Source organism: Pontibacter lucknowensis, assembly GCF_900156415.1.
GTDB classification, from domain to species: domain Bacteria; phylum Bacteroidota; class Bacteroidia; order Cytophagales; family Hymenobacteraceae; genus Pontibacter; species Pontibacter lucknowensis.
The window spans coordinates 460,811-518,481 of record NZ_FTNM01000001.1 but is presented as its reverse complement, the minus strand read 5'-3'; the positions used below and the strand labels follow the sequence as shown (position 1 = coordinate 518,481).

Sequence of the window (57,671 nt, the reverse complement as noted above, 5' to 3'; positions counted from 1 at the left end):
AGCAGTTCCGCATTGGCAGCGCTGATCACGGTGGCATGTGCACGCTCTTTCCACTGGTACTTATCACGGTTCTGCTCAAAGTACGCCTGGAGGCCAGCTGTATCTTCTACCGCCTTTGACCATACCTTCTCGTCCATCAACTGGAACAGCAGGATACCGTCGTGGTACTCACGCACCAGCATGCGGTAATCCGGATACTTGTTCTCCAGGTTGGCACGCTCGTAGGCCAGCAGGCTCTTCTGCACGAAGTTGTCATAGAGCGAGCTCATGTGGTGCTGTGGGGTGCCCGCCATACGCGGACGCTGCTCAGCCTTCACATAGGTATAGAAGTCGGCCACGGTATAAGGCTTGCCCTGTATCGTGAACAATGTGTTCTTCAGTGTTTTATCAGCAGTATCATAGTCCCACTTGCCTTGCATCAGGGCATCTGTCGCCTTGCCCAAAGCAGCAGCTTTCACGGTGGCATCTTCGCTGAAGTTGTTTTCTGATTTGATGCGCTTCAGGAAGGCTGCTTTGTTCAGCTCGGAGCGGGAGTCTTTGGCAATCTTGTTGCGCAAGTTCTGCTCCATGTCCTCAAACGGAGGAAGCGATTGTTTGCCGATAAGTTTGATAATGTGCCATCCGTAAGGCGTCAGTACCGGAGGGGCCACTTCACCCTCTTTTTTCAAGGCAAATGAAACCTCCTCAAACGAAGGGATCATGCGGCCGGTACCGAACCAGGGCAGCTCCCCGCCGTTGGCGGCAGAGTTGGCGTCTTCAGAAAACTCAGCGGCCAGGCGATCCCAACTCTCGTTGCGCTGCACGCGCTTGTAGATGGCATCGATGCGCTGCTTGGCTGCCAGCGAGTCTGCCTTCGGCATACCCGGTGTGGCACGTACCATGATGTGTGCGACTTTCACTTCGCCCTGTGCTGCACGCTTGTCGTTTACCTTGATCAGGTGATAGCCGAAGCGGGTGCGTACCGGCATCGAGATCTGTCCGACCGGAGTCTTGTAGGCAGCGTCTTCGAAGCGGTATACCATCTGCATGGCTGTAAAGTAGCCCAAGTTGCCACCGTTTTCAGCTGCCGATGGGTCGTGTGAAAACTCACGGGCAAGCTTTTCAAAGGCCTCTCCAGCCTCCAATCGCTTGCGCAGCTCCAGGGCTTGGTTGTAAGCAGCCAGTGTATCCTGCGGGCTTGGGTCGTTGGGTAGGCCGAGCAGTATGTGCGATGCGTTCACCTCCTGTTTCAGGCGCTCGTAAGCCTCCTGCACCAGCTGGTCAGTCACGCTTTTTTCGGTGAGATAGGGTTGGGCGAGTTGTTCCTTATAGCCCTCCAGTTCGCGCTTAAAAGCGGTGGTGGTATCCAGGCCACGGCTTTCGCCTTCCATCACCTTCAGCTTGAAACGGGTATAGAGATCGAGGTATTCGCTTACACTCTGGCGGGTATAGGCGTCTTCATTGCCTCCGTTGTTCTTCTCATACACATACTGAAACTCGGATGTGTAAATAGGTTGGGAGCCAATGGTAGCAATGATAGGTTCCTGCTTGTCATTCTTCCTGGTTGCGGTACAGCCAGCCATTAAGAGGGCTGCTGCCGCAACAAGTAGTTGATTGCTGCGCATAAATAGATGATAAACTAACGCTTGGTTTTGTCCTGACGAGGTCAGATCATGCAATTTTAGTTAATTTTTCTGACAGATTAGTCAAAAAGTACCACTATAATCCTATTGCATGCGATTTCGTTCCGGATAACGGACAAGGGGCGCTAAAAGTGTGCAGCTCAGCCCTATTTAATTTTTTTGTAGAGGAGGCAGGTGTTCTGCCTCGTGTTTGACTCGAACTCCACCCGATCCATAATGCGGTTGACGAGGGCGATGCCGACGCCCCCCTTTTTGCCGATGCGGATGTGTTCTTCGATGTTAGGCTCTCTGTACTCAGACCGTCGGAAGGCCACCCCATTGTCGATGATCTCGAATTTGAGCATGCCCGCTTTCTCTGTGATAGCGAGGGAAATATTTTTGGACGGGTCTTCGTGGTTGGCGTGGATGATGAGGTTGGCGCATATCTCATCCACAGCCAATACGATCTGGTTCATCAGGATATCTGTCAGCTTATAGCCTGCCAGATACTCCGTGACGAAGTCCCGTATTTGCTTCAGATTTTTTTTAGTACAGCTAACTGTAATTTTATTATTCATCAGCAATGGTCATGGCTTCTTCGTAATCCGAAACGATAGTCATGAGCAGGTCGAGGCCCAGGATTTCGAACACGTTGCGCACTTTGTCCTGCATGTTGTAGAAAATGAGTTTGATCTGTGCATCTTCAAATCGCTGCAGGTGCGAAATGAATACCCCAAGGCCCGCAGACGAGATGTAGTTCAGGTCTTTGCAGTCTACCAGAATCTTGCTGTAGGTCATGATCTCGGGGTCGGAAAGCGCTTCATCGAGCATTACAGATGAGCTTGCGTCCAGTTCACCATCCAGGGTGATGATGATCGTTGTGTCTTTGATTTGGTTAGTAATTTTCATCGGCATCCTTTACGTATAACTATTCACTAGGTTGAGTCGGCTTAAACTTGATGACAAGCAGCGTCTGGTCATCATATAGGTTTTCTGTCGGACCGGTAAAGTCCTCCAGGTCGTTAATTATAGCGCACTTGATATCTTCGGCCTCCAGGTGGTAGGTCTGTGTGAGCATGTAGCGCAACCTTTCCTCTCCATACTCCTCGTTGGCTGGGCTGCGAGCTTCCACGATACCATCTGTGTAGATTACCATCACATCGCTCGGGTTGTAATCATAATACATTTCCCGAACGTGATTGTTATAACTTTTATCACGAATGATGCCAAGCCCCAGTCCGTCCGTTTGGAAATAGAAGGTGTCATCCATCATGGAATTGTAGTACAGGGTATGGCAGTGGCCTGCGCGGGCAAACATAAAGCCCTTCATGCGATAATCAATGATGTATAGCGCAGAAGTAATAAAAGAGGTTTTCTCAAGGCATCGGCTTAGGGCACTGTTGGCCTGTTTCATGAACTCGCTCGGCGGCATATCCTGTTGCATCAGGCCATGGAAAATACCCTTCATCTGGGCCATGTGGAAGGCCGCCGAAATACCTTTGCCTGACACGTCCCCTATGATAATGGCAATGCGTGACTCGCTGAGTTGCAGGAAGTCATAAAAGTCACCGCCTACTTCTTTGGCTGCTTTCGCGTGCGTGGAAATCTCAAACCAGCTGTCACTTGGGAATTTTTTCGGGATCAGGCTGTCCTGTACGAGCGAGGCAATCTTAAGCTCTTCTTTATAACGCTCATTCTGCAGCGACTCGTGTACCAACCGCAGGTTTTCGATCGTGAGAATGGTCTGGTTGGTGAAGGTGCGCAGTACATTCACGGTTTCCCTGTCAAAGCCCTGCTCTATATCCTTGAGCAGGTATAGCACCCCAAATAGGTGCTTCTTGGACTTGATGGGCAGAATAATCAGTGACTTCCAGGGCAGCGTCAGGTCTCGGAAGCCAGGGTTACGGTCGAGGTTATTGTTGATGTAGTCGATGTGCTGGATGTTGTAGGCCAGCAGCAAGTGCCGTATACGCTTAATCTGCTCTTCTTCTATGGTGAGCTGATGACATAACTCTATTTCATCTTTTTTCTCGCCTTTGAATATCTCGAGCCAGGCAGCGCTGGCATCGGCCGCCTTCACGGTGCTCTCAAAAAGCATGTCGTATACCTGCTTCTCGCTTTGGCCCTGCTGTATGGACTGGCTCAGGCGCTGGAAGTTGAGCAGGTCTTCGCTCTTTTGCTCAAACACACTCGAGGTGGGTAAGCTGAAGAGTGCTACCAGGAAAGCGGCGAAGGTATACAGCGCCACAAAGAACATGGCCAGCAGCAGGAAACCTACATCGGTATAGTCGATTACCAGCAGCGGACTGTCTGCAAAGTTGTAGAAGAAGTCTGCGAAGATGTAGCAGGCCAGCAGGATGGCAACGAGCAAAATAAGCGACCTGCCCTTTTTGTTGAACGTCAGGTAGGCAACCCACTTCAGGTTAGTGCACAGGAACAAGGTATAGAGCCCGATCAGGCCCAGCAATGGCAAAAAGATCAGGCTGCTGTAGTTGAAGTTGAGCAGCGTGAGAATCAGGGTAGCAAAAAGCAGGATCTCGTACCAGTCCCAGGCGATCTGTATAAACTTATTTTTGTGGTAGAGGATCAACTGGCGCCACACATAGAAGGCTTTTGCCAGGAACAGCACCAACAAGCCAAAGTTGACCTGGTAGACCATGTGCAGTAGCAGCGGCGACTGTACATTAGAGTAGTTCGTCACCATGCGGTACACCATGTACAAGGCAACACTCAGGTAGGCGGCTATACCTCCTTTGGCAAAGATATTCCAGAGGTAGCCAATAAAGTCGATTCCCTTGAGATTGTCGGCACTCATGCGCTGGAAGCCAAAGACAGAGATGATGAAGACGACGATCAGGAAATTGTTGACGAAAGGCAGATCCAGGCCATTGGAGCTTTCCTGCCGCAAGCTCTCTGCCGCCAACAGCACATTAGCCAGCAGGAGTGACCAGCTGACCAGAGCCGAGGTAATAAATAGAGATTTCGCGTTGGTTCTATAAAGCATAAAACGGAAAACCGTGCTTAGTTTTATCGGCGACAGAAAATGGCTTGCCCGAGACTTTATCAGTTTGTAAGGTAAGAAAAATTTTTGCTCTTTGGCCAAGTTGTCGAGGTGAGTTTTTAAAGAACAACTTGCATAACGTAAAAAAGAAGAAGTAGGTTAGCAAAAGGCCAACCTACTTCTTTTATTGTAGTGTTATGAAATGACTAGCGGCTGTAGTTTGGAGCCTCTCGCATGATCTGAACATCGTGCGGATGACTTTCACGCAAACCAGCCCCTGTTATTTTTACCATCTTAGCGCTTTGGAGCGCAGGTATAGTCGGGGTGCCGCAATAGCCCATACCGGCACGGATGCCGCCTACCAATTGGTAGATCACCTCTGACACCAGGCCTTTATAGGCCACACGTCCTACTATACCTTCCGGCACCAGTTTCTTGCTGTCTTTTTCGTTGCCCTGGAAATATCGGTCTTTCGAACCTTCTTCCATCGCCTCAATAGAACCCATACCGCGGTACGTCTTAAACTTACGTCCTTCATAGATGATCATCTCACCTGGCGCCTCTTCGGTGCCAGCCAGCAGAGAGCCTACCATTACAGTGCTTGCTCCTCCGGCAAGTGCCTTTACAATGTCACCCGAGAATTTGATGCCACCGTCTGCAATAACCGGTACGTCTGTTCCCTCCAGGCCTCTAGCGGCTTCCATCACAGCAGAGAGCTGCGGCACGCCTATGCCTGCAATCACGCGGGTAGTACAGATACTGCCCGGACCAACGCCCACTTTTACGGCATCGGCACCTGCATCGGCAAGGGCTTTGGCACCTTCGGCAGTGGCTACGTTACCGGCAATCACGTCCAGGTTAGGGAAGTTGTCTTTGATCTTGCGCACCACATCGAGCACACCTTTGGAGTGGCCATGGGCTGTGTCCACGCTGATCACGTCTACGCCAGCCTCTACTAGTGCTTTGATGCGGTCCATCACGTCAGGCGTTACGCCTACGGCGGCACCTACACGCAAACGGCCGTACTCATCTTTGCAGGCGTTGGGGCGGTCTTTTTTCTTCAGAATATCTTTGTAAGTGATAAGGCCCACCAGGTTGCCTTCGCCATCCACTACCGGCAGTTTTTCGATCTTGTACTGCTGCAGGATGTCTTCGGCTTTTGCCAGGTCAGTGCCTTTTTCAGCTGTGATCAGGTTTTCGGTCGTCATCACGGCTCTCACGGGCTGTGTCAGGTCCTTCTCGAAGCGCAGGTCGCGGTTGGTCAGTATGCCGGTGAGCTTGCCCTTGCCATTGGTGATCGGTATACCGCCGATCTTGTTCTCTGACATGATGCGGACGGCATCACCGAGCGTAGCATCTTCCTCCAACGTGATCGGATCGAGGATCATGCCGCTTTCAGAGCGCTTCACTTTGCGCACCTGCTCAGCCTGCGCCTTGATCGACATGTTTTTATGAATAATACCGATGCCTCCTTCCTGTGCCATAGCGATCGCGAGTTCAGCCTCGGTTACAGTATCCATAGCGGCAGAAAGCAACGGGATATTGATTCTTATGTTGCGTGTAAGCTGTGTGGAAGTATCAGTGTTGTGGGGGAGCACCTCGGAGTAGGCCGGGAGCAGAAGCACGTCGTCGTAGGTGAGTGCCTCAAATACAATTTTGGATTGATCAGCGATCATGGCAAATAAATTAGGGGTCCTTATTTGCCGCGTAAAATTACATAAATTAATCCGGATAATTTAGCAAGAGGTAGGAGAAAATTATTCAAAACCTGCTATACGGCTTCCATCAGAAATATTTTAAATTGTTAATAATTGTTCAGGAATGCTTGCGGGAAAATGCTGATAAAAAGAATGAGAACGTCTGACTTCAGCAGGTATAGCGTTATATCAGGTATAGCGTTATATTTAGTACACGCGCATGGTGGGGTCTACCTGTGTAGCCCAGGCATGAATGCCCCCTTTGAGATTAAGCAGATTGTCATAGCCAAGGCGCTGGGTAAGGTAATTGATGGCCTGTGCGCTACGGAAACCATGATGGCACACCATGACCACCGGTATATCACGCCGGATGCGGTTCACCTGCCTGGGCAGCTCCCCTAAGGGTATTAGCTCACCACCTAGGTTGCATATCTCAAACTCCACAGGCTCACGCACATCTACAATCTGTAGTTCGGCGCTGCGGCCTAGTCTCTCTTTCAGTTCCTGCGCTGTGATCTCATCCATAATAATAAGGCTCCTGTCTTTGCTATACTTTTAGCTTTGGCGTTTTGGTTTCGATTTGCAAACTTAGCAACAAATTAGCCTAAATCATGGGCTTGTACAGGTATAGATGACAGGTTTTTACAATAGCATTCTGGAAGGGTTACAGGCCATGAGCCTGGTCGAAGTAATAGGCGTGATCACAGGTATAGCCGGGGTATGGCTGGCGGCCAAACAGAACGTCTGGACATGGCCTATCAGTGTGGTGAGTGTAACAGCTTATGTGTTCATTTTCTACGATGCCCGCCTCTACGCCGACATGGGGCTAAACGCCTTTTACATCATCACGAGTTTCTATGGATGGTACGAATGGCTGTACGGCGGCAAGGGGCATACTGAGCGTAAAGTCACTAAAGTAGGTCAGAAGGAACTTTGGGTGTTAATCGCGCTGGTAGTAGCCTTTACAGGCGGGCTGGGCTATTTTCTTGATAACTATACCGATGCTGACTTATCCTACACGGATTCGGCTACCACAGCTGTGAGTCTGATGGCCTATTGGCTTATGGCCAAAAAGCGCCTGGAGAATTGGTTGGTGTGGCTGGCAGTGGATGTGGTGTACGTGGGAGTCTATACCTATAAGGAGCTATATCTGACGGCCTTCCTGTATTTTATCTTCCTGATTCTGGCCACTATAGGCTACCTGGACTGGAAACGTGACATGGAAAAGGAGACTGTAGCCCGTGTTACAAAGTAATTGTTAGAAATGTCCTGTTTTATGTTTCTATCTTATGCAGTCATGGCATGGTATGTGCCGTACATGAGTGTAACTGAGGCAATAGTTGAATTTTAGTGCGCCAAAGTATGCGAGTACCTATGTTCCACGCTACAATGACACTATGTATGAAGAACCACAAGATAGAATTGCCGGACGAACTCAAGTATGAGAACCGTATGAAATGGGGCTACGAGTCTCCGGACGAAAGCCCCAAGCGCCTGATGCTATGTCAGCACGGCGATAGGCACCCCAAAGAGGTGGAGGTGTATAATTTCTATGATTATAGCTTCACTGAGAATTAAGGGTTTACGGAACCAACCAAGCTTATTTAGAAAAGGATGCATTTTATAAAATGCATCCTTTTTTTTATATAGTTATTTTGTTGGGCTCTTTACCATTACATTTTGGTGGTTCACCAGACTTAGATAGTATTAGGCTTATTATTTAATAAATAATTGAATTAATTATAATTGGGGGAGTATATTTATGTAGCATCCAGTTATAAAAAGTGTTGTTTCTATTTATGACTGTTATAAATACCTTGTAAAATTGGTAAGCTGGATATGGCTGGGCTTAGCGCCTGAGTGGTTATCTGCGAGAGAGAATAGTGTTGAACAAATCCATTACCTAATTCCTATGAAACAAACCCTTCCGATTTTAAAAGTACGGGCTCACTGTCGATTATCACATTGTCAGCTTCAATCAAGTCCATAACCTCAACCAAGTCCATAATCTTTAAAAATTAAGATCACCAGGTGCAGTTTTAAACCCTGTTTTGATGCTGCCTGCTCCACTTATGTCGGTATCGCAAAACCGGCCTGGGACATCTCTGTCCATTATAAACCAAAAAACAAACTCAATTATCAACTTAAATTTTGATGGTATGAAAAAATCAATCAATTATTCGCTGCTGATGTTTCTGTTCAGCTTTATCGCTTTTGCCTGTTCTAAGGAGGATGGGGATATGGGGCCTAGTGCTTCAGTAACGAAAGCTAGTACTACTCATGAAGATTGTAATGCAAATTTCATTTCTTTTGGGGAGTATATAAATCCAAGAGGTGAAAATTTGGGTCTCAGAGGGTACTGCTTATCTGATGCTGTAGATGAAGGAAATGGAATATGGTCTTTCACCATTAAGCAAATTGGACCAAGTCAAGGTATAGGATTAAGTAATCTGGTTATTGGAGCTGTTTATTGTCCTGAAGAGGACTATAGTGGGAAAGGGAAAATAGATGAGAATAATGTTGAAATAAGGAATGGAGAAAGTGCGTATACACCTCCTGTAGAGTATAGTGTTGGAACAGGGACAGGCTGCATAATAGAGGATGATGTAGATAGCTTTTTTAAACTGGATGAATTAAATGAGTTAACCACAGGTAAGGAATATACTGTACGATTTACTTATCAAGATGAATTTGATATTGATTATTTTATTATTTCAGTTAAAGCAGGAAATAACTGTAAGAATATAGAAATTGATGCTGGTGATTGTAAACCTAAGTATGATTGCAACTTGTGTGCCTACTCCCAAGGTCGTTACTTTAATAAGGGTAATAAAGGTAAGCATTGGCCTGATGGGGTATATAAAATATATGTTGGTAAAGAAGAATTAACTAGTAACGGCCCATACTTACCAGCTACTACACCCGAAAGGAGAGCTTTGTTTCAGGCAGGGGCTTTAATATTAAGTGCAAAAGAGCAAGGTATAGACGTTAAAGATTATATTAAATGCTTGCCTGAAAATGTAAAAGATGCCTTTTATTGCATAGTAAAATTCTATAAAGATAAAACTAAACCAGCATCTTGTGACTTACAAGTTGCAGCCAGCACCATTGGTAACTGGATTGATAAGAAACATTGCAAGGATGAAGATTATAAGAAATAGATATTAATTTTTCGACTTTAGTAAGCTGTTGAGTAAAAAGAGTTGCCGCTTGCCTGTTAAATGGTAGCGGCAACTCTTTTTATCAATTGATATGATTGAAAATAGATAATTTATTCTATATAGTTTTATAAAAGTTGTGCTTACACTTTAATTTATGTCATTCACCCGTTCTTGGATTACATAAACTATTAATATAAAAAAACTAGCTATTTTTTTAAGTATTCATAGTATATTAGCTTAAAGCTCAACTATATAACATCTGTCTATAAATAGATATTTGCAATATAGCTAAACAACCGCCGCTATACCCCCTTGCTTAATTAAGCCCTCGGTGACTACACCCGCCTCACCAAATGTTTACTCCAATAGAACATTTACATTATTAATATCAACCAACTATGCAGAATGCATACTATCTATGGCATTGCCTCTTACGGCCAGGCCCATATTAATCCTTTCTTCCATTTTGCTAAGTAGCTGTCCAGTTACTTAAGCCTCCACTGTCTTCTGCAGGCATTACCCCAGTGAGCGCACAATCACCGGACAGGCACTGCTATGTCAAATTTCTAAGCTTACAAATACAATTAAAACACATTCTAACAACCAAAAGTCTTTACATTTATGGAAAATTTAGACAATTACACGGGCAGGGCAAAGGATGCCCACTCGATGAACAAGCTGCTGGGACTATGGCGGTATGCTATGGTGCTGGTAGCTTTTTTTATGTTTATGTTGAATTCTGTTTATGGACAGAAAACCCCACCTAACCCAGGAATTGGTGCAACAGTAGCTGGATTTGAGGTAGATGGAGATTTTAAACCTGGAGAACATAAAATATTTCCAAATATAGCAAATGGTCAGGACTGGCAATCTGTGATAAAATGCGGTCCTAATCAATTCAAGTATGACTTCGTGAATAGAAGTCTATGGATTCAGGACGGTAATTCTGGTTCAGCAAGCCTTGTACCTGAAACAGATATCTTTGGTGGTACTAGTAATAAAAATGGTGATCATATTGGTGAAGGACAATCCCCTTATACAATAGCAAGTAAATCAGGCGGGCCACAGAAAAATGACATCACAAATGTTTATCTACATACTAAGGAATTTGAGAATCCAGAGACGGGTAAATTAGAAACTTGGCTTTTCTTTGGAGCAGAGACACGGTCTACAGATGGTACTAGCTATCTTGATTTTGAATATAATCAGGCGGGTGTTGAGATTAAAGATGGTAAACTTGTTGGAGCAGGGGAATATGGTGGCCGTACTGCGAAAAACGGCACCTCTGGAGACTTTATCTTGATAGTTAACTATTCAGGTGGTGGCTCAAGACCAACTATTGCAGCCAGAGAGTGGCTACAAGATGGCGGCGGCAGCTGGTCCGCAGAGCGTAACATATCAACAAAGGGCGCATATGTTGTTATCAACACTATTGACGTAGGTACACTTTGTCCTAATAGTGGCTTTGCTTCCAATGGAGCTGCATCAAACACAACAGCAGCTTTGCAGTTCATGGAAGGTGCTATCAATCTTAGCGAACTTGGGTTAGTAGATGATCCTTGCGACCCAGAAGCAACTATGACTGTTAAGACTCGTTCTTCCGACTCGTTTACTGCAGAACTAAAAGACTTGACATTTGGTAAGTTTCAGGTTGTACCTACTCCAGTTGCTGTTGTAAATAATATTGCTCCATTATGTATAGATCCGAGTGGAACTACAGTTTTCAATGTAAGCGGTACTTATTCTAACGGGACACCGAAATGGACTGTTACTGGTGGAACACTTATTGATCCAAAATACAACGCGGATGGTACAGCTACAGCTCAAGTTAGTGTGGAAGGTTCTAATGAGGCAACGGTTACACTAACAACTAATCCACTTGTTGCTGGTTGTGATCCTACTACTAATAGTAAAAAAGCAGTAGTAAATCCACTGCCGGGCGCTGAGGCCACCGGCGGCAAGCTGACCTGTACTGTTCTTTCTGTTCAGCTGAAGAGCAAGGCCACCAGAGCAGGCGTGGGTGCTGTGACCTACCTGTGGACTGGCCCTGGCATCACTACCGAGAACAAGAACGAGCAGAACCCGACTGTGTCGGTGGCCGGTGACTACAAAGTGGTGATCACCGAGACCGCCAACGGCTGCACCAGCGAAGCCACTGCCAAGGTAGACGAGGACATCGCCAAGCCGGGCGCTGAGGCCACCGGCGGCAAGCTGACCTGTACTGTTCTTTCTGTTCAGCTGAAGAGCAAGGCCACCAGAGCAGGCGTGGGTGCTGTGACCTACCTGTGGACTGGCCCTGGCATCACTACCGAGAACAAGAACGAGCAGAACCCGACTGTGTCGGTGGCCGGTGACTACAAAGTGGTGATCACCGAGACCGCCAACGGCTGCACCAGCGAAGCCACTGCCAAGGTAGACGAGGACATCGCCAAGCCAATAGCCAAGGCAGTTGGAGGAGCATTGGACTGCGTCACTGGCAAAGTGACATTGAATGGTTCTGGCTCATCAGAAGGTTCTAACTTTACTTATCTATGGGCTACACTTGATGGTAACATCGTTTCTGGGGAAGAAACACTCTACCCTGTAGTAGATAAAGTAGGTACTTACATCTTGACTGTGACTAACACCGATAATGGATGTACTGAAACTGCTCAAGCTAGTGTAACTCCTGCTGTAAACTGCGGTGTAGCCGAAGGTTGTACTCCAGGTTATTGGAAGAACAGGAAAAATTCTTGGAATACAGTTACCTATGTGAATCAACAAGGTAATACTGTTACCATGGATGTTAAGGCATGTGTTCAGGTTGCAGCTGGTATAACTATTAAAGGTGAATTAGCAAATGCAGCATTCCATACAGTTTTTGGCTTAAATAAGACAGTAGTAAATGATAGACTTGGTCTTGCTAAAAAAGAAACACTTACCTTGATTCAGGCGCTTAATCTTGGGGATGGTAGTGGTTTCACTCAACTAGGACGTGCTGGAACAGCAGCATTGCTAAACTCATGTGCTTTTAACAACTATGCACTAGGTGCTGATCCTGCTATAACAAGCGCTAGTATCATTTTAGCCGTGAGAGCCGAGTTTAATGAAAATGACAGAGCTGGTGCACTTGATTTAGCTGCCCAATATGATGATTACAATAATAATAGTCTCTGTTTACTTAATAACTCTAGCTTGTCTTCGTCTTCTGTCAGCACCCTCCAAGGCCTAGACCTTGCCGAAGTTAACCAACTCCGCGCCTACCCAACTCCGTTCACTGACAAAGCGGTGATTGAGTTCACTGTGGCGCAGGACGAGAACTTCAGCATGCGACTCTATGACATGCGCGGTGCGCTGGTAAGAGAGCTGAGGTCTGGTGAGGCGAAAGCTGGTATGGTGAATACTGTAGAGGTAGATGGCGGCGGACTGCCAGAAGGTCTGTACATCGCCCGTATGGTGAGCGACTCTGGAACGAAAACTGTAAAACTACTTAAAAAGGAATAACAGTAGGAGGCTGTTAAATAAGGCTGCCGCCGATGGGGAAACCTGTCGGCGGCAGCTTTTTTATTATCTATCCATATCATTGTAAACTGTCTCAGCAGGTTAGTGGGATAATATGCTTTAAAGAGCATGTTAACTAGTTTATGCTTTTACCCTGTCTTTTTATTCATTCACCCCTAATTGTAATATGCTTGCTATTAATACAAATAAATATATAAATATTTATAAAGTTCATGCGTAGATGAGTTTGCTCCTGCTGCAGTTTGAGATCTCTTTGATCTATACGTCTGCTTTGCAATAAACACAGATCGCACCACATTAACCAACACTACACATGAAACAACTCCACCCAGGGTATTGCCCTCAGGCAACCTATCTGCTCTGGCGCAGCCTTCTGCGTCCTGGTCCACATTTATAGGTCATTAACTTTCTGAGTCGCAGTATTAACTGCGGTGAACCTAGCCTCCTGCTGTGGTATCATGCTCATGCGGTCGTGTACAGTCTACATCACCTGCCAGGCACTGCTATGCCATTTTCTTTCTGACCGCTAATGTTTTAAAACAATCTCAACACCCAACAAAATGAATAAGCAAAATCTTTACACAAGTAACATGTCCTTTGCTAAGTATATTTATATCCTGGGACTTACACTAGTAGCGCTTCTAGCTAGTAGCAATAGCTATGCTCAAAAGCCAGCTGAATGCGGTCCTGTAAATTGTACCTCGAATGACGTGCGGATTATAGGTGCTAAAATTGCAGATGTGAACGGTAACTTCTTTACCTGCTCAGGGACAAATCCAGTAAGCGGAGCGTATCTGCACCTGACTGTAACAACCAAAACCCCACGAATTGGTGTTTATATCTCAGCCCAGTTGAAAATTAAGAATGGAAGTTCTTACCATATTTCAAACTGCTTTAGTGATGCACTTACAGGTGATAATAATGTTTTGAAAGTTGCACTTCCAGATGGTACTTTTAACTGCGGAGCTGAGGCAACCTTAGAAGATATCTTTACAGGTTGGGGAACTGGTAATACAGATTACTGCGGCGGTTCTACCGCTGTGAGATGTCCTGATACGAAATCGAAATGCCGTTATATAGATGGAGAAGTAATTCTGGTGCAGACTACCCCATGTGCACAGCCGTCCATTACAAGTCAACCTCAAAATGCAACTAAGTGTGCTGGAGCATCTGCCACATTTAGTGTGGACTATACGGGAAGTACCAACGCTCTCATCAGCACCACAGTACAGTGGCAGGTGCTTACTACTGCGGTAGGTGCGGTTTGGACCAACATTTCTGGTGCGACAGGCAAGACATTGAATCTAACAAATGTCACAGCTGCTATGGATGGGTATAAGTACAGAGCTGTAGTTACAAATACTACGAGTGATCCAAACATCCCGTCAGAAGAACGAAACTGCCCGCGCAACAGCGCAGAAGCAACACTGAATGTGAGTGCGCCGCCTACTGCGGCATCAGTTGGCACTGACCAGGAGCGCTGCGGCACCTTAACCTCTGCTGCATTGGGAGGTAACGCTCCAACTATAGGTACAGGTCTTTGGACTAAAAAAAGCGGACCTGGTACTGTCGTTTTCAGTAATGCTAGTGCTGGAAATTCAACTGCGGCTGTAAGTGAGACAGGTACATACGTCTTTACCTGGACAATTTCCAATAGCCCGTGTACTGCCAGCTCTGCTGATATAACTGTTAGGTTCATTGAAACACCAGCCGCACCAACCAGCCCTAATAGCCAGTCTGTGTGCCAGATGAGTCCTTCTCAATCGCTTACAGCATCAGTAACCGTTCCTGCTAATACGACTGTAGTCTGGTATGATGCGGCAACAGGTGGTAAAACAGTGGATGATCCGACATTAACTGGAGCGGGCGTTGCGACATATTATGCTGAAGCTGTGAAAGATGGATGTTCCAGCGCTATCAGAACAGCGGTTAGACTCGAGATAAAAGCTACCCCCGGTAAACCTGTAATTGGTGCACCGGTTCAACCTACATGTAGTATGACCACTGGCAGCATAGCCGTTACAAATCCAAATTCAGACTATACCTATACCTTGTCCGGGCCTACAGCCAAAGCTCCAAACAACTCAGGGTCATTTAGTGGACTTGCGCCTGGTGATTATACTATAACTGCGACGCTGAATGGCTGCACTTCAGCGGCGAGTGATGCTGTTACCATTAATGCTAGCCAGGGAACGCCCGCTATGCCAACGGTAACGGTAAAAACCGCGGCCAGCTGTTCATCATCTAAAATCGTGCTTGAGGTAACAGGACCAATTCCACTTGAGACATATGAATTCCAAAACAATGGCGGTGAGTGGACAACTGATAATTTATTCACTATCAAAGCAGGTGAGGGGTATAGTATAAAGGCCAGAAGAGCTAGTGATAATACCTGTGAATCCCCTGCTGCTACTTGTCTGCCAGAGGAGGAGGAAACTGAAATAATATCCACCTCCACCAGCTCCATCCAAAGCCTGGAGAAAGCCACAGCAGATGAACTGCGTGCCTATCCGGTACCTTTCTCTGATAAAACTACAGTAGAGTTCAGAGCTGCGCAGGATGGGGAATATGTGATCAACCTCTATGACATGAAAGGCATGCTGGTTCGGCAGCTAAAAGCGGGAACCGCCAAAGCGGGAGAACTGACACAAGTAGAAGTTGACGGTCAAAGAATGCCGGAGGGCATGTACCTGGCACGGATGGTAAGTCCGGCCGGATCCAGGACCGTGAAGCTGCTCAAGAAACAGTAATATTACAGGTCTATTAAATAACTGCCGCCAGTGGGAAATCTGCTGGCGGCAGCTTTTTTTATGTGAGGCCCTGTGATGGCGACTTTCAGCATAATTGCTCTACCTTTGTGGTATGCTGAAAGTCGCCATCACAGGGCCTGAGTCTACGGGTAAATCTACGCTGTCGCAGCAACTGGCCTCGCACTACAATGCCGTGTGGGTGCCGGAGTATGCCCGCACCTATATCGACGAGCTGAATAGGCCATATACCCTGGAGGACCTGGAGGTGATTGCCCGTGGGCAAATGGCGCTGGAGAAGGCTGCCTCCGCACAGACTACTGGTTTACTCTTCGCTGACACTGACCTGCTCGTGATCAAAATCTGGAGTGAGCATGCCTTTGGCAGGTGCCCCGATTGGGTGTCACAAAAACTAAAGGAGCAGGACTACAACCTTTACCTGCTTATGGGCGTTGATTTGCCGTGGGAGCCTGATCCGCAACGGGAGCATCCGCACCTGCGCCAGTACTTTTATGATTGGTATAAGCGGGAGCTCGAGGCGCTGCAGGCGCCTTTTGTGGAGATTAGCGGACAGCACGAAGACCGGCTGGCGCAAGCCAGGCTGCACGTGGATGCCTTACTGAGGCAACAAACCTAAACCTATTCCTAGCCATGCTATACTATTTGCAGAACTATAACTTTAAAGTGGGCGTCGAGAGCAAAGGCGCCGAGTTGCAGCATTTCATCAAGCTGGATGAGCAGCTGGAATTTATCTGGCAGGCTGATCCGGCGATCTGGGGCAGTCACGCTCCCAATCTGTTTCCGATTGTGGGCGAACTGCCTGAGGGTACCTATACCTACGAAGATGAGATCTTCGCACTGAAGCGCCATGGTTTTGCGCGGCACAAGGAGTTTAAGCTGATAGAGCAGGAGGAAGATAAGTTGGTGTTCGAGCTTGATGACGATGAAGAAACCTACCAGGTCTACCCCTTCAAGTTCAGACTCCTGATCGCTTATAAGCTGGAGAATAACAAGCTGTCGGTGACATACCAAGTGTTTAACCGTGACAGCAAGGGCCTGTACTTTTCCATTGGCGGTCATCCGGGTTTCAATGTGCCACTTTACGATGGGGAGCATTACGAAGACTACTTTATCGAATTTGAGAAAGAGGAAACGCTGCACCGCTACCTGCTGACCGATGATGGCCTGCAGAGTGGCGATACAGAAAAGGTATTAGAGCATGATCGGGTACTGCCTCTCAAGCACAGTTATTTTGACAAAGATGCCCTGGTGTTCAAGAACCTGAACTCTGATAAGCTTTCATTGGGAAGCCGCACCAACCAGCGGCGCATTGAGATGACGTTCGCAGGTTTTCCATACCTGGGCATCTGGGCGAAGCCAGGGCCATCGCCTTATGTGTGCATTGAGCCCTGGTGTGGTATAGCAGGTCGTGACGGAGAGTCCGGTGAAATCGATAAAAAGGAGGGCATTAATCTGCTCAGTCCCAAGCATGTATTTGAACGCACCTTTACTCTGGAAGTCTTATAATTAAATTGAAAGATCTTTGATCAAAAAGTCCCCTGCCGAATTAATTGAGCAGGGGACTTTCTGTTTTCATTGCAGGGAAGGCTCCGGAAACTTGGGAACCTTGATGCGTCTCAGGTCATATTGCGGTTCATAATCATTGATGGGCAATGATATGCCGGGTGGCAGGTCCAGATCTGGCAGATCGTCGCCTAGTGGCTCGCCTCCATCGTCGTCGTTATCAGTAGAGGAAGATCCTCTGAACTTTTTGCGTGGAGCGAAAGCGTAATATGCCAGTATCGTTAGCAGTGCTAAAGTATACAGTAAGCTGATCATCATCACATTTCTTCTTAAACTCTAAAATTGGTTCAGCCGGCCTATTTTCCTGGCAATTCCTACTTGGTGTGAGCGGGTGCTTGAAAATGTGCCTTGTATTGTTTTCAACGTAGTTTACCCGCATGTGGTTATCGGCTTTTGTTAAAATAAAATTGCACTTAACTACTTGATACAGTGGGTTAGCCACAAATTGCCCTGGTCCGTTTTGTTTTCACAGAAAATCAGCCATACCTTTACAGCAGTTTAGGGGTGCCTTATAACAACGGGCTGAGATCATACCCATTGAACCTGATCCGGGTAATGCCGGCGAAGGGAAAAACGCGGGGAAACAATGTAGCAGGCTGCCGGCCCCAGGCAGGTCTGTATGTTTCAACTTATTCATTTCTTACACACCAATGAAAAAATTACTGATTGTGATGGCAGTTATACTGTTGCCATTGCAGTTGCTTGCTCAGTATCAACTGAGCGGCTACGTAACCGATGCTGCCAAAAACGAAGCGCTGGCGGGAGCCACCGTCGTACTGGCTGGCAGCAACCATATCACCGTATCTGGCCAGGATGGCCGTTATCAATTCCAAAATCTGCCGGAAGGCGAGTATAACCTGCAGGTTTCTTATCTGGGCTACAACAAAGCCAGCAGACTAATCAGGCTGATTGTTGACACAAGCGTGAACATGGCGCTGCAGCCTGCCAGCGTGAGCACCGGCGAAGTGCTCGTGTCGTCTACACGAGCTAATGAGCGAACAGGCACTACTTTTACGAATGTAACACGCGAAGAGATAGCGGAGCGCAACTTCGGTCAGGATCTTCCATACCTGTTGGAGCAAGTGCCCTCCGTTGTGGTAAACTCTGACGCCGGCGCCGGCGTGGGGTATACCGGTATTCGCATTCGTGGCTCTGATATCACGCGTATCAACGTGACTGTGAATGGTATACCTGTTAACGACTCCGAAAGCCACGGTACCTTCTTTGTGAACATGCCGGATTTTGCCTCCTCTGTGGAAGACATGCAGGTGCAGCGAGGTGTGGGTACGTCTACCAACGGTGCAGGCGCCTTCGGAGCCAGCATCAACATCCAGACCCAGAAAGTGCGCCGCGAGGCTTATGCCGAAACCGACAACAGCTACGGATCTTTCAACACCTGGAAGAACAATGTGCGTTTCGGCACCGGTCTGATCAATGGCAAATTCGCCTTCGACGGTCGACTGTCACGCATCAAGTCGGATGGCTACATCGACCGTGCTTTCTCTGACCTGAAATCCATGTATTTCTCGGGTGGTTACTATGGCGATAAGACGACAGTGAAGTTTGTGACTTTCTCGGGCCAGGAGCAGACCTACCAGGCCTGGTATGGCACCCCGGAGGCGCTCGTATACGGCAACGAAGCCGATCTGCAGGCCTATATCGACCGCAACGGCATAACGGGCAGCGACCTGGAGAACCTGCGCACTTCCGGCCGCAGGTATAACTACTATACCTACGACAACGAAACCGACAACTACCAGCAGGACCATTACCAGCTGCACCTATCGCACGACTTCTCTCCAGAGCTGACTTTCTCCGGAGCGCTGCACTATACCTATGGCCGTGGCTACTATGAGCAATTCCGAAACAACGACCGCCTCTCCAACTATGGTTTACCCAATGTGCAGATCGGTGATCAGACCATCAGTCGTACGGACCTGATCCGCCGTCGATGGCTCGACAACCACTTCTTCGGTGCCACTTATGCCTTTCAGTATGATCCGTCAGCCAGGCTGAGCGCGACACTGGGCGGTGCCATCAACAGGTATGACGGCGACCACTTCGGGGAAGTGATCTGGGCACGCTACGCCTCTACCTCCAACATCCGCGACCGCTACTACGACAATAATGCCGTGAAGACAGACTTCAACATCTTCGGTAAGCTGACTTACAGCCTGACGGATCAACTCAGTCTGTTTGGCGACATGCAGGTGCGCACGATCAACTACTCCTTCGAGGGCATCGACAATAATTTTGAGATCCTGGAGCAGGAGGTGGATTATACTTTCTACAACCCGAAAGCAGGTATAAGCTACGAGCTGAAGCCTGGGCATCAGTTGTATGCCTCTTATGCTATTGGCAATCGTGAGCCGGTTCGCAAAGACTTCACGGAGTCTACTGCCGATAGCCGTCCGAAGCACGAAACGCTGCGCAATCTGGAGGCGGGCTACCGTGGTCAACTTGGATTGGGCGAACTGGCAGGGCGTACATTAAGCGCTAATGTGGAGGCAAACTACTTCTTTATGGACTATAAAAACCAGCTGGTGCTGACCGGTGAGATCAACGATGTGGGAGCCTATACCCGTACGAACATTGACCGCAGCTACCGCCAGGGTATAGAGTTGGCCGGAGCAATGCGTTTGGGAAACACGGCAAGCCTGAGCAGCAACCTAAGCTACAGCCAGAACAAGTTGCGCGACTTCGAAGAATACATCGACGATTATGATGAAGGTGGCCAGGTGATGAACAGGTATAGCCAGGCTTCTATTGCTTTCTCTCCGGATTTTGTGTCGGCTACGCAACTGGAAGTAGAAGTGCTGAAAGGTTTGGAAGCTGCTTTTATCTATAAAACGGTGAGCAAGCAGTACCTTGACAACACCCAGAATGAAAGCCGAATTATACCTGCCTACCAGGTGGGCGATCTGCGTCTTCGCTATACCACCGGTTTCACGGGCGCGCTCAAAGGCCTGGAGCTTGGGCTGCTGGTGAACAACATCTTCAATGAACGCTATGCTGCCAATGGCTATACCTACAGCTACAAAGCAGGAGGGGAGCTGACAACCGAAAACTTCTATTACCCACAGGCTACACGCAATTTCCTGGCTTCTGTCGGCTTAAGATTTTAACATAGATTGAGATTTTTTGGAAAGGCCCCGCCATTAGGTGGGGCTTTTTTTTTATCAGGATTTTGTAGGATTAAAAAGGATGAACAAGATTCTTAGCTTTACCTACATGCTGCTATTTTGCTTCGTAGTTAACAAGACACTCACAGGTTTTTTAACATTGTGAGATCAATGCATCCTTTCAGCATTACCAATCCTGAAAATCCGCGGGGAAGGGGCTCTCTATTTTTGATCCTGCAAATCCTGATTCAGAAAACTTGTTATATTTGCGTATTACCCTTTCCTTAAAACAACGAAATAAGCTATGGCCTACGAATCATCAGGAGCTCCTGACTACTATAACATTGACGATTTACTGACCGAGGAGCATCTCCTCATCCGCCAGACCCTGCGTGACTTTGTGAAGAAAGAAATTTCTCCGAACATCGAACAGTGGGCGCAGGATGCCCATTTCCCATCTGAGATTGTGAAGAAGTTTGGTGACGTGGGTGCTTTCGGCCCGACGATACCTGCCGAGTACGGTGGCGGCGGACTGGACTACATCAGCTACGGTATCATCATGCAGGAGATCGAGCGTGGCGACTCTGGTATGCGCTCCACCGCTTCGGTGCAGGGCTCGCTGGTGATGTACCCGATCTATGCCTACGGCTCAGAAGAGCAGCGCAAGAAGTACCTTCCCAAGCTGGCCAGCGGCGAATGGCTGGGTTGCTTCGGCCTCACCGAGCCTGACCACGGGTCTAACCCGGGCGGCATGACCACCAACATCAAAGACATGGGCGACCATTATTTGCTGAACGGTTCCAAGATGTGGATCTCTAACTCACCGGAGTGCCAGGTGGCCGTAGTGTGGGCCAAGAACGAACAAGGCCGCATCAAAGGTCTGATCGTGGAGCGCGGCATGGAAGGCTTCTCTACACCGGAAATCCATAACAAGTGGAGCCTGCGTGCCAGCTGCACCGGCGAACTGGTGTTCGACAATGTGAAAGTGCCAAAAGAGAACCTCTTGCCAAATGTAGAGGGCTTGCGAGGTCCGTTAGGTTGTCTTGATTCTGCCCGTTACGGCATTGCCTGGGGTGCCATCGGCGTTGCGATTGACTGCTACGAATCGGCCCGCAAGTATGCCATGGAGCGCATCCAGTTCGACAAGCCAATTGGCGCTTTCCAGCTCACACAGAAGAAACTGGCCGAAATGCTAACCGAGATCACGAAGGCGCAGCTATTGGCCTGGAGATTGGGTACTTTGAAAAACGAAGGAAAAGCGACCACACAGCAAATCTCGATGGCCAAGCGCAATAATGTGGACATGGCTTTGCAAATCGCACGCGAAGCACGCCAGATTCACGGGGGTATGGGCATTACAGGCGAGTACCCGATCATGCGCCACATGATGAACCTCGAGTCGGTGATCACTTACGAAGGTACCCACGACATTCACCTGCTGATCACAGGTGCCGATATCACAGGTATACCGGCATTTAAGTAAGCCTAACCTTCTCCTCAAAGCGAAGAGGATAATAAGTATTAAAAGGCAGCTGCGGGAGTGGCTGCCTTTACTTTTGCTAATCTGGTTAGATATTTGATGATTTTCTATAAAATAATTAGCAAAATTCATTAAATTCGTAGGCAGAAATGGAGCGAAAGCATACCCGAAACTGTTACCTTTAGGTATAGCTTTTGGCTGCAATAATACAGTTTATTCTATGAGAGAAGATTATCTCACCGGTAGCAATGACTACATGTCGCCGGTTGAAAAAGACATTGATAAGGCGCTTCGGCCACTGAGCTTTGCCGATTTTACGGGGCAGGCGAAGGTGGTGGAGAACCTGAAAATATTTGTGCAGGCAGCCAAGAATCGTGGCGAAGCCCTGGACCACGTGCTATTGCACGGCCCTCCCGGACTGGGTAAAACTACCCTTTCGCATATTATCGCCTCCGAGCTGGACGCAGGTATAAAAATGACTTCCGGTCCGGTTCTGGATAAGCCAAGCGATCTGGCTGGTTTGCTGACCAACCTCGATGCCAACGATGTACTGTTCATCGACGAGATACACCGTCTTAACCCGATTGTGGAGGAGTACCTGTACTCGGCGATGGAGGATTACAAGATCGACATCATGCTGGACTCGGGTCCGAATGCCCGATCTGTGCAAATCAGTCTAAACCCGTTTACGCTGATCGGTGCGACCACACGTTCCGGTTTGCTGACGTCCCCGCTGCGTGCCCGCTTCAGCATTAATTCCCGCCTGGAGTATTATGATGCTGAACTGCTGACCTCCATTGTGAAACGCTCTTCAGCCCTGTTGGGAGCGCCTATCCATGATGATGCCGCTTTTGAGATTGCCCGCCGTAGCCGCGGTACGCCGCGTATTGCCAACAACTTGCTGCGCCGTACCCGCGACTTTGCTCAGGTGAAAGGCAACGGCACCATAACGGTAGAGATAGCAAAGTTTGCCCTGAATGCATTGGATGTGGACCACAACGGCCTGGACGATATGGACAACCGTATCCTGAGTACCATCATTGATAAGTTTAAGGGTGGTCCGGTAGGTCTGTCTACCATCGCAACGGCCTGTGGCGAAGAGTCTGAGACGATTGAAGAAGTATACGAGCCATTCCTGATACAAGAGGGTTACATAAAGCGTACTTCACGCGGACGCGAAGCCACAGAGGCTGCTTACCGCCATCTTGGCAAGATCCCGCCACAGCAGGTGGTAGCTGGGGGCTTGTTTGACCAATCTGAATAAAAACTGTTTGTGATAGATTTAAAACGGCAGACCTTAGGTCTGCCGTTTTTATTTTACGAAGTATAGGAAGGTACACTGTCGCGCTTACTCCGTCTTCCTAATCTCCGCAATGACCTCTACTTCCAGTACAGTATCTTCTTCAAACAGCCTCGATATCTGAACCCAGGTAGCGGCAGGGGTATGGGTGCCATAGTATTTTCTGCGGATGGGCTGGCTTTTCTTGGCTGCCTCAATGTCTGTTGCATACAGGTTTTCTTTTACCACATGGGTCAGGTCAAGTCCGTATTGCTTTAATGTTAGCTCGATTGTCTGGTAAACACGCTCCATCGCCTTGTCCATGTCACCTTTCCCGACGGTTCCTGACAGGTATAGCAAGTTGCCGCTCCGGTAAGCTTGGGCATAATTCCATTCCTGTTCGCCCTTGGGGTGCAGATGAAATACTTTCCCATTCTGTAATTTTTGGCCCTGTGCCTGCACGGTATAAGCCAAGCCAATAAGAAAGGCAATCAGTAAGAGGAGATTCTTTTTCATAGTTGTGAAGCTTTTATAGGTTTCTTCTGCTATACCTAAGATTATGCCAGCTTAGGGACAGTGTTCAGAAGAGCCACAAACGTGATTTAATTTGTAGCAAGTCTGCTCAAGGTGTTCAAAATAGTACAATGCTGTCCAAAAGCGGGCGATAAGGGCAGCATAAATGTAAAAGGCATGGTGAGCTCGGCAAAATAGGTGCGAATCGGATTTATTTCTCTGTAAATTTGTTCTCCTCCAGGTATAGCTATACCTGAGCGACTCGCATATTTTGAACAAAGCACAATACACATACCTCATCAAGCAGAAAGCGCAGGAACTGGGCTTTATGTACTGCGGCGTTTCCAAGGCTGATTTTTTGGAAGAGGAGGCCCCTCGGCTGGAGAACTGGCTGAAGCAGAACATGCACGGGCAGATGCACTACATGGAGAACCACTTCGACAAGCGACTGGATCCACGGTTGTTGGTAGAGGGAGCCAAATCAGTGGTGTCGCTGCTGCTAAACTACTACCCGGAGCAGGAAAAACAGCAAACCGGAGAAGATACCTATAAAGTATCGAAGTACGCCTACGGCACCGATTACCACTTTGTGATCAAAGACAAGCTGAAGACGCTGCTAAGCTTTATCAACGATGAGATAGGAGAGGTAGGCGGCCGCTGCTTCGTGGACTCAGCCCCGGTGCTCGATAAGGCCTGGGCTAAGAAAAGCGGGTTGGGCTGGGTAGGCAAAAATTCCAACCTGATCACACCGCAGGTAGGCAGTTTCTACTTCATTGCTGAACTGATCATTGATTTGGAGCTTGAGTACGACGGCCCCATTAAAGACTACTGTGGTTCCTGCACCCGCTGCCTGGATGCCTGCCCGACTGATGCGATCGTGGCACCTTATGTGGTGGATGGTAGCAAATGCATCTCTTACTTCACCATTGAGCTGAAAGACCAGCTACCCCAGGAGATGAACGGGAAGTTTGGAAACTGGATATTCGGATGCGACATCTGCCAGGACGTATGTCCCTGGAACCGCTTTAGCAAGCCACATCAAGAGCCTGCCTTTGAGCCGCACCCGCAGCTGAAGGAGATGAAAAAGTCGGACTGGGAGGAAATCACACAGGAGGTCTTTGCGCAGCTGTTCAAGAAATCAGCTGTGAAACGAACAGGTTATAATGGCCTATTGCGCAACATCCGCTTTGTGGAGCAAGGCCCCGGTTCTCAGACCTGAGCTCTGGAGAAAACCTTGTTCAACACAAAGAGATACATCTCCGAGAACTTTTCATAGCACCATTGTTTAAGCTGTTTTAGCTCCTCTGGGATCAACACCTTGAAGGCTTTTCTCAGTTCTTTTTCAAACAGCTTTCTGTCAAAGCTTACCTTCAACAAGATCGTTTTAACGTACTCCAGCATTTTTGTATATGGTAATTCGGTATTCTAATCTGATATACGAAATTAGTCTAAAAAGTTGATTCAGTTTTGATTGATTTGTAAAATTTTTAGTTAATCAGCTGATTTTGAATGATAACGCACTGATGATTTCTATCTTTTAGCTACTAGTAGAACGTTCATAAAAGGCTTGTATTTTACAGAAATGAGGAATCAGGGAAGGGAGCAGAAATTTGGAGGGTCGCTAAGAATTGGATAATAATATTCCGGTGGATAGAGACAAGAATTTGTAAATTTGCTATTATACCTGAATTATGCGCCTGACTTTCCTACTTGTGCTGTTATACCTGTCGGTATTGGTGCCCGCCTTTGCGCAGCAGGCCCGTATTGAATTGGGGAAAAGTCCACTGCCGATCAATACCTATTTCACGGTTTCCATCAGGTTGCAGGATCAGCAACTAAAAGACTACTCGCCTTTCCCAGAGATAGAAGGATTTAAAAAAAGTAACCGCTTCTCATCTACCAAAACGGTCATAGCAGGAGGTAAAACCACGACCGTGCTCACCATCACACAAAACTACGCGGCGCTGGCCGAAGGCGACTACGAACTCAAACCATTTAGCATGACTGTGAATGGACAGGCTTTGCAATCTCCCGGCATGAAAATCAAAGTGGGGCCAATGGCTGCCGTCAGTCCGCAGGGACCTGACCTGGTGATTCCACAGCAGCCGGAGCAGGGAGAGGAGCAGCCCCAAGAGTATGTGGATCAGGAAGACAACGCTTTTCTCACGCTTTATACCGACAAGAAGGAGGTATACGTAGGCGAGGGCCTGAACATTGTGCTCTACTTCTACCTGGCAGAGGAAGACCAACGGCTGCTTGACTTCCATGATTTTGCAAACCAGATAACAGGTATACTTCGCCAACTGAAACAGCCAAATGCCTGGGAGGAAGTGTTTGAAATAGACGAGGTAACTCCTGAACAGGTAATCGTGCAGGGAAAGCCATACCTGCGCTTCAGGCTATACGAAGCCGTGCTATACCCGCTCACAACTGAGCCGTTGCATTTCCCGAAGCTTTCACTGCGCATGCTCAAATACAAAGTGGCCGTCAATCCTACCCTGCTGGAAGACCGCCTTGAAGGGTACAAGACCTTCTTTGCCCGTGAGCGCATCATACCTGTCAAAGAATTGCCACCGCACCCGCTGCGCGATGTAGTGCCTGTGGGAGAATATACTTTGCGCGAAGGGCTGTCAAGCAAGTCAGTGCCGCTGAACAAAAGCTTTAGGTACATGTTTGAGCTGGAAGGAGAAGGCAATCTGGCTGCGATCATGCCTCCAAGCCCTACTACCACAGGGACGTTAGACTTCTATCCGCCCGATCTGCAGCAGGATATTACGTTGCGTGCCGGACGTGTGCAGGGTGTGAAGCGTTTTAGTTATTCGGTGCTGGGTCGCGTGCCTGGCACTTATAATCTGGCCGATGACTTTCAGTGGATTTACTTCAATCCGGTGACTGCTACCTACGATACACTGCGATCCGCGCTGAGTGTGACGGTAACAGGTATAGCCGATGCAGGTACCATGGTACTGGCCCGCGATCTGGGGCCTTTTTATAAGATTATCGAAAACGAAGACCATACCTTGGTGAGCATTTACCAGGATGAGGCCATTAAACGCTATACCAATATCATTCTGCTGGTGCTGTTGGCTGTGTCAGGGTTTATCTTCTTAAAATACCGCAAAATAAAATGAGCAATACCTACGGTAAGATTTTCAGAATAACCACCTTCGGGGAGTCACATGGCCCAGCCGTGGGCGTAATCGTGGACGGCTGTCCGGCAGGTCTGGAGATAACCCCAGACGAGATACAGACTGCCCTTGACCGCCGTCGGCCAGGCCAGTCAGACATCACCACACCCCGCAAAGAAGAAGACAAGGTAACTATACTTTCAGGCGTGTTTGAAGGTCGAACCACGGGGACGCCTATTGCGATGGTGGTAGGCAACAAGGACCAGGCAAGCCACGATTACTCGCATGTGGCACAGGCATTCCGGCCATCACATGCTGACTATACCTATACTGCCAAGTATGGCCTGCGCGATCATCGGGGTGGCGGACGCAGCTCAGCCCGCGAAACTGTGGCTCGTGTGGCAGCAGGTGCTTTGGCTGCCAAACTGCTGCAGCATTATGGCATCATGGTGCGCTCTTATGTGTCGCAGGTGGGGCATGTAAAGCTCCGCAAGCACTACACAAAGCTCGATTTGTCGCAGATCGACAGCAATAAAGTGCGCTGCCCTGATGGGAAAATTGCCGCCCGCATGATCGGTCTGATCGAAGATGCCCGCGACAGCCTGGATACTATTGGCGGAGTAGTGAGCTGTGTGGTACAGGGTGTGCCATCGGGCTTAGGAGAGCCCGTGTTCGATAAACTGCACGCCGAGTTGGGCAAGGCCATGCTGAGCATCAATGCGGTGAAGGGTTTCGAGTATGGCAGTGGCTTTGAGGGTGTGAAGTTGCGCGGCTCGGAGCACAACGACCAGTTCTATACCGACGAGCAGGGCAATGTGCGTACCCGTACCAACCACTCAGGAGGTATACAAGGCGGCATCAGCAACGGACAGGATATCTACTTCAATGTTGCCTTCAAGCCTGTGGCCACCATTCTGAAGCCGCAGCAGACCATTAACGATGCCGGTGAGGAGATTACCCTGCAAGGCAAAGGCCGTCATGACCCCTGCGTGCTGCCGCGGGCCGTGCCGATCGTAGATGCAATGGCTGCACTCGTACTGGCTGATTTCCTGTTGAGGCAGCGGGTGAATAAGTTGTAATGTCCTTTTGTACTTGTCACTGAAATAAAAAGAGCCGCTTCCTTTACTAGGGAGCGGCTCTTATATTATAGCTATACCTTACGGTTTAGAACAGTCTCAGGTGTACTACCAGGAACCAAACCAGCAGGAAGATCGGAAGCAGGAATGGAATAGAGTAACGCAGGATGTAAGCGAAGAATGATGGCATTTTCACACCGGCACTTTCCGCAATCGCTTTTACCATGAAGTTTGGTCCGTTACCAATGTAAGTGAAGGCACCAAAAAGTACGGCTGCTAACGAGATGGCTTCGAGCTGGATGAGTGTCTCCATACCTGCGGCAGAAGTACCGGCAGCAAACTGCCTAACATCCTCTACATTGTTCTGAGCCAGGTCAAACTTGGCCATAGCCAGTGAAAGGAAGTTGGCATAAGTTGGGGCATTATCCAGGAAGCCAGAAAGTGAGCCCGTTGCCCAGTACAGGAAGTTTGGTGTGATGAAGTTAGCATAAGCAGGCGAAGAGGCTATCTCGGCAGACAGCTGCAGGGCCGGCATCATGGTAAAGAAGATACCGAAGAACAGGAACACTACTTCCAGAATAGGATGGAAGTTGAACTGGTTACCTGCCAGGGCTTCTTTGCTTGAGAAACGGAAGCACATGAAGGCAGCTGATAGCTGGATTATCTCACGGATGTAAGAGAACTTATTGCCGTCGTAGTAGATGTGTGGCAGAGCATCGATCACGTTTGGGTCCAGGAATACGGCACCGATAATGATGGCCAGCCAGAACAGGTTACGACGACCAGTGAAGCTGAATTCTGTTTTGCCTGTGCTTGGCTCTGGGTTGTCAAGGTGAGCTACGATTTCATCGCCTTTGTTGCGGCTATCCACAAAATAAAACAGTGTACAAAGCAGAATAATAGAGATTACCCACGGAATGAAAAGGTGCTGCAGTGTCCAGAAGAACGGTACGCCTTTGATGAAGCCGATGAACAGCGGCGGATCACCAAGCGGCGTCAAAAGACCACCCGCGTTACTCACAATAAAGATAAAAAATACGATCTGGTAAGGCTTGAGTCGATGCGCGTTGAGGCGCATAAACGGACGAATCAGAAGCAGGGAAGCTCCTGTGGTACCAATGAAGTTAGCTAAAACAGCACCTACAGCTACCAGTGCCACATTTATAAGTGGCGTTGCTTTGGCGTTCACGTTCAGGTATATACCGCCAGCCGCAATGTAGAGGGAGCTAAGCAGTACAGCGAATGTAAAGTACGCAGCCAGGGTATGGGCAGGCATATGCACATCACCTAGCACAAACAGGTAGTAAGCCAACACAGTCAGACCAAGTGTAACGGCTATTTTCTTATAGTTGTGTTCCCAAAAGTGCCCGAAAAAGATAGGACCACTTGCAATAAGTCCGATCAGGAGCAGAAACGGGATGATCAGGAAACCAGGAATAGCATGCTGCGCTTGCGCCAGCAGAATGTAGTTGTAAAGCATGTTAAACGTGCTATGTGTTTAGTCGGGACAAAAATTTAACTGCGTCACAAAGTTACATTTTCTGGGCTAAATAGCTAACCAAATTGTTGTATAGACACCATAAATCAGGCACTATTTGTGCTCTGAATAATTGAAATGTACAAGTATGAGGGCCATTTTTCAGTTGTCGCTGAGTTAGGCAGTATTATCACTTGTCAGAATAATTGAGTAATTTTGGAAACTTTAAGGCGCAGGCCTAAGTTTTAACATAAAACGCTGATATCCATGTTAGATAATAAAGAAAAGACAGTTTCGGTATACGCCGAAGCTAACCCGAATCCCGAGTCCATGAAGTTTGTGATGAACGTAGGCCTTCTGCCAGACGGCCAGAGCGTGGATTATCCTAACTTAGAGAGCGCTGCTGATTCACCTTTGGCACAAGAGCTCTTTAATTTTGATTATGTGTCGCGTGTATTCATCGCCAGCAACTTCGTGACAGTAACCAAAGCTGCTAATATCGAATGGGTGAAGCTTATACCTGAGCTGCGCACCTTCCTGAAGTCGTATGTAGAGGCAGGTGGCCCGATCTTCGTCGAAGGCTTCCAGGCAAACAAGCCAGCCACAAGCACTGAATCAAACGGTGAAGTGTCTGCTGATGATGCTGCCATTGCGAAGAAAGTAACTGACCTGCTGGAAAACTACGTACGTCCGGCTGTAGAGCAGGATGGTGGTAACATCTCCTTCAAGTCCTACAAAGACGGTGTGGTAACTGTACACCTGCAAGGTTCTTGCAGCGGCTGTCCATCGGCTACCGTTACACTGAAGGCTGGTATCGAGAACCTGCTTAAGCGCATGGTTCCTGAAGTACAGGAAGTAGTAGCTGACGGTGTGACTGTCTAAGTTGTCATTATAGACACTGTAGATTAACAAAAGAGCCAGCTCTCACCAGAGCTGGCTCTTTTGTTTTTAGGTATAGTATACCCAATGCCACCAACTAAAGCAATACCGCTCCTAACCTGTCATCTCGACAGAGTGTAGAGATCTGGATTATTTTGAAGCAATGCCCCAACTCCAGATTTCTCACTAGCGTTCGAAATGACAGAGTAAAGCTTAAGTTGATGGCATTGGTGCCATACTTCTCTATATCTATGAACAAAAAAACTCCCGCCCCTTTGCAGAGGCGGGAGTTTCTATTTATGTGCTGAGCTTAACTTAAGCTACTTTAGCAGATACTGCTGGTGTTACTTTCTCTTTTACTGTATCCACCACGATTGGAGTCGCGATGAACAGGGAAGAGTAGGTGCCGGCCAGTACACCGACGATCATAGCGAACGAGAAGCCTCTCAGTACTTCACCACCGAAGATGAAGAGGATTACCACCACTACAAACAGGGTAAGTGAGGTGATGATCGTACGGCTGAATGTGCTGATCAGGGCTGGGTTTACGATGTCACGCAGCGGCTTATTCGGGTTGTCGTGCATGTACTCACGCACACGGTCAAAGATTACCACGGTATCGTTAATGGAGAAACCGATGATCGTCAGTACCGCTGCAATGAACACCTGGTCCATTTCGTAAGATACACCGAACAGGTCGAATATAGAGAACACAGCAATGATCATCAGGGCGTCGTGCAGCAAAGCTACCACACCACCCAGCGAGAACTGCCACTTGCTGAAGCGCAGCATCACGTAGATGAAGATACCTACCAGCGCCAGCAATACGGCCACTAAGGCTGTCTTCTGGATATCGTCGGCCATAGTAGCGCCTACTTTAGACTGGCTCAGGATCTCTGGGTTTTGGTTACTATACTGCTCCAGACCCTGCATCAAAGCAGCTTTCACACGTTCGTCCGCCTGAATGCTTTCGTCATCGGCCAACCAGCTGGTTGTAATCTTCACACGGTTAGAAGCACCGAATGTCTTCACTTCTGTACCAGCAGACTCAAAGTCGTCCAACAGGGCCGAACGAACATCAGGGGCTGCGATGGCCTGATCGAAGTTCACTACATAAGAGCGACCGCCTTTGAAGTCAACACCCAGGTTAGGGCCACCGTTGATGTACATGGCCACGAAACCAAACACAATCACAGCAAGTGAGAAGGCGTAGGCTGGCTTTCTGAACTTCATTACGTCGAACTTCACGTTGCGGAACATGTTAGCTGAAAGAGAAGTACCGAATGACAGTTTGCCGCTCTTCTTGAAAACACGCTCTACCAGTATTCTTGAAATAAACACAGATGTAAAGAATGAAGTCACGATACCGATCATCAGGGTGATGGCAAAGCCTTTCACTGGACCAGAACCGAAGAAGTACAGGATAAAACCTACGATAAAGGTTGTAACGTTCGCATCCAAGATAGTCGAGAATGCCTTGTCGTAACCTTTGTTGATCACTTCACGCATGCTCAGTCCTTTGAGTGACTCTTCACGCATACGCTCAAATATCAGTACGTTCGCATCCACGGCCATACCCAGTGTCAGTACGATACCGGCGATACCTGGCAAGGTAAGTGCTGCACCAAACTGAGCTAATACGCCCAGGATGAAGAACACGTTGAATAACAGGGCGAGGTCAGCAATGAAACCACCGCGGCTGTAGTAAGCGATCATGAAGATCACCACCATGATCAGACCAGCAACCGTAGAGATCAGACCCTGGTTAATGGCTTCCTGACCCAATGAAGGACCTACAATCGCTTCTTCCACGATACGGGTAGGAGCTGGCATTTTACCAGCCTTCAGGATGTTGGCAAGGTCTTTTGCTTCTTCAATAGTAAAGTTACCTGTGATAGATGAGTTACCACCTGTAATCTCGCCCTGCACTACTGGCGCAGAGTATACATAGTTGTCAAGCACGATCGCCACCTGACGGCCAACGTTGTCGCCTGTCAGTTTAGCCCAACGCTTGCTTCCAGCAGGTGTCATGGTCATGTTAATCTCCGGACGACCGTTCTGGTCGAAGTCCTGACGGGCATCGTTCACGGCATCACCTGTCATAGGTGCTTTTCCGTCGCGGCCTTTCTTCACAGCGTAGAACTCTACAAACTCCTGACGGTTGTCACCCACAAGTGGCTTCACGCCCCACAGGAACTTCATGTTAGGAGGGAAGATAGAACGAACATCAGGTCTGTTGAAGATTTCGTTGATTTTGGCAGTGTCGCGCACATTAGCACCGATACCACCTGGCATCATCGTGAACAGACGGCCCATTACACCCATTTGCTCTTCCTGAAGTGATTGAAGTGCATCAGCAGAGTCAGTCTGTGCAGCAGAAGCAAGGGCTGTTGTGTCGCCAGCAGCAGCGGCGGCAGTGTCGTTAGAAGTAGCGGCAGCCTGTGCCAGTACGTCGTCAGCAGCAGCATCCTGTACGGTAGCTGGCGTAGTAGCGTTAGCGGCGGCAGACTGGGTAGCAGTACGGCCTAAGTTCAAGCGACCAGCTTTCTCTTCAGCGTTCAGGTGGTCACTCAGCTGTGTGAAATAAGGAGAAACCTCTTCAGGCGTCCATACTTCCCAGAACTCCAAATTTGCCATACCCTGCAGGAGCTTGCGCACACGGTCAGGGTTGTCGATGCCTGGCAATTCGATCTGGATACGACCGCTGTTACCCAGGCGCTGGATGTTTGGCTGGCTTACACCGAATTTGTCCACACGCGTACGCAGGATGTTGAATGAACGCTCAATGGCATCTTCTACTTCCGTATCAATCGCATTGATTACATCAGCGTTGCTGGACTCGTAGCTGATCTTGCCACGGTTGGCTGTGTTAGAGAAAATGCGGCTCAAACGACCGTCTGGCTCAATCTCTCTGAAAGCCTCAGCGAACAGGGAAGTGAACTTCTCCTGGCTGTTGCGTTGCATTTCCTGTGCACGGGCAAGGGCTTTGAGGAAGTTAGGGTCTTTGCTGTTGCCAGACATCGACTTGATGATCTCAATAGGAGACACTTCCAAAACCACGTGCATACCGCCACGAAGGTCAAGGCCAAGGCCCAGTTCGTTTTCTTTTACCTCCTGGTAGGTATACTCAGCACCAAGGAAGTTGTAAACTGGCTCTCTCCACACCGAGTCAAGGTATGACTGCTGGCGGGCGTGGTCTACGTTGCCTTGTGCGTCTGTGGCATAGGCCTCAGCGTCTTTCTGCACACTGCGGGCAACGAACGAGAATGACAGGTAGTACAGGCAGAGCGCCGATACTATCAAAGTCATAACGATAATAAAATTCTTATTCCGCATGGGTTGGTTGATAAATAAAGTATAGTTGAAATAATGGTAATGCTCTGTAAATCACAGCGGTGCTATCTTGTAATAACCAATAAATACTGTGAAGCTGTTCCGCTATACCTGAGAAAATGGTATGCGCAACGGGTCAGGACCATAGGAGGGCCTGTGGGGAAAGAAATCGCTTAAGGAGCGTTGGGTTGAATGGAAATAGGGAAGAAGCGGGCAACGAAGCCAACTCCGGGTGCTCTGGCCGCATAAGCAGGCAGTACTTCATCCGTAGGTGTAGCAAAGGCAGGGATGGGAGTTGGCTCCAGCACATCCTGCTCCAGGTTGAGCACCACAAAGGAGGTAGTACCCTCCAGCATGACCTTTTGCTTGATAACCGTTTTTTCCTGTGGGGCCGTCGCCAGTTGGGAAGCCGATTTGACAGGAGTGCCTTGCGCCGTGTAGGTATACGCCACCACCTCCTGCCCATTGAGCATAAGCGCCCAAAGCAGGGTTACGGTCATCAAAAGATGACGGAAGTGCGGCAATATGTTGGCTGCGTTTGGCATATAGAAAGCAAATGTAAAAGCTTTCGATGAAAAATAAAACCTGTTAGCGGTTTATATCAATAAATCGTTTGATATCGTGCTTCTTCCCGATAAGAATCAGAATGTCAGAAGGATAGATAATGGTGTCAGCTTTCGGAACACCAATAATGTGCTCCACCTGTGTCGGTTTGCCGTCCTGAATCTCCTCAAAAAAGCGCTTGATCGTGATCATGTTGAGGTTATACTTCTCACGCAGCGATATCTTCGCCAGGCTTTTGTTAGCAATGCCACGCGGGGTGTTGATCTCCACGATCTCATAGTTGTCGGGCAGCGGCAGGAAGGTGCGGATGTTCGGCTGCAGCAGGCGCTCGGCCACTGTTTTGCCTACTTCTCCCTCCGGCGACAGGATCTCCTGCACACCCATTTTCTCCAGAATGCGGCGCTGCTGCTTGTTCGAAGCACGGGTGATTACTCGCTTGATGTTCAACTCCTGCAAGTTGGCTGTCGTGATCAGCAAGGCTTCGAAGTCTTCACCAATGGCTACAATGGCGGCGTCCATGTCCTGCACGTTCTGCGCTTCGAGGGCACGGATGTCGGTTGCGTCGAGGGCTACGGCATAGGCCACTTCGTCCTTGATGGCTTCCACGTGGTCTTCGTCGTTGTCGATGGCAAGCACCTCCGCGCCGCGCTCAGCGAGTGTGCGGGCAATGGAGTTACCGAAGATACCGAGGCCGATTACTACGAACTTGTGTCGCATTATTTTATCCTGGAGTTAAGGTATGTGGTCAGCACCTCCAGCCCGCGGTCGAAGTTCTCGTTGTTCGGGATGATGATGTCTGCGTCGTTTTTGTAAGGCTTGATATACTTCTCGTAAGTAGGCGCCACATGGTGGGTATAGCGATACAGCACATCGTCCAGATCGTAGCCGCGCTCCACTTTGTCGCGCACGATGCGGCGCTGCAGTTTGATGTACTCTTTGGCATCGATGTATACTTTCAGGTCGAGCAGTTTGGCGATTTCCTCGAAGTAGAATACGAAAATACCCTCTACTACCACGATCGGAGCTGGCTTGAACTCCAGCATTTTCGGCACTACATTAGGGTTGTTGTAGGTATACTCTTTGCGGAAAACGCTCTCGCCCTGACTTAGCTTCAGGATGTCCTGTGCATAAGCGTCGTCGTCGATGCAGGAGGGGAGGTCGAAGTTGACCACCCCGTTGAGGTCGCGGGTCTGGTGCTCGCGGTCTTTGTAATAGTTGTCCTGAGAGATAAGACAAATGTTCTCAGGAGAGAAAGAAGCAAGTAGTCTATTCAAAAAAGTGGTTTTCCCTGAAGCACTACCTCCTGTAATTCCGACGATGAATGGCTTTTGCATTGGAAGTTATGGTATCAGGCTACAAAATTAGTCTTTTAAGGCCAATGTGGCTACAGCCTGTGCTAATTATTTTACCTCCCCAACGCTATTGTGCTTTCAAAAATTCCACGAGCTTCCGGATGGCCTCGCCACGATGACTGATGGCATTTTTCTCTTCCGGCGTCATCTCTGCGAAGGTACGGTCATAACCCTCCGGTACAAACACGGGGTCGTAGCCAAAGCCTTTATTCCCTTTCCACTCTGTGGTAATCTGCCCGTTCACGATTCCTTCGAACTGATGCTCCTGCCCATCTAGGTATAGCGTGATCGAGGTGCGGAAGCGGGCCCGGCGTACGTCGTGGCCCTCCAGGTTCTTGAGCAGGTGGCGGATATTGTCGGCGTCGTTGCGCTGGGGACCAGCATAGCGGGCAGAGTATACCCCAGGCTCGCCGCAAATGGCATCTACTTCTAATCCGGTGTCGTCGGCAAAGCAGTTGACTTTATACTTCTCCCACACGTATTGTGCTTTCTGGCGGGAGTTGCCCTCCAGCGTGTCCTGGTCTTCGGCCAGCTCTTCGTGACAGCCTATGTCCTCGAGCGTGAGCAGTTTATACTTGCCTTCGAGCATTTGGCTCACCTCGGCTACTTTGTTTTTATTGTTGGTGGCGAAGCAAAGTTCTTTCATCGATCAGGATTTAAGGATTGGCAGGATTACAGTATGCATCTCCTTTGCCAAGTTGAGTATTACGTGCCGAGATGTTGTAGGATTAGCTTGTAGCCTAAAATCAGTCTTTAGAGGAAGCAGCGACAGTTTGTGAGCGGCGTTCTATGCTTTTCAGCTGGTTATACCTTTTGGTATTTGCGTTCCAATGGTAAGCGTGTATACCCACACCAATGGCGCTGTAAATAAAAAGTCTGACAAGGAAGTCAGAAGAGGTAAAACCATCAGACAGTGCGGCTGTGTCCCAGGCTTTGAGCGCATCCCATGCCTGGAAGAGTTTCGAAAAGACTCCTACCAACACACCCCACAGCAGCCCGCGTGTCAGGATGTAGCGCCATTGACCGTTTTCTTTCGCCTTGGCCCACTTGTTAATGAAACCCATCTCTTCTTTGTTTAGCTGCATAGCGTTAATTTAAGGTTTTCACCTTCTGCCCTAAAGGCTCCGATATGTTTTTAATGCAGGTACGCTGCTATTTCATTTTCCTGGAGCACCACATCCACACGCTCCCGCAGGGTGGTGGCCAGTGAGTAACCGGTATAGGTGGAAGATACCGGGAATAAGGTATGATGACGGTTCACCAGCGTCGCGATCTCCACTTTTTTAGGATTGTGCGGCAGTAGGGCGTTTAAGGTATAGGCCAATGTTTTGCCTGTGTTCAGCACATCGTCCACAATAATCACCACGGCGTTTTCAAGCGCCGTTCCCTCCGGACTGATGGCAACGGGTGTTTGCAGCGGAGCTGTTTTGTCAAGCGTGACCTGCAATAGCGTTACCTTGATAGGCGAAATCTTCTCGAGTTCCTTTGCCAGCATGCCTGCTAGGGTATAGCCGTTACGGTGTATGCCTGCCAGCGCAAGGGTCTGTTCCTCAATGTTCTGCTCGTATACCTCGTAGGCCATGCGGGTTATCTTCTGCTGTATCTGCCCCTGGTCGAGTATCAGGTTTTGCTGTGGGTGTGTCATGTAGGTATCGGTATAAGGTATAGCGCTGTGGCTGAGACAAATTTAAATAAATATCAATAGCCTCCGCACATCAGGTTAATTGAGTAAAATAATTTGGTTAGTAGCGTTTTAATTTCAAAAATACTTATTAAATTTGCAGTCCGATTCAGAAATTAAGGTTAATTAACGTTTATAATAATGAAAAAAGGCATTCACCCAGAATACAGAGAGGTGGTTTTCCAGGATATGACGAGTGATTTCAAATTCATCACGCGTTCTACAATGAACTCTGACGAGAAGATCACAATGGAAGACGGCAAAGAATATCCAGTAATCAAAGTGGAAGTTTCTTCTGCGTCACACCCTTTCTACACTGGTAAAAACATCTTCGTGGATACTGCGGGTCGTGTGGAGCGTTTCAACACACGTTACAAGAAAAAATAAGCAGGCATACCACCTGGTTAAAACGTTTTAAAAGTCTTCTCGGGAAACCGGGAAGACTTTTTTATTTTGACCAGTACAAAGGAGTTGGTCCGGTTTCTGTTATAGCAAAAACTATATATAAACGCTTACTAAACCCCTCGACTATGAAATTTAGCGCTACTTACCTGTGTGGCTTATTGGCACTCCTCGCCTTTAGCTCCTGCGACAAAAACGAAGAAATTGTACCTGAACCGGAGCCGGTAGACAAAACGGTGGTTTTTGAAGTATTTGGCAATCAGGATTTTTCTTACAGCCAGTACGGTGAGGAAGAAATAACTTTCCAGCTGGTCATAAGCCGTAAAGACAAGGAGGCAACTGATGCACTAGAAACTGCTGTGTTCGACAGCACCTTCGTGATGGCGATAAAAGACATACCCGTGCGGGCCAACAGAATGGTAATCAAGAAAACAGTGGCAGCTGTGTTAGACGAGAAGGAGAATGTGTTTGTGGGGAGCGGGTATAACTACCGGCAACAAACCTTTGGCAAGAACCAGTCTTTCCCCGCCAACCAAGTGGAGAAGACTTTTCAACTCATCGTGTATTAACGAAAAGTTTATACCTAATTAAGCGAGTCTTCCTGAACTATTTCGGGAAGACTTTCTATTTTTGTAACTATGAATATCATTCTCTTCGATGAACCTGTTATACGGCAGTCACTATTGCCGCTGACTTTCACAAGGCCAGTGGCCGAGATCCGCGTTGGTATTATGACCATAGCGGAGAAGTGGCAGACCTATGCGGGGGCAACCGTGTCGTATCTGACGCAGACATACCTGCAACATAAGTTTCCGGCGCACTATGACACGCATAATGTCTTTTTGAATGGTGCGGTATGCCCGGATAAAAAGCTGATAGAACAGGTCAAAGCCCTCAAGGTTGGAGAAGGATTGTACTGCGAAGGTATGCTGATTGCGCTGAATGCTGACAACCTGGACCTGCACGACGCTGCCGAACTGGTTATGCATTCCTCTTCCAAAAAGATTGAGTGCATGCCGGAGAGCATCATTCGGGAAGTATGGGAGATTTTTGTGCAGAACGGGAATCAGATCCGCAGCGACTTCAAAGTGTTGACGGAAGGTCGCATCAGCCAGCCTGTTGGTGACAAGTATACCATGGTGTATGGTGAGGAGAATATCTTCATCGAAGAGGGTGTGAAAATCCGTGCGGCCATACTCAATGCGGAAAACGGCCCTATTTACATCGGCAAGAATGCCCAGATACACGAAGGCGCAATCGTTAAAGGCCCGTTTGCTATCTGTGAAGGTAGCAACGTGAATGTTGGCGGTAAGATGCGAGGTGATGTGACCATCGGGCCTTTCTCAAAAGTGGGCGGGGAAGTAGCAGCTTCGGTGATCTTTGGCTATACCAATAAAGGCCATGAAGGCTACCTGGGCAACTCGGTGTTAGGCGAATGGTGCAATCTGGGTGCCGATACGAACACCTCGAACCTGAAGAACAACTACGCTGAGGTGAAGATATGGAGTTACGCCAAAGGCGGCTTCAAGAGTACGGGGCAGCAGTTTTGCGGTCTGATCATGGGCGACCACAGTAAGTGCGGTATCAACACGATGTTCAATACGGGTACAGTAGTAGGTGTGAGTGCTAACATCTTTGGGGCTGGCTATCCGCGCAACTTTATACCTTCCTTTGCCTGGGGAGGCGCCGCCGGCTTCGAAACCTTCCAGCTCCGCAAAGCAAACGAAGTAGCCGAGAAAGTAATGGAGCGTCGTAACCTGGCTTATGACAAAATAGAACAGGATATTATGGCGGATATCTTTGAACAAACCCGCGAATACCGGGTGTGGGATAGGAAAGTATAATTGTTGGTTGTTAATTGCTGATTGTTGTTTTTGTGGATGGGAGTTATAGTTAGTTGATAACGCGACGATCATTCATTTAGGCAAAACAAATCACTGCAGAGCAATTAACGACCAACAACCAACAATTAACGATTACAACGTGCATTTCTCTCAAATAAAAGGACATCAGGAAACGAAGGCTTTGCTCATCAACTCGGTGCGGCAAAACCATGTGGCGCATGCGCAGCTGTTTCTGGGGCAGGAGGGGAGTGCCAATCTGGCTATGGCGCTGGCCTATGCCACTTACATCAACTGCGAAGACCGGCAGGCCGATGATTCATGTGGAACGTGCAACAGCTGCGTGAAGATGAACAAGCTGGTGCACCCCGATTTCAACTTCGTGATGCCCGTGACCAGTACCAAGTCGGTGACCAAAGATGTACTGAGCCAGAAGTTCCTGACCGAGTGGCGTGAGTTTGTGCTGGCCAATCCCTATCAGGGGCTGAACGAGTGGATGCAGCATATTGGCGCCGAGAACAAGCAGGGCAATATCTCTAAGGAGGAAAGCCGCCAGTTAGTGAAACTGGTTTCGCTGAAAGCCTTTGAAGGCGACTACAAGATTGTGCTGATCTGGCTGCCGGAACTGATGCACCCCTTTGCCGCCAATGCGCTGCTCAAGTTGCTCGAGGAGCCGCCGGCAAAGACGCTCTTTCTGTTAGTATCGCAGTCAGCCGAGAAGCTCCTGGCGACTATTACCTCCCGTACCCAGATTGTGCAGGTGCGGGCTTTCACGGAAAATGAGGTCATCTCATACCTGCAGGAGAAGCACGGTCTTGACGACACGGCCGCTTACCAGGTAGCGCAATTGGCTGAAGGTAGCCTAAATGCCGCTACCAAACTCACCAGCCAAGTCAGCAGCGACTATTTCACCTTCTTCACCGACTGGATGCGAAACTGCTACAGTTACAAATTCGACAAGGTAGTGGACTTCAGTGAGGAGTTTCAGAAGCTGGGCCGCGAGAACCAGAAGAACTTTCTGCTTTATGCGCTCAACCTGTTCCGCAAGGTGATGCTCTACGGCGTGGATCCTTCGCTGATCGCTTATCTGCCCTCAAACGAGCTCGATTTCGTACAGAAGTTCTCGAAGCTGATAACACAAAACAATGCTGATAAACTGACGCAGGAACTAAACGAGGCACATTATCACATAGAGCGAAATGCCAATCCGAAAATGGTGTTCGTAGACAGCTCTATCCAGATTGCCCAGTACCTGCGCAACGCTAACTAAGAAGATATCATGGAAAATAATACAGCGATAAAAACTATTAAGATCGGTACACGCGGCAGCAAGCTGGCCCTCTGGCAGGCAAACGCAGTGGCTGACAAACTACAGGCCGCCGGACTCGATACCGAGATTGTGATCATCAGTACCAAAGGTGATCAGATACTTGACAAGTCGCTGGATAAGCTGGGCTCAAAAGGCGTGTTTACCGAAGAACTGGAAGTAGGTCTGCGCGAAGGTAGTATTGAGATCGCCGTGCACAGTGCCAAAGACGTGCAGTCGTCTATACCTGAGGATCTGGAACTGGTAGCCTTTATGGAGCGCGAGCAGGTGAACGATGTGATTTTGTCGTTCAACCCGGATTTCAAACTGGAGCGCGATAGCAAGGTGGTAATTGGCACTTCGTCGACGCGCCGCAAAGCTTTGCTCAGAAAGTACTACCCTAATGTGACCACTGCCGAGTCGCGCGGTAACCTGCAGACTCGTTTGCAGAAACTCAAGGACGGGCAGTTTGATGCACTCATGCTGGCCTATGCCGGTGTGTTCCGCATGGGCTACGACGACCTGATCGTGCATACCTTCCCCGAAAACGAATTTGTGCCTGCTGCTGGTCAGGGAAGCGTGGCCGTGGAGTGCGCCCGCAACCTTGATCCGGAGCTAAAGCAGCAACTGAAGGACGCGCTTGACCATGCAGAAACCCATGTTTGCCTGGTGGCAGAACGCGCTTTCCTGCGCACCATGGAGGGTGGCTGCAGTATACCTTCTTTTGCACTGGCTACCTTAACAGCTGAAGGCAAGGTGAGCATTCAGGGCGGATTGGTAAGTCTGGATGGACAGCAACACCTGTATGATAAGTTTGAGGGCGATCAGGCAGAAGCTGAGTCGCTGGGTGTGAAACTGGCTGAAACGATTCTGGGCCGTGGTGGTGATCAGATATTGAAAGACATCAGAGCTGAAAGAGGAGAATAACCTGGCAAAGAACTATACCTCAATAAAATAAGAACGGGCCGCTTGCTTTTCGCAGGCGGCCCGTTTCTTTTGTGAGTACAGGTTATACCTGTCATCTATACTATACCTCAGCTTCAGCCTTCAAATGTGCCGCTTCCACTGCCTCTGGCGTAAACGGTTGTTTTTTGCTGGAACGAGCATAAGCCAGGAAAGCCTGCATCTCGTTTTTCACGACCGGAGCCAGGATGAACAAGCCTATCAGGTTTGGAATACTCATCGCAAAGAGCATCGCATCAGAGAAGGCTACGACACTATTAAGGTGAATCGGTGCACCCAGTACTACAAAGGCGCAGAACAATACTTTAAAAGAAATATCAGCCGACCTGGTGTGGCCAAACAGATAGGTCCAGGACTTCAGGCCGTAATACGACCAGGTGATCATCGTGGAGAAAGCAAAAAGAATAACGGCAGCAGCCAGAATAAGCGGGAACCAGTCGATTACGGTGGCGAAAGCCGAAGAAGTGAGCGCGATGCCATCGCCTGTGTCCTGGGTATAGGCACCCGTCACAACTATTACAAGGGCCGTCATGGTGCAGACCACTACTGTGTCAATAAAAGGCTCCAGTGAAGCGACGAAACCTTCGGTAACGGGCATATTGGTTTTCACGGCGGAATGCGCGATGGAAGCAGAGCCTATACCTGCCTCGTTCGAGAAAATACCGCGACGCAAGCCCTGTATCATAACGCCAACCACACCGCCGCCAATGGCCGTCGTGGTGAAGGCACCTTCAAAAATAGCCACAAAAGCCGCTGGGATTAAAGTGAAGTTGACCAGCAAAACTATAATAGCAGCCACAATGTAAACGCCGCACATCAACGGAACCACTTTCTCGGTTACCCGGGCTATGCTCTTCATACCTCCCAGAATCACCAAACCTACCAGCACGGCCATAATCAAACCGAACATCCAGGAATTACCACCTCCAAAGAAAGAAGCTTCTGCGCCGCCCGTTACGGATATAAACTGCTGCGTTGCCTGGTTGATCTGGAACATGTTGCCTGCGCCCAGGGCGCCGCCTATGCACATCACTGCAAAAAAAGCAGCCAGAAATTTGCCCAGGCTCGTCATGCCGCGCTCTTGCAGGCCTTTTTTCAGGTAATGCATTGGTCCGCCCGAAACAGTGCCGTCGGCATGCACGTCGCGGTACTTCACACCCAGCGTACACGAAACAAACTTAGTGGACATACCGAAAAGGCCTGCCATGATCATCCAGAAAGTAGCGCCTGGTCCGCCGAGTGATATGGCGATGGCCACACCCGCAATATTGCCCAGGCCTACTGTGCCAGATACGGCAGCTGTCAGCGCCTGGAAGTGGGACACCTCTCCGGGGGCACCGGGCTGGTTATACTTGCCGCGCACAATGTCCAGCGCATACTTAAAGCCTCTGATGTTGACAAAGCCCAGGTATACAGTAAAGAATAGCGCGCCTGCCAGTAACCATACCAGGATAAGGGGTATACCTGTGCCAGCCACTTGTACTTCATAGAAGATGATGTCAGAAATGAACTGCGCAGTAGGAGCTACGGCTGCTTCAATTTTTTCGTCGATAGTGGTGGAGGGAGCCTGTGCCTGCGCACTGCCTGAGGCAGCGAGGCCAAGACCTGTTATGAGTAGTACTTTTTTCATTAAATAAGGGTAGGTAAGTTTAGTCAGCATGCATGAATATAACTTTATTTGACGGAAGTAGGAAATTAACATCTAAATTGCTTCCGCAGGTACAGCATAAAGTTCTTAAAGTGCAAGCTATACCCTGTATACGAAAGGGCCCTCTTCACATGATACTGTGGTTGTGGATTTTATTCTGAAATAGAAGTATTCGTATGAGTGGGCAGAAAATGAGGGCAATGCATGAAAAGGTGCCAAAAAGGCTTAAATTTGAAATTTAGACCTAATTTTAGACGATAAACTTATACCACAAACATGAATCTGTTCAGAAAGATCGCTACTTTCATGATCCTGCTGGCCTTGTTGCCTGGTGCCGTGCTGGCTCAGAAAGCCCCGAAAGGCAAAGACCAACTGGTAACCATCGCTACCCCACATGGCGAAATGAAACTGCTGCTTTACGACGACACGCCCCTGCACAAAGAAAACTTCCTGAAACTTATCCGCGAGGGCTATTACGACGGCACCACCTTCCACAGGGTGATTGACGGCTTTATGATACAGGGGGGCGATCCGAACACCAAAGACGATGACCCGCGCAACGACGGTATGGGCAACCCGGGCTATACCATTCCCGCTGAGATCAAGCCGAAGTACAAACACGTGCGGGGGGCTCTGGCCGCTGCTCGCATGGGCGACCAGGTAAATCCTAAAAAAGAGTCGAGCGGTTCGCAGTTCTACATCGTGGAAAACCACCAGGGCACGCCGCAACTGGATGAAGCTTATACCATTTTTGGGCAGGTGATCGACGGCCTGGATGTGATCGATAAAATAGCTGAGCAAGCTGTAGACGGCCGAAACCGTCCGCTTTCGGATGTGAAAATGACTGTGAAAGTGGAAGACGTGAAAAAGAAGAAGATCGCCCGCAAGTACAACTATACCTATCCGCAGGCAAATTAACTTTCGTTGGAGCTGACTGTCTGTTTTTCATTTAATAGAAAAACGCACAGCAACTGTAGAATCTTAAGCCAAATGGCAGTTTCCTTTAGTAGGAGAGGGCTGATGTATTTTCTCTCAAGAGGAATGTTTTATTCTGAGAAAACAAGCTCCCTTTCCCCGGAGGTTAAGTCTATGCCATTTGCTACCAAGATCCTTTCAGGATGACAAAAGTTAAACGGATTGACTTTGCTCCCAAGTGGACTTAGTTTACAAGCTAATGCTCAACCAAGCAAAGAAGAACTCTACTGAGAATCTTCATCTAAACCAAGAAACCGAAAACATGAAACGAATACTGATTACAGGCTCCAACGGCCTGCTGGGCCAGAAACTGGCTGCTTTACTGTTGCCTCGCACCGATGTAGAACTGCTGGCAACCAGCCGTGGCGATAATAAATTAGCTGAGATTTTCCCGACGCTGTCCTTTGCCTCGATGGATGTGACCAACCCGGTAGAAGTGGAGCGAGTGGTAGCTGAATTCAAACCGACGCACCTGATCCATACCGCCGCCATGACCAATGTGGACCAGTGCGAGACTGACCAGGAGGGTGCCCTCAGGCTTAACCGCGACGCCGTGGCTTTTGTAGTAGAAGCCTGCGAAAAGCACAACGTGCACCTGATCCACCTATCCACAGACTTTATCTTTGACGGCGAAGACGGCCCTTACGATGAGGAAGCTGAGGGCAACCCGATCAGCTTTTATGGCGAGACCAAACTGATGGCCGAGGAGATCGTGAAGAAGGCGAGATGCAAATGGGCAATACTCCGTACCGTGCTGGTGTATGGCGTGGTGCACGACTACGGCCGCACGAACATAGTGCTGTGGGTGCGTGATAGCTTGCGAGCCGGCAAAGTAATCAAAGTAGTGACCGATCAGTTCCGTACCCCAACGCTGGCTGAGGACCTGGCCATGGGCTGTTGGCTTGCGGTAGAGCGCGACGCTGAAGGCGTTTACAACATCTCAGGCAAGGAAATGTATACCCCTTACGACATGGCGATGCTCGTAGCTGACTACTTCGACCTGGACAAATCACTGATCGATAAAGCGGATGGCAGTACCTTTTCGCAGCCTGCCAAGCGACCGCCGCGCACTGGTTTTATCATCACCAAAGCCGAACGTGAACTAGGGTACAGGCCCCATACCTTTGAAGAGGGCATCGCCATGGTCGCAGAACAGGCTGATATGTATTAAAAATATTGAATTTAATATGGTTCAATCAGAACCATTGTTTAAATTGTAAGCTTTAAATCCCTATTATCCGTGCCTTTACACTAAACCAACTAATCTAAACTAACCAACCTTTACCTCTTTTTATGAGTGCTAACAAAGAATCATGGGGCTCCCGGGTGGGTCTAATTCTGGCCATGGCCGGCAACGCGGTGGGCTTGGGAAACTTCCTCCGTTTCCCAGTGCAGGCGGTGCAGAACGGCGGTGGAGCTTTCATCATACCCTATCTGATCTGCTTTCTGGTAATGGGTATTCCGCTTCTCTGGATTGAATGGTCCATGGGCCGCTTCGGTGGTAAGTTCGGTCACCACTCCACACCTTTCATTGTGGACACCATGCACCGCAACCGCCTCTGGAAGTACATCGGGGTATTTGGTATCTGGACAAACATCGCGGTAGCCTCATATTACTGCTACCTGGAGTCCTGGACGCTCTCTTACGTGTTTCACTCTATCGGTGGTACCTTCGCCGGGCTTGATCAGAACGGCGTGTCAGCTTTCTTCAACGAGTATGTGAGCCTGGGAGAGTCTACCTTCGGTATACCTTACGAGCCGATCGTTTTCTTTGTGATCTGCTTACTGCTTAACACCTGGATCCTTTCTCAGGGTCTTGCCAAGGGGGTGGAGCGTGTCGCCAAGATTGGTATGCCTTTGCTGATTCTGTTCGGTATTTTCCTGGCATATAAAGGCTTCACTATCACGGCAGGTGAGAATGGCGCTATCAACGATAGTTCTGTAGGTCTTAACTTCCTGTGGACACCGAACTTCGACGAACTATGGTCGCCAAGTGTATGGCTGGCAGCTGCCGGTCAGATCTTCTTTACCTTGTCGGTAGGTATGGGTACCATACATTGCTACGCTTCTTATGTGCGCTCCAAAGACGATATCGCCCTCAATGCGATGTCTGCCGGTTGGATGAACGAATTTGTGGAAGTGGTGCTGGGTGCTGCTATCCTGATCCCGATCTCTATCGGTTACCTGGGCGTTGACGGCGTGACGGAACTGGTGAACAGCCAGGGTGGTCTTGGGCTTGGTTTCAGAACGCTGCCATACCTGTTCTACCAGTGGGGCGATGTGCTGGGCGCCGTAGCCGGTGTGATGTGGTTCGGCCTCCTGTTCTTTGCCGGTATTACCTCATCGCTTGCCATGGGCACGCCTTGGATCGGCTTCCTGCAGGACGAGTTTAACTGGAGACGCAAGCCAGCTGCCTGGTCATTCGGTCTGATCGTGTTGCTGCTGGGTATGCCAACGGTGCTGTTCTTTAAGTATGGTGTATTCGACGAGTATGATTACTGGGCGGGGACCGTGTCGTTGGTAGTGTTTGCGCTATTTGAATCTATTCTGTTTGCGTGGGTGTTTGGTATGAACAAGGGCTGGCGTGAGATTACCTCCGGTGCCGACATTCAAGTGCCTAACTTCTATAAGTTCATAATCAAGTTTGTGACGCCGTTGCTCTTGCTTTGGGTATTTATAGGCTCGCTTATTACACCAAAAGGCGGTGACTGGGCCGGAGCCTTTGCTAATGGCTGGGAACTGGACGATAGTTCGATCATCAATAAGATCAAGAACTCCAGCCTGAAGCGCCAGCTTGCCGAGGCGACTGATCCGGAAGTGATTCAGCAGTTGCAGGATACGTTGTTCTTTGTGAACGCTTCGCGTACATTGTTAGTAGCTGTATTCCTGAGCATTGCGCTGCTGGTATACATTGCCTACAAAAAAAGAGTTAGAGAAGGAAGAATTTAGGAAACTATGAATACATCTGCACTTGTTGTCATGCTCAGTACCATATTGCTGGTAACTGGCTTAATGTCATACTTCTTTTACCGGGTGCTGAATGCACCTCCAAAGCCGGAGCCCGATTCATATCTCGACAATGATGACGAGATAGAGCGGCAGGCTCCGCGGGCATAAATTAAAGATGAGAAAACTCAAGTACTGGATTCGACGCAACTTTGGCTTCTCGCAGGGTGAGGTAAACGGGTTTCTGGTACTGATAGGGGCAATGGTGCTGCTAACGGCAGCACCATTGCTATTTAAATGGTTTACAAAGCCTGAAACCGGCACCTTTGAAAGTAGCCTATCCGATAAACAGCTGCTTGACAGCCTGGTAGCCCAACTCGAAGCGAAACAGCCCGAACGGAAAGGAGGGAGGGAGATCTACCGGGTGCCGGTAGCGCTGCAGCCTTTTAACCCCAACCATTTAAGCGAGGAGCAATGGCAGGGGCTGGGTATGCCGAATTACATGGCAAAGCGCATCCTCAACTTCCGTAACAAGGTCGGCGATTTCACTTACAAAGCACAGCTTGGCACCATTTACGGCTTGCCCGATTCGGTTTTCCAAAAGCTATACCCTTACATCCAACTGCCCGAAGCCAGACCTGACAGGAATAGCCGCACCCAGGGTATAGCCGGTAGTCCACGGACAGCGCCCAATCCAAACTGGGCCAGTAGCCCACGTCCCCGTGAGCGATTTATCCTGGCGCCTTTCAACATTAATACCGCTGATACCACAGCCCTGAAGCAGATCAAAGGCATAGGTAGCAAACTGTCGGCAAGGATCGTGAAGTACAGGGATGGCCTGGGAGGTTTTCACAGCATGGCGCAGGTGCAGGAGGTGTTTGGGCTACCGCCGACAGCAGTCGATAGCCTGCAAAAGTATACTTTCGTGCCCAAAGCCAACACACTGCAGCAGCTGTCGCTCAATCAGGTTAGTGCTGACCAGCTAAAGGCACACCCGTACATCAGCTCCAATGTGGCGCGGGCGATTGTGGCTTACCGGGAGCAGCATGGTGCTTTCAGGCAGGTAGAGGATATCCGGCAGATCAAGATCGTGACGCAGGAATTGTTTGAAAAGATCAGTCCATACCTGGTGTTGTAGGTATAGCAAAGGTCAGCCATTAAAATTTTCCAACATCCGCTCCGCCTTCTCCAGCGCCTGGCGCTCGCTCTTGAAAGACAACAACTCTTTAGCCGCCTGCAGATCTACCCAGCGGGCTTCGTTCACCTCCCAGTCATGCTGCCCGATGTCGCCAGACTCATAAGCCAACAGGAAGAAATGCACAAACTTGTGAAAACGAACCCGCTGCCCAGCCTTGTTGCCCACATACCAATACTCGATTGTGTCGATCTTCTCAACCAGCGTGGCTGTTATGCCTGTTTCTTCCTGCACCTCACGGACGGAAGTCGTTTCAGGTGTTTCGCCGGGGTCTACTATACCTTTGGGCAGCTGCCAGCGGGCGGGTTTGCCAACCGAGATCAAGGCCACTTCTATACCTGACGGTCCGTGCTGGAACACGACTCCTCCCGATGACACCTGCTCTAGCGTAGGCAGGCCAGGTTTAGCTTGTTCTTCTTTTTTTGAAGCGTCAGACATTGGCTCGATCTATCCACATAATGATCACTGACCAGCCACAGGCTCGGCCGGAGGGGCTGGCATCTTCTTCTGCTGTTCATTCAGCCAAAGCAGACCGGGGTTATAGGCCATGTCGTGCACACCCTCAAACAGGGTTAGCCTGACATTAGCTGACTCCCGCACAAACACAATTTTGGGGTCTTTCGCTCCGAAATATTTGTCGCGGGTGGTAGCGCCTTCCATCCCCTCGGGCAGGGCCTGCTCTTCCAGGATATAGTCAATTTCCTTTTGAGAGATGGTATCGGCCGGATTGGCAAGTATGTTAAAGGCCCTGATGGAATGGTCTGGTGGTACGAGAACATCGACTGTACCATGCGCCAGGAAGATCGGCACCTCCTTGGCATTGTGGATGTAGGTGCTCGGGCTGCGGCGCTTGCATTCTTCGGCGGCTGGCGTGCCAGGTATGGGCTCCCCGCCACAGGCTGTCACCACGTGCCTGTTGTAGTCACGGTGCGGGTAGTTTTGGCTGAAAGCATACCAGTCAACCAGGTCAAACACGGGAACCCAGGCAACCACACCCGCCCATATTTCAGGATGTCTGCCAGCTGCTACCAAAGCAGTCATAGCGCCGCCTGAAGATCCCAGGATATAAATGCGCGATTCGTCAATTTCAGCGTTTGCTTTGGCGTAGTTTACAGCGTCTACCAGGTCCTGAATGGCCAGGTCAGAGGCCATGGCTTCCGGTTTGTCAAACTTGCCACGATAGTTAGGGTGTATAAAGGCCCAGTCATACTCCTTGGACCAAAGCGCAAATGGAATGCTAACTTCCTGCAGGTACTCGCTGCTCCAGCTGTGCAGCATCACCAGCAAAGGGCGAGGGCCAGTTGTTTCTGAGGTATAGAACAACGCCGGCTGCTCGTTACCGTCGAGCGTGGACTTGATCTTGATTTCCTGTATTTCAGGCACCTGCTCTTTCCACTTTTGGATACTCTCGTCCGCAAACTTGGATGGGTATTTTTTGGAGGTGGTGTACTCGTCCATACGAGCTACTTCTTTCTCCATCCGCTCTTTGCGGCAGGCAGACAGCAGCGTGAGGACCAGCCCGAGCAACAGGAGCAGATTTATGGGTTTTCTCATAGTAAATATTGGTGCAAATCGGATGCAAGCTACAGCTTGTGCGTGATACTACAAATGCTGTTCAGGTGAAAATGTTATAAGGAAAGCAGATCACAGAAGCGCAAAATAGCTTAACCGGAATTTTTATTCCATACGGTTAAATATGCACAATAGGTTAAGCAGCGTAGGGTTTATGCAGTTTTCAGGTTAGGAGCTGCCTTGGCTATGATCCAGGTGAGGGTCGGTCGCTTTGTGTGGCATCAGGAATCGCTTCCAAGTCCACTAAATTCATGCTAACTTGCCGTAATGCTGCCGACTTGCCGTATAGCTACAGACTATTCTGCAATTCCATCCGTTTTCGGAGCAATACACTGTATGAAATCCATTCTTAAAAGCTATCGCCATCGTCTGCTCAACCTGAGTGCCGGAAACAGAGCCCTGTTGCTGCTGCGGCTTTCGCGTGAGCTGCACCTGGATATAAACGAACTGGATTTCATCAACAACAAACCCGCTTTCCATGTGCTGGAGAAGGTGATCAGTGGTAAAAGTGCCATGCTGGCCCCCTTTGCCGACAGTCGCTATGCCCCCGTGACGCCGGTGAGCCAACGCATGCGCTACATTCGCCGCAAGACTGACATGATCGAAGAAGAGCGTGGAAGCCGGGAGCTATACCTGGGCTGGCCTTTTGTGCATGGCAAATTCGCTGATGGCACCACCGTACGCTGCCCGCTGCTTTTTTTTCCGGTGCAGCTGCAGGTAAATGCCAGGCAGGAATGGGAGCTTGTACCTGATCCGTCGCAGCCGGCACAGTTCAACCAGAGCTTTGTGCTGGCCTACGCGCACTACATGGGCACCCCTTTGGCCGAACCTTTGCTGGAACTTGATCTGGGTACACTGCCCACGCACCCGCTGGAGTTTCGCACGCAGGTATACGAACTACTGAAGGAGAACCAGCTGACGGTGCATGCAGGCCGTGAGTTTTTTACTGATAAACTCAAGCCATTCCACGATTTCCGAAAGGCCGACTACGAAGCCGATCTGAAACCCGGTCAGCTATACCTGGAGCAGGAAGCTGTGCTGGGGCTATACCCGCAGGCTGCCTCTTATCTGTTAAGCGACTACGACGAACTGCTGCAGCGCGAGGGGTTACAGGAGATGGAAGACCTGTTCGCGGCACCCGATGCAGGTATAGGCCAGTCAGCCACTCAGGCGCAGCATACCTTTACAGCTTTTGCCATGGATGCCTCGCAGGAGGCCGCCTTGCAGCAAGTGAAGTTGGGGCGTTCGCTGGTGGTGCAGGGGCCTCCGGGTACGGGCAAATCGCAGCTGATTTGTAACCTTGTGTCAGACTTCACAGCCCGGGGCAAGCGGGTGCTGGTGGTGAGTCAGAAACGTGCCGCCCTCGATGTGGTGCACCAGCGTCTGTCATCAGCCGGTCTGGGGCCGTTTGCCGCTTTGGTGCATGATATCAACGCCGACCGCAAAAGCATCTACCAGCAACTGCTGCTGCAGATAGACCAGCTGGAAGAATACAAGAAGCAGAACCACGCCCTCAACAGCATCTATACCGACCGTACTTTCCTGGAAGTGAGTCGTGGCATCAACCAATGCCTGCAAAAGCTGGAGGCTTTCCGTGCCGCCCTGTTCGACAGCAGCCGCTGCGGCTGGTCACCCAAGGAGCTATACCTGCGCAGCAGCCTGCAGCAGCCTCACGTGCAGCTTCCGGAGGTGTTCAGGCAGTTTACAGCTGATACCATCCATGATTTCTTGCCCCGTCTGCGGGCTTGCCTGCAGCAGGGCATTGTGCTGGAGCAGCCTGGCTTCATCTGGAAAGAGCGCCACAGCATGCAGGGCTTTGGCTGGCCGCAGCGGCAGGAACTGGAGCGCACTATCGAGGCACTGCCTGAGCAATACCGCTCCCTGCGGCAAGGTATAAGCCAACTCAGCGGTTCTGACTTTGAACTGAGCAACCTGGAGCGCTACCGAAGCGCCTATGACACCCTGGACGAACTGCAGCACATGCTCGAGCAGGAAGGTGTGCCCGAAGTGCTGCAACCCCTTCTGCGCAAACAGGCCAAAGCATCAGAATTGAAAAAACTGGTGCGCCAGCTTAAAGGGCTATACCTGGTGTATCCCGCTCCGGACGCAGCCATACCTGTCGAGCAACTCACGCTGGTGAAGTCGGCCATCTCAGCTTATGAAGCGCAGCAGAAAGATTTCCTGAAAGGTATAGGCTGGTTTTTCTCACAGGATAAAAAAGTGCTGCATCAGGCATTAGGCAAATACAAGTTTGACCTGACGCCTAAGGGGGTAGGTGAACTGCAGCGGCGTATCGAACTGCGGGAGCAGGCACAGGAGCTGATCAAAGCCATCAATAAGAGCATTGGCTATACCTTGCGACTGGAAGACAACCCGACACCGATGCTGCAAAAACTGGAAGTAGCGGAGCAGGCCCTGGAGGCACACCAGTTGCTCAAGCAGCTGCATCGGGAGCGTGTGCTGCACGAAAAGATGTGGCTGGAGACAAACCTGTCAGGGCACTTGCAAGCCCTGGCACAGGCACTGCAGGTGTTTGAACAGCGCTACGGGCAGTGGGAGCAATGGCTCCCTAAAACACAGATAGAAAATCTGACAGAACAGGAAGGTTACAGCAAGCTGATGCTGGACACCCTGCAACAGTACTTCGAAAAAATAGTAGCCTACGACGAGCTGAACAGTACACTGACTTTAGCCGAACGAGAGGTATGCCGCCAGGTGCTGCACGAAGGTATAGCCACCGCACAAGACGGAGAAGTACTGTTCCTGAACAGTCTGTACCTGGCTTGGCTGCACGAGCTCGAAAGCCAGAAGCCTGAACTTCGTATGCCCGACAGTGGCGAGCTAGACCGTGTAGAAACAGAGCTGCAAAGCCTGCTGCAGCAAAAGCAGGATCTGAGTCAGGAGATCGTGCTGTCGCGGCTACGTGAGCAGACCTACCGGCACATGGAGTACAACCGGCTGGGCAATGCTGTGACTTATCGTCGGCTGCATGCACAGGTCAGCAAAAAGCGCAGCCTGTACCCGATCCGCAAACTGTTCGAACTGTTCAGTGAGGAGATTCTGAATCTGGCACCCTGCTGGCTGGCGTCACCCGAAACGGTATCGGCTGTTTTTCCGCTAGAGCGCTGCTTTGACCTGGTGATCTTTGACGAGGCCAGCCAATGCTTTGCTGAGACAGGTATACCGGCCATGCTGCGCGGGCAGCAGGTGGTAGTGGCTGGCGACGAACAGCAGTTGCGACCATCAGACCTGTACCGCTCACGTTGGGGCGGCAATGGTGACGAAGAGCCAGAAGAGCTGACGGCGGAGTCGCTTTTGCAGCTTTGTGGGCTATACCTGCCACAGACCATGCTCACCCAGCACTACCGCAGCCGCTTCCCCGAGCTGATCGATTTCTCGAACCGTCACTTCTACCGCAACCGCCTGGAGCTTATACCTGAGTTGCAGGATGTGAATGCTCGTCAGCCCGCTATCCAGTTTGTAAAAGTACAGGGCCTGTGGCAGCAAAACAGCAACCTGCCAGAAGCTGAGAAAGTGGTAGAGCAGGTGCTTCAGCTGCTGCAGAACGGTGCACATGATATAGGTGTGATCACCTTCAACTACAATCAGCAGATGCTGGTGCAGGACTTGCTGGAGCAAAAGACCCAGTTGCAAGGTATAGCCTTGCCACCAACTGTAACGGTGAAGAACATTGAGAACATGCAAGGGGATGAGAAGGAGGTTGTGATCTTATCGGTGGGGTATGCACCGGATGCCAAAGGCCGTATGGTAATGCAGTTCGGTAGCCTGAACCAGGCCGGTGGCGAAAACCGGCTGAATGTGGCGATCACCCGTGCCCGGCAAATGGTGATCGTGGTGAGCAGTATCCGGAGTGAGCAGTTGCTGGTGGACAATTCGCAGCACGCGGGCCCAAAACTGCTTCGCGACTACCTGCACTATGCCCAGCAAGTCAGCCGTCGCTACTTCAAGTACGAGCCGCAGGTACTGCCTATGCCGGCACAGGTACCGATGCTAAAAGAGCAGCTGGCGCAACTGGTGCCTGCTTTGCAAGCCGCCATGCCTTTTGCTGACCTGACCACCGTGGAGGAAGGCAACTATAGCAGCGTCGTACTGACCGATGATGACCTGTACTTCAACAACCTTTCCGTACGTCATGCCCACGCCGACATCCCCAGGCTACTGCAGCAAAGACACTGGCCCTTCCAGCGCGTGTACAGCCGCCAGTTCTGGGCAAATAAAGATGCGCTAGTGAGAAAGCTGAAGGGATTGGGAGTTGGGGAGATAAGGAGTTAGAGAGTTATCATGTAGCGACACTACACTGTAATATCATGCTGGGATGCCAGGCGGAACATCCCGTCCGAATCATTCACCCAGCCATCAACAATTTAGCAATTTACCTATCCCATAAATGCTCATCAAACTTTTCACCCTGTATGTATACCTGCAAACGGCTTTGTGCGGCTGCGGAGCGGACAGGCGTAACAGCGACTTTGAGCGATTGCGGAAAGATTACAAGGTGAAGGTGCAGCGAATCGGTCGCTTAGATAGCCGCATAAAAGAGAGCTCAGGGTTTGCACATGCATCAGACAGCACCCTCTGGACGCACCCTGACAGTGGTTCTCCGGCTGAGCTATACCTGTTTAACCTAAAAGGGGAGCTGCTGCGAACGGTGCCATTGCCACTTCCTAACCGGGACTGGGAGGAACTGGCGCAGGACCGGAAGGGAAACTTGTATATCGGTGACTTTGGCAACAATGCCAATGCCCGCCGCGATCTGCGAGTGTTCAGGGTGCAGCAGGAGGGAATGGCCGTGCAGGACACTATTTATTTCATCTTTGCTGATCAGCAGGAATTTCCCCCGCCTACACAGCAGCGCCACTTCGATCTGGAGGCCTTCTTTTATCGTGCTGACAGTTTACACCTTTTCACCAAGAGCCGCGCCCGCAAAGGCATCACCCATCGCTATACCCTGCCCGCTTTGGGCGGCACCTATACCCTGGAGCCACAGGAAAAAATTCGTGTCAGTTCTGCGATCACGGCTGCTGACAGCGCTCCGAATGGAAAAGATTTTGCCTTGCTCGGGTATGGACGGCTATACCTGTTTGAACCCCAAGATGAGCAGGTACAATTTGCGGGCAAGCGCTACTGCCTGCCACTAGGCCGCACAGGTCAGGCCGAGGCCTTGCTATACCTGTCGCCTACCGAGTTGCTCATTAGCAACGAAAATGGAAAGCTATACCTCGTCAGCTTTGAGCCGAAGCACTGATTTTCATCATCCCCTTTAACCTATCACCAACATGATCAGTTTATAAGTAAAGCTGTATAATGACACGGCAGAAGGCCTTGGCACGTATAGCTAACATACCCCTTAACAGATAAGACTATGCGACAAACGATATTGGTAACTGGCGCTACAGGTACAGTAGGCCGTGAAGTTATAAAACAACTGGCCATGCAGGATGTGAAGGTACGGGCAGGTGTGCACTCCGTTATCAAAGGCGAAAACCTGAAGCGGTTGCCAGGTGTGGAGATTGTGGAGATCGACTTCCGGGACCCGAATTCCCTGCACGCAGCTTTTACGCATGTAGATGGGCTCGTGCTCATCACGCCACTTTCTGAAGACCAGTTGGAGATGGCTCGTAACCTAGTAGAAGAGGCCAAGCGGCAGGATGTAAAACATATTGTAAAACTTTCAGCTCTGGGAGCCGGAGCTGAACCGGGTATACAGCTTGGCCGCTGGCACCGTGAGATGGAAACTTATGTAGAGGAGAGTGGCATCCCCTATACAATACTTCGGCCAGCTGGCTTTATGCAAAACCTGGTGAACTACAGTGCTGATTCAATAAAAGGGGAAGGTAAATTTTACATGCCAGTAGGGGAGGGAAAGGTCAGCTACATCGATACCCGCGACATAGCGGCGGTAGTTGTAGAGGTGCTGCTGTCAGAAGAACACATGGGAAAGGTATACGAACTCACCGGACCAGAGGCACTTTCGCATCATGAAATGGCTACCTTGCTGGGCGAGGCAACAGGTAAGAAGGTAGACTTTGTGGATGTGCCGGAAGAAGCAGCCCGCGAAGCCATTAAGTCGCATCGTACACCTGCCTCATTACCGATGCTTTGCTGGAGCTATACGCAGCCTATAAGGCGGGTAAATCAGCTAAGGTAAGCAACACAGTACAGGAAATTACAGGTCGGCCTCCTCACAGCTTCCGTCAGTTCGCACAGGATTACCAGGAGTGCTTTTGATGGAACTGGTATAAAGTAGTCTGCATAATCCAGCATGTATGGAGCTGGAGTACGACAAAAAAAGAGCGCCTTCCCTGACTCAGGGAAGGCGCTCTTGCTTTAGCTTATTGCTGGTTAGTCCAGGTCACGGTAGCGGTCGCTTCTTCTTGTTTCGAAGCCGCTGTCGTCGCCGTAGCCGGAACGTCCGCGCTGTGAGTAATCCTGGTCACCCATGCCGCTGCGATAGTTTTCGCGGGAAGATGAACCCTGGTTATCGCTGTAGTAGGACGTGCCGCTGTCCATAGAACCATAACGGCTCTGATTGCCGCCGCGTCCGCCCTGGCCATAACCACCTTCACGGTAACCACTCTGGCCATAGCCACTCATACCGCCGCCTCTGGAAGAGCCGCCCATAGAGCCACCACCGCCAGACGAACTGCCGTAGCCGCCGCTGCTCATACCTGAGCCCATGCCGCTTCGCGAGCTGCCATAGCCGCCCTGCGAAGAAGAGCCATAACCGCCTTGTGAGCCGCCGCGTCCGCTCATAGAGCCGTAATCGGCACCTTGTGAACCGTAGCGGGAAGAGCCGCCGTAACCGCCTTGCGATCCAGAGTTGTCGTCATAAGAACGACCGCTTCTGCTGCGGTCCTGAGATGAACGATACTCGTCATTATAGGAGCCGCCACGAGATCCGTAGCCGCCTTGTGATCCATAACCACCCTGCATAGAGCTTTGGGAGTCGTACCCTCTCTGCGAACCATAGTCATCTCTGTCATACTCACTCATGCCTCTGGAAGAGCCGTAACCCATAGAACCATGTCGGTCGCGATCACCGTAGCCGCCACCCTGGGAGCCACCCATAGAGCCGCCGCCTCTGGACGAGCCGCCATAGCCGCCGCTCATGCCTGAGCCCATGCTGCCGCTGGAGCCGTAACCGCCTTGTGAGCTGCCGTAACCGCCCTGAGAGCCACCGCGGCTGCTCATAGAACCGTAATCTCCTTGAGATGAAGAACTGTAGCCGCTGCTGTCGCCGTAACCGCGCTGCATGCCGCTACCCTGAGACGAACCATAGTTGCCCTGTGAGCCACGCTGACCGTAGTCACCCTGGCCGTAACCTTGCTGGTAACTGCCCTGGCTGCCATAGCCGCCGTGCATATTTGTTCTGGATGATCCGGAGCCTGTCATGCTGGAACCGTAGCCTTCCTGGCCACTCATGCTACCACCATAGCCGCTCTGAGATGAGCCGCCGTAACCACCTTGAGATGAGCCACCATAGCTACTGCCCTGGTTGCTGCTGCGATAGCCACCGCCCTGCTCATATCCACCTCGGCCGCTGTCGTAGCTGCCATAGCCACCCTGGTTAGAGCCGCTGCCCTGCATACCGAAAGAGCCTTGTGAACCACCGAAGCTCTGGCCACC

General features: G+C 49.7%; 48 protein-coding genes and 1 riboswitch (2 of these 49 running past the window's edge). Of the genes, 27 read left to right on the top strand and 21 right to left on the bottom strand.

The window, feature by feature from the left end:
• The 6 genes from BW972_RS02210 to BW972_RS02185 all read right to left on the bottom strand — a co-directional run.
• A protein-coding gene (locus BW972_RS02210; RefSeq protein WP_076420820.1) for a peptidylprolyl isomerase crosses the window boundary here: on the bottom strand, positions 1–1,604 show its 5' portion. 706 nt of this gene lie to the left of the window's left edge; the window shows 1,604 of its 2,310 coding nt (coding positions 1–1,604); it begins with the start codon at positions 1,602–1,604; its stop codon lies beyond the left edge, outside the window.
• Between the two features lie 164 nt (positions 1,605–1,768).
• Positions 1,769–2,179, bottom strand: a complete 411-nt coding sequence (locus tag BW972_RS02205; RefSeq protein ID WP_007657835.1) for an ATP-binding protein — start codon at positions 2,177–2,179, stop codon at positions 1,769–1,771.
• Positions 2,172–2,510, bottom strand: coding sequence for an STAS domain-containing protein (locus BW972_RS02200; protein WP_040574303.1), 339 nt, complete (start codon positions 2,508–2,510; stop codon positions 2,172–2,174). The genes BW972_RS02205 and BW972_RS02200 overlap by 8 nt, the downstream gene beginning before the upstream one ends.
• 19 nt (positions 2,511–2,529) lie before the next feature.
• Positions 2,530–4,605 carry a GAF domain-containing SpoIIE family protein phosphatase gene (locus BW972_RS02195; protein WP_234986272.1) on the bottom strand — a complete coding sequence of 692 codons (2,076 nt, stop codon included), beginning with the start codon at positions 4,603–4,605 and terminating at the stop codon, positions 2,530–2,532.
• Positions 4,606–4,808: 203 nt separating this feature from the next.
• Positions 4,809–6,278: an IMP dehydrogenase gene (guaB, locus tag BW972_RS02190; RefSeq protein WP_007657832.1), complete on the bottom strand. Its 1,470-nt coding sequence runs from the start codon at positions 6,276–6,278 to the stop codon at positions 4,809–4,811.
• 228 nt (positions 6,279–6,506) lie between these two features.
• Entirely contained in the window at positions 6,507–6,824 is a 318-nt protein-coding gene (locus BW972_RS02185; protein ID WP_076420816.1) for a rhodanese-like domain-containing protein, read from the bottom strand.
• 106 nt (positions 6,825–6,930) lie between these two features.
• On the opposite strand from BW972_RS02185, the gene pnuC reads away from it, so the two are divergent.
• From pnuC to BW972_RS02155, 7 genes are all read left to right on the top strand, one after another.
• Entirely contained in the window at positions 6,931–7,554 is a 624-nt protein-coding gene (gene pnuC, locus BW972_RS02180; protein ID WP_076420814.1) for a nicotinamide riboside transporter PnuC, read from the top strand.
• 146 nt (positions 7,555–7,700) lie between these two features.
• Entirely contained in the window at positions 7,701–7,877 is a 177-nt protein-coding gene (locus tag BW972_RS19805) for a hypothetical protein (protein WP_159439837.1), read from the top strand.
• Between the two features lie 581 nt (positions 7,878–8,458).
• Positions 8,459–9,460 (top strand): hypothetical protein, encoded by a 1,002-nt coding sequence (locus BW972_RS02175; RefSeq protein WP_143731811.1) that lies wholly within the window; start codon positions 8,459–8,461, stop codon positions 9,458–9,460.
• 621 nt (positions 9,461–10,081) lie between these two features.
• Positions 10,082–12,943, top strand: a complete 2,862-nt coding sequence (locus BW972_RS19610; protein WP_083674052.1) for a T9SS type A sorting domain-containing protein — start codon at positions 10,082–10,084, stop codon at positions 12,941–12,943.
• 578 nt (positions 12,944–13,521) lie between these two features.
• Positions 13,522–15,711: a T9SS type A sorting domain-containing protein gene (locus tag BW972_RS19995; protein ID WP_234986271.1), complete on the top strand. Its 2,190-nt coding sequence runs from the start codon at positions 13,522–13,524 to the stop codon at positions 15,709–15,711.
• Between the two features lie 112 nt (positions 15,712–15,823).
• Entirely contained in the window at positions 15,824–16,345 is a 522-nt protein-coding gene (locus BW972_RS02160) for an AAA family ATPase (protein WP_076420810.1), read from the top strand.
• Positions 16,346–16,359: 14 nt separating this feature from the next.
• A complete protein-coding gene (locus BW972_RS02155) occupies positions 16,360–17,235 on the top strand; it encodes an aldose 1-epimerase family protein (RefSeq protein ID WP_076420807.1) in 876 nt (291 codons plus the stop codon).
• A gap of 66 nt (positions 17,236–17,301) precedes the next feature.
• Here BW972_RS02155 and BW972_RS02150 read toward each other — a convergent pair whose 3' ends face one another.
• Complete coding sequence (locus BW972_RS02150) at positions 17,302–17,550, bottom strand: hypothetical protein (protein WP_007654857.1); 249 nt, start codon at positions 17,548–17,550, stop codon at positions 17,302–17,304.
• A gap of 232 nt (positions 17,551–17,782) precedes the next feature.
• A riboswitch (TPP riboswitch) is annotated at positions 17,783–17,880 on the top strand.
• A 62-nt stretch (positions 17,881–17,942) separates the two neighbouring features.
• Here BW972_RS02150 and BW972_RS02145 point away from each other — a divergent pair.
• The 3 genes from BW972_RS02145 to ruvB all read left to right on the top strand — a co-directional run bounded on the left by BW972_RS02145 (position 17,943) and on the right by ruvB (position 23,158).
• Positions 17,943–20,417: a TonB-dependent receptor gene (locus BW972_RS02145; protein WP_076420804.1), complete on the top strand. Its 2,475-nt coding sequence runs from the start codon at positions 17,943–17,945 to the stop codon at positions 20,415–20,417.
• A gap of 301 nt (positions 20,418–20,718) precedes the next feature.
• Positions 20,719–21,897 carry an acyl-CoA dehydrogenase family protein gene (locus BW972_RS02140; RefSeq protein WP_076420781.1) on the top strand — a complete coding sequence of 393 codons (1,179 nt, stop codon included), beginning with the start codon at positions 20,719–20,721 and terminating at the stop codon, positions 21,895–21,897.
• Between the two features lie 217 nt (positions 21,898–22,114).
• The gene (gene ruvB, locus BW972_RS02135) at positions 22,115–23,158 is read left to right on the top strand and encodes a Holliday junction branch migration DNA helicase RuvB (RefSeq protein ID WP_076420779.1); all 1,044 of its coding nucleotides are present in this window, start codon (positions 22,115–22,117) and stop codon (positions 23,156–23,158) included.
• 84 nt (positions 23,159–23,242) lie between these two features.
• Here the strand turns inward: ruvB and BW972_RS02130 are convergent, their stop codons facing one another.
• Positions 23,243–23,689 (bottom strand): RidA family protein, encoded by a 447-nt coding sequence (locus BW972_RS02130; RefSeq protein ID WP_076420776.1) that lies wholly within the window; start codon positions 23,687–23,689, stop codon positions 23,243–23,245.
• Between the two features lie 265 nt (positions 23,690–23,954).
• Between BW972_RS02130 and queG the strand changes: the two genes are divergently transcribed.
• Positions 23,955–24,905: a tRNA epoxyqueuosine(34) reductase QueG gene (gene queG, locus BW972_RS02125; protein ID WP_143731809.1), complete on the top strand. Its 951-nt coding sequence runs from the start codon at positions 23,955–23,957 to the stop codon at positions 24,903–24,905.
• Here queG and BW972_RS19990 read toward each other — a convergent pair.
• Positions 24,896–25,087, bottom strand: a complete 192-nt coding sequence (locus BW972_RS19990) for a hypothetical protein (protein ID WP_007653987.1) — start codon at positions 25,085–25,087, stop codon at positions 24,896–24,898. The two genes, queG and BW972_RS19990, sit on opposite strands and share 10 nt — an antisense overlap.
• Positions 25,088–25,377: 290 nt before the next feature.
• Here BW972_RS19990 and BW972_RS02115 point away from each other — a divergent pair, with 290 nt between their 5' ends.
• Positions 25,378–26,817, top strand: coding sequence for a BatD family protein (locus tag BW972_RS02115; RefSeq protein ID WP_076420772.1), 1,440 nt, complete (start codon positions 25,378–25,380; stop codon positions 26,815–26,817).
• Positions 26,814–27,893, top strand: coding sequence for a chorismate synthase (gene aroC, locus BW972_RS02110; protein WP_076420770.1), 1,080 nt, complete (start codon positions 26,814–26,816; stop codon positions 27,891–27,893). Before BW972_RS02115 ends, aroC begins: the two co-directional genes overlap by 4 nt.
• Positions 27,894–27,978: 85 nt before the next feature.
• On the opposite strand, the gene BW972_RS02105 is transcribed toward aroC, so the two are convergent.
• Positions 27,979–29,370 (bottom strand): sodium:proton antiporter, encoded by a 1,392-nt coding sequence (locus BW972_RS02105; RefSeq protein ID WP_076420768.1) that lies wholly within the window; start codon positions 29,368–29,370, stop codon positions 27,979–27,981.
• Positions 29,371–29,634: 264 nt separating this feature from the next.
• Here BW972_RS02105 and BW972_RS02100 point away from each other — a divergent pair, with 264 nt between their 5' ends.
• The gene (locus BW972_RS02100; protein WP_007652137.1) at positions 29,635–30,249 is read left to right on the top strand and encodes a NifU family protein; all 615 of its coding nucleotides are present in this window, start codon (positions 29,635–29,637) and stop codon (positions 30,247–30,249) included.
• 312 nt (positions 30,250–30,561) lie between these two features.
• On the opposite strand, the gene secDF is transcribed toward BW972_RS02100, so the two are convergent.
• From secDF to BW972_RS02065, 7 genes are all read right to left on the bottom strand, one after another.
• Positions 30,562–33,582, bottom strand: a complete 3,021-nt coding sequence (gene secDF / locus BW972_RS02095; protein ID WP_076420765.1) for a protein translocase subunit SecDF — start codon at positions 33,580–33,582, stop codon at positions 30,562–30,564.
• Between the two features lie 170 nt (positions 33,583–33,752).
• Entirely contained in the window at positions 33,753–34,124 is a 372-nt protein-coding gene (locus BW972_RS02090; protein ID WP_234986270.1) for an RNA methyltransferase, read from the bottom strand.
• Positions 34,125–34,167: 43 nt separating this feature from the next.
• Positions 34,168–34,860, bottom strand: coding sequence for a potassium channel family protein (locus BW972_RS02085; RefSeq protein WP_007652125.1), 693 nt, complete (start codon positions 34,858–34,860; stop codon positions 34,168–34,170).
• Positions 34,860–35,477, bottom strand: coding sequence for a uridine kinase (udk, locus tag BW972_RS02080; RefSeq protein ID WP_076420763.1), 618 nt, complete (start codon positions 35,475–35,477; stop codon positions 34,860–34,862). The genes BW972_RS02085 and udk overlap by 1 nt, the downstream gene beginning before the upstream one ends.
• Before the next feature lie 85 nt (positions 35,478–35,562).
• Positions 35,563–36,141 carry a non-canonical purine NTP diphosphatase gene (locus tag BW972_RS02075; RefSeq protein WP_007652121.1) on the bottom strand — a complete coding sequence of 193 codons (579 nt, stop codon included), beginning with the start codon at positions 36,139–36,141 and terminating at the stop codon, positions 35,563–35,565.
• Between the two features lie 100 nt (positions 36,142–36,241).
• A complete protein-coding gene (locus BW972_RS02070) occupies positions 36,242–36,580 on the bottom strand; it encodes a hypothetical protein (protein WP_007652119.1) in 339 nt (112 codons plus the stop codon).
• Between the two features lie 50 nt (positions 36,581–36,630).
• Positions 36,631–37,140 carry a phosphoribosyltransferase family protein gene (locus BW972_RS02065; RefSeq protein WP_007652117.1) on the bottom strand — a complete coding sequence of 170 codons (510 nt, stop codon included), beginning with the start codon at positions 37,138–37,140 and terminating at the stop codon, positions 36,631–36,633.
• Between the two features lie 177 nt (positions 37,141–37,317).
• Between BW972_RS02065 and BW972_RS02060 the strand changes: the two genes are divergently transcribed.
• The 5 genes from BW972_RS02060 to hemC all read left to right on the top strand — a co-directional run bounded on the left by BW972_RS02060 (position 37,318) and on the right by hemC (position 41,652).
• The gene (locus BW972_RS02060) at positions 37,318–37,563 is read left to right on the top strand and encodes a type B 50S ribosomal protein L31 (RefSeq protein ID WP_076420761.1); all 246 of its coding nucleotides are present in this window, start codon (positions 37,318–37,320) and stop codon (positions 37,561–37,563) included.
• 143 nt (positions 37,564–37,706) lie between these two features.
• Entirely contained in the window at positions 37,707–38,147 is a 441-nt protein-coding gene (locus BW972_RS02055) for a hypothetical protein (RefSeq protein ID WP_076420759.1), read from the top strand.
• 69 nt (positions 38,148–38,216) lie between these two features.
• Positions 38,217–39,422, top strand: a complete 1,206-nt coding sequence (locus BW972_RS02050) for a GlmU family protein (RefSeq protein WP_007652111.1) — start codon at positions 38,217–38,219, stop codon at positions 39,420–39,422.
• Between the two features lie 139 nt (positions 39,423–39,561).
• Complete coding sequence (locus BW972_RS02045; protein WP_076420757.1) at positions 39,562–40,689, top strand: DNA polymerase III subunit; 1,128 nt, start codon at positions 39,562–39,564, stop codon at positions 40,687–40,689.
• 9 nt (positions 40,690–40,698) lie between these two features.
• Positions 40,699–41,652: a hydroxymethylbilane synthase gene (hemC, locus tag BW972_RS02040; RefSeq protein ID WP_007652109.1), complete on the top strand. Its 954-nt coding sequence runs from the start codon at positions 40,699–40,701 to the stop codon at positions 41,650–41,652.
• A 100-nt stretch (positions 41,653–41,752) separates the two neighbouring features.
• Here hemC and BW972_RS02035 read toward each other — a convergent pair whose 3' ends face one another.
• Entirely contained in the window at positions 41,753–43,318 is a 1,566-nt protein-coding gene (locus BW972_RS02035; RefSeq protein WP_083674051.1) for an alanine/glycine:cation symporter family protein, read from the bottom strand.
• Between the two features lie 294 nt (positions 43,319–43,612).
• On the opposite strand from BW972_RS02035, the gene BW972_RS02030 reads away from it, so the two are divergent.
• The 5 genes from BW972_RS02030 (at position 43,613) to BW972_RS02015 (ending at position 48,395) form a co-directional block, all read left to right on the top strand.
• Positions 43,613–44,254: a peptidylprolyl isomerase gene (locus BW972_RS02030; protein WP_083674050.1), complete on the top strand. Its 642-nt coding sequence runs from the start codon at positions 43,613–43,615 to the stop codon at positions 44,252–44,254.
• A 319-nt stretch (positions 44,255–44,573) separates the two neighbouring features.
• On the top strand, positions 44,574–45,482 hold the full coding sequence (locus tag BW972_RS02025) for an SDR family oxidoreductase (RefSeq protein ID WP_076421460.1): 909 nt from the start codon (positions 44,574–44,576) through the stop codon (positions 45,480–45,482).
• Positions 45,483–45,604: 122 nt separating this feature from the next.
• Entirely contained in the window at positions 45,605–47,260 is a 1,656-nt protein-coding gene (locus tag BW972_RS02020) for a sodium-dependent transporter (RefSeq protein WP_007660080.1), read from the top strand.
• A gap of 6 nt (positions 47,261–47,266) precedes the next feature.
• Positions 47,267–47,428 carry a hypothetical protein gene (locus BW972_RS19940; protein ID WP_192811708.1) on the top strand — a complete coding sequence of 54 codons (162 nt, stop codon included), beginning with the start codon at positions 47,267–47,269 and terminating at the stop codon, positions 47,426–47,428.
• Positions 47,429–47,435: 7 nt separating this feature from the next.
• Entirely contained in the window at positions 47,436–48,395 is a 960-nt protein-coding gene (locus tag BW972_RS02015) for a ComEA family DNA-binding protein (protein WP_076420751.1), read from the top strand.
• Positions 48,396–48,407: 12 nt separating this feature from the next.
• On the opposite strand, the gene BW972_RS02010 is transcribed toward BW972_RS02015, so the two are convergent.
• The gene (locus tag BW972_RS02010) at positions 48,408–48,890 is read right to left on the bottom strand and encodes an NUDIX hydrolase (RefSeq protein ID WP_234986269.1); all 483 of its coding nucleotides are present in this window, start codon (positions 48,888–48,890) and stop codon (positions 48,408–48,410) included.
• A gap of 24 nt (positions 48,891–48,914) precedes the next feature.
• Positions 48,915–50,006: an alpha/beta hydrolase family protein gene (locus tag BW972_RS02005; protein ID WP_076420748.1), complete on the bottom strand. Its 1,092-nt coding sequence runs from the start codon at positions 50,004–50,006 to the stop codon at positions 48,915–48,917.
• 354 nt (positions 50,007–50,360) lie between these two features.
• Here BW972_RS02005 and BW972_RS02000 point away from each other — a divergent pair, with 354 nt between their 5' ends.
• The 3 genes from BW972_RS02000 (at position 50,361) to BW972_RS01990 (ending at position 56,193) form a co-directional block, all read left to right on the top strand.
• Complete coding sequence (locus tag BW972_RS02000; protein ID WP_076420746.1) at positions 50,361–54,317, top strand: AAA domain-containing protein; 3,957 nt, start codon at positions 50,361–50,363, stop codon at positions 54,315–54,317.
• Positions 54,318–54,432: 115 nt separating this feature from the next.
• On the top strand, positions 54,433–55,290 hold the full coding sequence (locus BW972_RS01995) for a hypothetical protein (RefSeq protein WP_076420744.1): 858 nt from the start codon (positions 54,433–54,435) through the stop codon (positions 55,288–55,290).
• Positions 55,291–55,407: 117 nt separating this feature from the next.
• Positions 55,408–56,193: an SDR family oxidoreductase gene (locus tag BW972_RS01990; RefSeq protein ID WP_234986268.1), complete on the top strand. Its 786-nt coding sequence runs from the start codon at positions 55,408–55,410 to the stop codon at positions 56,191–56,193.
• Positions 56,194–56,387: 194 nt separating this feature from the next.
• On the opposite strand, the gene BW972_RS01985 is transcribed toward BW972_RS01990, so the two are convergent.
• Positions 56,388–57,671: the 3' portion of a hypothetical protein gene (locus tag BW972_RS01985; protein WP_234986267.1), read on the bottom strand. The gene runs 840 nt beyond the window's last position; only the last 1,284 of its 2,124 coding nucleotides appear in the window; the start codon falls outside the window, past its right edge; its stop codon occupies positions 56,388–56,390.

Bases quoted from the DNA above. Each gene is read 5' to 3' on its own strand.
- BW972_RS02060 (WP_076420761.1), top strand. From the start codon at position 37,318: ATGAAAAAAGGCATTCACCCAGAATACAGAGAGGTGGTTTTCCAGGAT.
- BW972_RS02185 (WP_076420816.1), bottom strand. From the start codon at position 6,824: ATGGATGAGATCACAGCGCAGGAACTGAAAGAGAGACTAGGCCGCAGC.
- BW972_RS02010 (WP_234986269.1), bottom strand. From the start codon at position 48,890: ATGTCTGACGCTTCAAAAAAAGAAGAACAAGCTAAACCTGGCCTGCCT.
- ruvB (WP_076420779.1), top strand. From the start codon at position 22,115: ATGAGAGAAGATTATCTCACCGGTAGCAATGACTACATGTCGCCGGTT.
- BW972_RS19995 (WP_234986271.1), top strand. From the start codon at position 13,522: ATGAATAAGCAAAATCTTTACACAAGTAACATGTCCTTTGCTAAGTAT.
- guaB (WP_007657832.1), bottom strand. From the start codon at position 6,278: ATGATCGCTGATCAATCCAAAATTGTATTTGAGGCACTCACCTACGAC.
- BW972_RS19610 (WP_083674052.1), top strand. From the start codon at position 10,082: ATGGAAAATTTAGACAATTACACGGGCAGGGCAAAGGATGCCCACTCG.
- BW972_RS02015 (WP_076420751.1), top strand. From the start codon at position 47,436: ATGAGAAAACTCAAGTACTGGATTCGACGCAACTTTGGCTTCTCGCAG.
- BW972_RS02205 (WP_007657835.1), bottom strand. From the start codon at position 2,179: ATGAATAATAAAATTACAGTTAGCTGTACTAAAAAAAATCTGAAGCAA.
- aroC (WP_076420770.1), top strand. From the start codon at position 26,814: ATGAGCAATACCTACGGTAAGATTTTCAGAATAACCACCTTCGGGGAG.
- BW972_RS02105 (WP_076420768.1), bottom strand. From the start codon at position 29,370: ATGCTTTACAACTACATTCTGCTGGCGCAAGCGCAGCATGCTATTCCT.
- BW972_RS19805 (WP_159439837.1), top strand. From the start codon at position 7,701: ATGAAGAACCACAAGATAGAATTGCCGGACGAACTCAAGTATGAGAAC.
- BW972_RS02085 (WP_007652125.1), bottom strand. From the start codon at position 34,860: ATGCGACACAAGTTCGTAGTAATCGGCCTCGGTATCTTCGGTAACTCC.
- BW972_RS02200 (WP_040574303.1), bottom strand. From the start codon at position 2,510: ATGAAAATTACTAACCAAATCAAAGACACAACGATCATCATCACCCTG.
- BW972_RS02155 (WP_076420807.1), top strand. From the start codon at position 16,360: ATGCTATACTATTTGCAGAACTATAACTTTAAAGTGGGCGTCGAGAGC.
- BW972_RS02050 (WP_007652111.1), top strand. From the start codon at position 38,217: ATGAATATCATTCTCTTCGATGAACCTGTTATACGGCAGTCACTATTG.
- BW972_RS02090 (WP_234986270.1), bottom strand. From the start codon at position 34,124: ATGCCAAACGCAGCCAACATATTGCCGCACTTCCGTCATCTTTTGATG.
- BW972_RS02145 (WP_076420804.1), top strand. From the start codon at position 17,943: ATGAAAAAATTACTGATTGTGATGGCAGTTATACTGTTGCCATTGCAG.
- hemC (WP_007652109.1), top strand. From the start codon at position 40,699: ATGGAAAATAATACAGCGATAAAAACTATTAAGATCGGTACACGCGGC.
- BW972_RS02020 (WP_007660080.1), top strand. From the start codon at position 45,605: ATGAGTGCTAACAAAGAATCATGGGGCTCCCGGGTGGGTCTAATTCTG.
- BW972_RS02070 (WP_007652119.1), bottom strand. From the start codon at position 36,580: ATGCAGCTAAACAAAGAAGAGATGGGTTTCATTAACAAGTGGGCCAAG.
- udk (WP_076420763.1), bottom strand. From the start codon at position 35,477: ATGCAAAAGCCATTCATCGTCGGAATTACAGGAGGTAGTGCTTCAGGG.
- BW972_RS02025 (WP_076421460.1), top strand. From the start codon at position 44,574: ATGAAACGAATACTGATTACAGGCTCCAACGGCCTGCTGGGCCAGAAA.
- BW972_RS01990 (WP_234986268.1), top strand. From the start codon at position 55,408: ATGCGACAAACGATATTGGTAACTGGCGCTACAGGTACAGTAGGCCGT.
- BW972_RS02175 (WP_143731811.1), top strand. From the start codon at position 8,459: ATGAAAAAATCAATCAATTATTCGCTGCTGATGTTTCTGTTCAGCTTT.
- pnuC (WP_076420814.1), top strand. From the start codon at position 6,931: ATGACAGGTTTTTACAATAGCATTCTGGAAGGGTTACAGGCCATGAGC.
- BW972_RS02065 (WP_007652117.1), bottom strand. From the start codon at position 37,140: ATGACACACCCACAGCAAAACCTGATACTCGACCAGGGGCAGATACAG.
- BW972_RS02140 (WP_076420781.1), top strand. From the start codon at position 20,719: ATGGCCTACGAATCATCAGGAGCTCCTGACTACTATAACATTGACGAT.
- BW972_RS02130 (WP_076420776.1), bottom strand. From the start codon at position 23,689: ATGAAAAAGAATCTCCTCTTACTGATTGCCTTTCTTATTGGCTTGGCT.
- BW972_RS02075 (WP_007652121.1), bottom strand. From the start codon at position 36,141: ATGAAAGAACTTTGCTTCGCCACCAACAATAAAAACAAAGTAGCCGAG.
- BW972_RS02030 (WP_083674050.1), top strand. From the start codon at position 43,613: ATGAATCTGTTCAGAAAGATCGCTACTTTCATGATCCTGCTGGCCTTG.
- BW972_RS02035 (WP_083674051.1), bottom strand. From the start codon at position 43,318: ATGAAAAAAGTACTACTCATAACAGGTCTTGGCCTCGCTGCCTCAGGC.
- BW972_RS02195 (WP_234986272.1), bottom strand. From the start codon at position 4,605: ATGCTTTATAGAACCAACGCGAAATCTCTATTTATTACCTCGGCTCTG.
- BW972_RS01995 (WP_076420744.1), top strand. From the start codon at position 54,433: ATGCTCATCAAACTTTTCACCCTGTATGTATACCTGCAAACGGCTTTG.
- BW972_RS02160 (WP_076420810.1), top strand. From the start codon at position 15,824: ATGCTGAAAGTCGCCATCACAGGGCCTGAGTCTACGGGTAAATCTACG.
- BW972_RS02005 (WP_076420748.1), bottom strand. From the start codon at position 50,006: ATGAGAAAACCCATAAATCTGCTCCTGTTGCTCGGGCTGGTCCTCACG.
- BW972_RS19990 (WP_007653987.1), bottom strand. From the start codon at position 25,087: ATGCTGGAGTACGTTAAAACGATCTTGTTGAAGGTAAGCTTTGACAGA.
- BW972_RS02115 (WP_076420772.1), top strand. From the start codon at position 25,378: ATGCGCCTGACTTTCCTACTTGTGCTGTTATACCTGTCGGTATTGGTG.
- BW972_RS02055 (WP_076420759.1), top strand. From the start codon at position 37,707: ATGAAATTTAGCGCTACTTACCTGTGTGGCTTATTGGCACTCCTCGCC.
- secDF (WP_076420765.1), bottom strand. From the start codon at position 33,582: ATGCGGAATAAGAATTTTATTATCGTTATGACTTTGATAGTATCGGCG.
- BW972_RS02000 (WP_076420746.1), top strand. From the start codon at position 50,361: ATGAAATCCATTCTTAAAAGCTATCGCCATCGTCTGCTCAACCTGAGT.
- BW972_RS19940 (WP_192811708.1), top strand. From the start codon at position 47,267: ATGAATACATCTGCACTTGTTGTCATGCTCAGTACCATATTGCTGGTA.
- BW972_RS02100 (WP_007652137.1), top strand. From the start codon at position 29,635: ATGTTAGATAATAAAGAAAAGACAGTTTCGGTATACGCCGAAGCTAAC.
- BW972_RS02150 (WP_007654857.1), bottom strand. From the start codon at position 17,550: ATGATGATCAGCTTACTGTATACTTTAGCACTGCTAACGATACTGGCA.